This is a genomic window from Streptobacillus canis (assembly GCF_009733925.1).
Taxonomy (GTDB): domain Bacteria; phylum Fusobacteriota; class Fusobacteriia; order Fusobacteriales; family Leptotrichiaceae; genus Streptobacillus; species Streptobacillus canis.
The window spans coordinates 1-57,671 of the sequence record NZ_WOEI01000004.1 but is presented as its reverse complement, the minus strand read 5'-3'; the positions used below and the strand labels follow the sequence as shown (position 1 = coordinate 57,671).

59 protein-coding genes (1 of these 59 running past the window's edge) are annotated in these 57,671 nt (G+C 27.0%); 51 read left to right on the top strand and 8 right to left on the bottom strand.

Annotated elements, in window-relative coordinates; all coding sequences use genetic code 11:
* From prfB to GM111_RS02230, 17 genes are all read left to right on the top strand, one after another.
* Nucleotides 1-402, top strand: a protein-coding gene (gene prfB / locus GM111_RS02310) for a peptide chain release factor 2 (protein ID WP_156299277.1) (it extends 688 nt beyond the left edge of the window). Within the gene, nucleotides 1-402 belong to an annotated coding region that runs on past the window's edge; the region does not span the whole gene.
* Between the two features lie 16 nt (nucleotides 403-418).
* Nucleotides 419-955 (top strand): hypoxanthine phosphoribosyltransferase, encoded by a 537-nt coding sequence (gene hpt / locus GM111_RS02305; RefSeq protein WP_156299276.1) that lies wholly within the window; start codon nucleotides 419-421, stop codon nucleotides 953-955.
* 20 nt (nucleotides 956-975) lie between these two features.
* Nucleotides 976-2,262, top strand: coding sequence for an adenylosuccinate synthase (locus GM111_RS02300; RefSeq protein WP_156299275.1), 1,287 nt, complete (start codon nucleotides 976-978; stop codon nucleotides 2,260-2,262).
* Nucleotides 2,262-3,692, top strand: a complete 1,431-nt coding sequence (gene purB, locus GM111_RS02295) for an adenylosuccinate lyase (protein ID WP_408022629.1) — start codon at nucleotides 2,262-2,264, stop codon at nucleotides 3,690-3,692. Before GM111_RS02300 ends, purB begins: the two co-directional genes overlap by 1 nt.
* Nucleotides 3,692-8,083 (top strand): PolC-type DNA polymerase III, encoded by a 4,392-nt coding sequence (locus GM111_RS02290; RefSeq protein ID WP_156299273.1) that lies wholly within the window; start codon nucleotides 3,692-3,694, stop codon nucleotides 8,081-8,083. Before purB ends, GM111_RS02290 begins: the two co-directional genes overlap by 1 nt.
* A 65-nt stretch (nucleotides 8,084-8,148) precedes the next feature.
* Nucleotides 8,149-9,867, top strand: coding sequence for an arginine--tRNA ligase (argS, locus tag GM111_RS02285; RefSeq protein WP_156299272.1), 1,719 nt, complete (start codon nucleotides 8,149-8,151; stop codon nucleotides 9,865-9,867).
* 57 nt (nucleotides 9,868-9,924) lie between these two features.
* Nucleotides 9,925-10,545 carry a ribonuclease HII gene (locus GM111_RS02280; protein ID WP_156299271.1) on the top strand — a complete coding sequence of 207 codons (621 nt, stop codon included), beginning with the start codon at nucleotides 9,925-9,927 and terminating at the stop codon, nucleotides 10,543-10,545.
* 9 nt (nucleotides 10,546-10,554) lie between these two features.
* The gene (locus GM111_RS02275) at nucleotides 10,555-10,788 is read left to right on the top strand and encodes a hypothetical protein (protein ID WP_156299270.1); all 234 of its coding nucleotides are present in this window, start codon (nucleotides 10,555-10,557) and stop codon (nucleotides 10,786-10,788) included.
* 180 nt (nucleotides 10,789-10,968) lie between these two features.
* Nucleotides 10,969-11,187: a translation initiation factor IF-1 gene (gene infA / locus GM111_RS02270; protein WP_012858377.1), complete on the top strand. Its 219-nt coding sequence runs from the start codon at nucleotides 10,969-10,971 to the stop codon at nucleotides 11,185-11,187.
* Nucleotides 11,188-11,206: 19 nt separating this feature from the next.
* Nucleotides 11,207-11,320 carry a 50S ribosomal protein L36 gene (gene rpmJ, locus GM111_RS02265; protein WP_012858378.1) on the top strand — a complete coding sequence of 38 codons (114 nt, stop codon included), beginning with the start codon at nucleotides 11,207-11,209 and terminating at the stop codon, nucleotides 11,318-11,320.
* Between the two features lie 137 nt (nucleotides 11,321-11,457).
* Nucleotides 11,458-11,823, top strand: a complete 366-nt coding sequence (gene rpsM / locus GM111_RS02260; RefSeq protein ID WP_067321947.1) for a 30S ribosomal protein S13 — start codon at nucleotides 11,458-11,460, stop codon at nucleotides 11,821-11,823.
* Nucleotides 11,824-11,849: 26 nt separating this feature from the next.
* The gene (gene rpsK, locus GM111_RS02255) at nucleotides 11,850-12,233 is read left to right on the top strand and encodes a 30S ribosomal protein S11 (protein ID WP_066900371.1); all 384 of its coding nucleotides are present in this window, start codon (nucleotides 11,850-11,852) and stop codon (nucleotides 12,231-12,233) included.
* 28 nt (nucleotides 12,234-12,261) lie between these two features.
* Entirely contained in the window at nucleotides 12,262-12,849 is a 588-nt protein-coding gene (gene rpsD / locus GM111_RS02250) for a 30S ribosomal protein S4 (RefSeq protein ID WP_067321949.1), read from the top strand.
* A 54-nt stretch (nucleotides 12,850-12,903) separates the two neighbouring features.
* Nucleotides 12,904-13,872: a DNA-directed RNA polymerase subunit alpha gene (locus tag GM111_RS02245; RefSeq protein WP_156299269.1), complete on the top strand. Its 969-nt coding sequence runs from the start codon at nucleotides 12,904-12,906 to the stop codon at nucleotides 13,870-13,872.
* 39 nt (nucleotides 13,873-13,911) lie between these two features.
* Nucleotides 13,912-14,289 carry a 50S ribosomal protein L17 gene (rplQ, locus tag GM111_RS02240; protein ID WP_156299268.1) on the top strand — a complete coding sequence of 126 codons (378 nt, stop codon included), beginning with the start codon at nucleotides 13,912-13,914 and terminating at the stop codon, nucleotides 14,287-14,289.
* Nucleotides 14,290-14,369: 80 nt separating this feature from the next.
* Nucleotides 14,370-15,908 (top strand): AAA family ATPase, encoded by a 1,539-nt coding sequence (locus GM111_RS02235; RefSeq protein WP_156299267.1) that lies wholly within the window; start codon nucleotides 14,370-14,372, stop codon nucleotides 15,906-15,908.
* A gap of 2 nt (nucleotides 15,909-15,910) precedes the next feature.
* Nucleotides 15,911-17,755, top strand: a complete 1,845-nt coding sequence (locus GM111_RS02230; protein WP_156299266.1) for a vWA domain-containing protein — start codon at nucleotides 15,911-15,913, stop codon at nucleotides 17,753-17,755.
* 28 nt (nucleotides 17,756-17,783) lie between these two features.
* Here the strand turns inward: GM111_RS02230 and fucO are convergent, their stop codons facing one another.
* Together fucO and GM111_RS02220 are read right to left on the bottom strand one after the other, a co-directional pair.
* On the bottom strand, nucleotides 17,784-18,932 hold the full coding sequence (gene fucO / locus GM111_RS02225; protein ID WP_156299265.1) for a lactaldehyde reductase: 1,149 nt from the start codon (nucleotides 18,930-18,932) through the stop codon (nucleotides 17,784-17,786).
* Nucleotides 18,933-19,126: 194 nt separating this feature from the next.
* Nucleotides 19,127-19,696, bottom strand: coding sequence for a xanthine phosphoribosyltransferase (locus GM111_RS02220; RefSeq protein ID WP_156299264.1), 570 nt, complete (start codon nucleotides 19,694-19,696; stop codon nucleotides 19,127-19,129).
* 169 nt (nucleotides 19,697-19,865) lie between these two features.
* Between GM111_RS02220 and GM111_RS02215 the strand changes: the two genes are divergently transcribed.
* The 13 genes from GM111_RS02215 to murA all read left to right on the top strand — a co-directional run bounded on the left by GM111_RS02215 (nucleotide 19,866) and on the right by murA (nucleotide 33,190).
* Nucleotides 19,866-21,080: an AraC family transcriptional regulator gene (locus GM111_RS02215; protein WP_156299263.1), complete on the top strand. Its 1,215-nt coding sequence runs from the start codon at nucleotides 19,866-19,868 to the stop codon at nucleotides 21,078-21,080.
* Nucleotides 21,081-21,137: 57 nt separating this feature from the next.
* Nucleotides 21,138-21,329: a hypothetical protein gene (locus GM111_RS02210; protein WP_156299262.1), complete on the top strand. Its 192-nt coding sequence runs from the start codon at nucleotides 21,138-21,140 to the stop codon at nucleotides 21,327-21,329.
* Complete coding sequence (gene rlmB / locus GM111_RS02205) at nucleotides 21,329-22,027, top strand: 23S rRNA (guanosine(2251)-2'-O)-methyltransferase RlmB (RefSeq protein ID WP_156299261.1); 699 nt, start codon at nucleotides 21,329-21,331, stop codon at nucleotides 22,025-22,027. Before GM111_RS02210 ends, rlmB begins: the two co-directional genes overlap by 1 nt.
* A gap of 11 nt (nucleotides 22,028-22,038) precedes the next feature.
* Nucleotides 22,039-24,636: a leucine--tRNA ligase gene (gene leuS / locus GM111_RS02200; protein WP_156299260.1), complete on the top strand. Its 2,598-nt coding sequence runs from the start codon at nucleotides 22,039-22,041 to the stop codon at nucleotides 24,634-24,636.
* A 45-nt stretch (nucleotides 24,637-24,681) separates the two neighbouring features.
* On the top strand, nucleotides 24,682-25,395 hold the full coding sequence (locus GM111_RS02195) for a TMEM164 family acyltransferase (RefSeq protein WP_156299259.1): 714 nt from the start codon (nucleotides 24,682-24,684) through the stop codon (nucleotides 25,393-25,395).
* On the top strand, nucleotides 25,392-26,288 hold the full coding sequence (locus GM111_RS02190) for a DMT family transporter (protein WP_156299258.1): 897 nt from the start codon (nucleotides 25,392-25,394) through the stop codon (nucleotides 26,286-26,288). Before GM111_RS02195 ends, GM111_RS02190 begins: the two co-directional genes overlap by 4 nt.
* Nucleotides 26,289-26,357: 69 nt before the next feature.
* Nucleotides 26,358-27,647 (top strand): 3'-5' exonuclease, encoded by a 1,290-nt coding sequence (locus GM111_RS02185; protein ID WP_156299257.1) that lies wholly within the window; start codon nucleotides 26,358-26,360, stop codon nucleotides 27,645-27,647.
* Nucleotides 27,628-28,401, top strand: coding sequence for an NAD(+)/NADH kinase (locus GM111_RS02180; RefSeq protein ID WP_156299283.1), 774 nt, complete (start codon nucleotides 27,628-27,630; stop codon nucleotides 28,399-28,401). The genes GM111_RS02185 and GM111_RS02180 overlap by 20 nt, the downstream gene beginning before the upstream one ends.
* A gap of 9 nt (nucleotides 28,402-28,410) precedes the next feature.
* On the top strand, nucleotides 28,411-30,039 hold the full coding sequence (recN, locus tag GM111_RS02175; protein WP_156299256.1) for a DNA repair protein RecN: 1,629 nt from the start codon (nucleotides 28,411-28,413) through the stop codon (nucleotides 30,037-30,039).
* Between the two features lie 9 nt (nucleotides 30,040-30,048).
* Complete coding sequence (locus GM111_RS02170; RefSeq protein WP_156299255.1) at nucleotides 30,049-30,909, top strand: tyrosine-type recombinase/integrase; 861 nt, start codon at nucleotides 30,049-30,051, stop codon at nucleotides 30,907-30,909.
* Entirely contained in the window at nucleotides 30,906-31,310 is a 405-nt protein-coding gene (locus GM111_RS02165; RefSeq protein ID WP_156299254.1) for a hypothetical protein, read from the top strand. The genes GM111_RS02170 and GM111_RS02165 overlap by 4 nt, the downstream gene beginning before the upstream one ends.
* 37 nt (nucleotides 31,311-31,347) lie before the next feature.
* Nucleotides 31,348-31,911 (top strand): DUF1694 domain-containing protein, encoded by a 564-nt coding sequence (locus tag GM111_RS02160; RefSeq protein WP_156299253.1) that lies wholly within the window; start codon nucleotides 31,348-31,350, stop codon nucleotides 31,909-31,911.
* A gap of 10 nt (nucleotides 31,912-31,921) precedes the next feature.
* Nucleotides 31,922-33,190: a UDP-N-acetylglucosamine 1-carboxyvinyltransferase gene (gene murA, locus GM111_RS02155; RefSeq protein WP_156299252.1), complete on the top strand. Its 1,269-nt coding sequence runs from the start codon at nucleotides 31,922-31,924 to the stop codon at nucleotides 33,188-33,190.
* Nucleotides 33,191-33,211: 21 nt separating this feature from the next.
* On the opposite strand, the gene GM111_RS02150 is transcribed toward murA, so the two are convergent.
* From GM111_RS02150 to holA, 4 genes are all read right to left on the bottom strand, one after another.
* Nucleotides 33,212-33,931, bottom strand: coding sequence for a hypothetical protein (locus tag GM111_RS02150; protein ID WP_156299251.1), 720 nt, complete (start codon nucleotides 33,929-33,931; stop codon nucleotides 33,212-33,214).
* The gene (locus GM111_RS02145) at nucleotides 33,924-34,634 is read right to left on the bottom strand and encodes an ABC transporter ATP-binding protein (protein ID WP_156299250.1); all 711 of its coding nucleotides are present in this window, start codon (nucleotides 34,632-34,634) and stop codon (nucleotides 33,924-33,926) included. The genes GM111_RS02150 and GM111_RS02145 overlap by 8 nt, the downstream gene beginning before the upstream one ends.
* Before the next feature lies 1 nt (nucleotide 34,635).
* The gene (locus tag GM111_RS02140) at nucleotides 34,636-34,989 is read right to left on the bottom strand and encodes a GntR family transcriptional regulator (RefSeq protein WP_156299249.1); all 354 of its coding nucleotides are present in this window, start codon (nucleotides 34,987-34,989) and stop codon (nucleotides 34,636-34,638) included.
* A 94-nt stretch (nucleotides 34,990-35,083) separates the two neighbouring features.
* On the bottom strand, nucleotides 35,084-35,971 hold the full coding sequence (holA, locus tag GM111_RS02135; protein ID WP_156299248.1) for a DNA polymerase III subunit delta: 888 nt from the start codon (nucleotides 35,969-35,971) through the stop codon (nucleotides 35,084-35,086).
* A gap of 159 nt (nucleotides 35,972-36,130) precedes the next feature.
* On the opposite strand from holA, the gene gatC reads away from it, so the two are divergent.
* From gatC to GM111_RS02080, 11 genes are all read left to right on the top strand, one after another.
* Nucleotides 36,131-36,427: an Asp-tRNA(Asn)/Glu-tRNA(Gln) amidotransferase subunit GatC gene (gatC, locus tag GM111_RS02130; RefSeq protein WP_156299247.1), complete on the top strand. Its 297-nt coding sequence runs from the start codon at nucleotides 36,131-36,133 to the stop codon at nucleotides 36,425-36,427.
* Entirely contained in the window at nucleotides 36,420-37,859 is a 1,440-nt protein-coding gene (gene gatA, locus GM111_RS02125) for an Asp-tRNA(Asn)/Glu-tRNA(Gln) amidotransferase subunit GatA (RefSeq protein ID WP_156299246.1), read from the top strand. The genes gatC and gatA overlap by 8 nt, the downstream gene beginning before the upstream one ends.
* On the top strand, nucleotides 37,843-39,273 hold the full coding sequence (gene gatB, locus GM111_RS02120; protein WP_156299245.1) for an Asp-tRNA(Asn)/Glu-tRNA(Gln) amidotransferase subunit GatB: 1,431 nt from the start codon (nucleotides 37,843-37,845) through the stop codon (nucleotides 39,271-39,273). The genes gatA and gatB overlap by 17 nt, the downstream gene beginning before the upstream one ends.
* Before the next feature lie 9 nt (nucleotides 39,274-39,282).
* Nucleotides 39,283-41,295, top strand: a complete 2,013-nt coding sequence (locus GM111_RS02115) for a penicillin-binding protein (RefSeq protein WP_156299244.1) — start codon at nucleotides 39,283-39,285, stop codon at nucleotides 41,293-41,295.
* Nucleotides 41,296-41,315: 20 nt separating this feature from the next.
* A complete protein-coding gene (gene priA, locus GM111_RS02110) occupies nucleotides 41,316-43,247 on the top strand; it encodes a replication restart helicase PriA (RefSeq protein ID WP_156299243.1) in 1,932 nt (643 codons plus the stop codon).
* An 11-nt stretch (nucleotides 43,248-43,258) separates the two neighbouring features.
* Nucleotides 43,259-43,765: a peptide deformylase gene (gene def, locus GM111_RS02105; RefSeq protein WP_408022630.1), complete on the top strand. Its 507-nt coding sequence runs from the start codon at nucleotides 43,259-43,261 to the stop codon at nucleotides 43,763-43,765.
* Between the two features lie 10 nt (nucleotides 43,766-43,775).
* Nucleotides 43,776-44,702 (top strand): methionyl-tRNA formyltransferase, encoded by a 927-nt coding sequence (gene fmt, locus GM111_RS02100; protein ID WP_156299242.1) that lies wholly within the window; start codon nucleotides 43,776-43,778, stop codon nucleotides 44,700-44,702.
* Nucleotides 44,703-44,715: 13 nt separating this feature from the next.
* Nucleotides 44,716-45,384 carry a redox-sensing transcriptional repressor Rex gene (locus tag GM111_RS02095; protein WP_156299241.1) on the top strand — a complete coding sequence of 223 codons (669 nt, stop codon included), beginning with the start codon at nucleotides 44,716-44,718 and terminating at the stop codon, nucleotides 45,382-45,384.
* The gene (locus GM111_RS02090; RefSeq protein ID WP_156299240.1) at nucleotides 45,377-46,234 is read left to right on the top strand and encodes a bifunctional 5,10-methylenetetrahydrofolate dehydrogenase/5,10-methenyltetrahydrofolate cyclohydrolase; all 858 of its coding nucleotides are present in this window, start codon (nucleotides 45,377-45,379) and stop codon (nucleotides 46,232-46,234) included. The genes GM111_RS02095 and GM111_RS02090 overlap by 8 nt, the downstream gene beginning before the upstream one ends.
* Before the next feature lie 92 nt (nucleotides 46,235-46,326).
* Nucleotides 46,327-47,526, top strand: coding sequence for a hemolysin family protein (locus GM111_RS02085; RefSeq protein ID WP_197034445.1), 1,200 nt, complete (start codon nucleotides 46,327-46,329; stop codon nucleotides 47,524-47,526).
* Between the two features lie 8 nt (nucleotides 47,527-47,534).
* Nucleotides 47,535-48,065, top strand: coding sequence for an adenine phosphoribosyltransferase (locus tag GM111_RS02080; protein WP_156299238.1), 531 nt, complete (start codon nucleotides 47,535-47,537; stop codon nucleotides 48,063-48,065).
* A gap of 42 nt (nucleotides 48,066-48,107) precedes the next feature.
* Here the strand turns inward: GM111_RS02080 and GM111_RS02075 are convergent, their stop codons facing one another.
* Complete coding sequence (locus GM111_RS02075) at nucleotides 48,108-48,329, bottom strand: DUF6290 family protein (RefSeq protein WP_156299237.1); 222 nt, start codon at nucleotides 48,327-48,329, stop codon at nucleotides 48,108-48,110.
* A 10-nt stretch (nucleotides 48,330-48,339) separates the two neighbouring features.
* Entirely contained in the window at nucleotides 48,340-48,537 is a 198-nt protein-coding gene (locus tag GM111_RS02070; RefSeq protein ID WP_156299236.1) for a hypothetical protein, read from the bottom strand.
* Between the two features lie 149 nt (nucleotides 48,538-48,686).
* Here GM111_RS02070 and GM111_RS02065 point away from each other — a divergent pair, with 149 nt between their 5' ends.
* The 10 genes from GM111_RS02065 to GM111_RS02015 all read left to right on the top strand — a co-directional run.
* A complete protein-coding gene (locus GM111_RS02065) occupies nucleotides 48,687-49,052 on the top strand; it encodes a helix-turn-helix domain-containing protein (protein WP_197034444.1) in 366 nt (121 codons plus the stop codon).
* A gap of 140 nt (nucleotides 49,053-49,192) precedes the next feature.
* A complete protein-coding gene (locus GM111_RS02060; RefSeq protein WP_156299234.1) occupies nucleotides 49,193-50,704 on the top strand; it encodes a carboxypeptidase M32 in 1,512 nt (503 codons plus the stop codon).
* Complete coding sequence (locus GM111_RS02055; protein WP_156299233.1) at nucleotides 50,704-52,041, top strand: M18 family aminopeptidase; 1,338 nt, start codon at nucleotides 50,704-50,706, stop codon at nucleotides 52,039-52,041. Before GM111_RS02060 ends, GM111_RS02055 begins: the two co-directional genes overlap by 1 nt.
* 20 nt (nucleotides 52,042-52,061) lie before the next feature.
* Nucleotides 52,062-53,165: an ABC transporter ATP-binding protein gene (locus GM111_RS02050; RefSeq protein ID WP_156299232.1), complete on the top strand. Its 1,104-nt coding sequence runs from the start codon at nucleotides 52,062-52,064 to the stop codon at nucleotides 53,163-53,165.
* Nucleotides 53,165-54,028 carry an ABC transporter permease gene (locus tag GM111_RS02045; protein WP_156299231.1) on the top strand — a complete coding sequence of 288 codons (864 nt, stop codon included), beginning with the start codon at nucleotides 53,165-53,167 and terminating at the stop codon, nucleotides 54,026-54,028. The genes GM111_RS02050 and GM111_RS02045 overlap by 1 nt, the downstream gene beginning before the upstream one ends.
* Nucleotides 54,028-54,810 carry an ABC transporter permease gene (locus GM111_RS02040; RefSeq protein ID WP_156299230.1) on the top strand — a complete coding sequence of 261 codons (783 nt, stop codon included), beginning with the start codon at nucleotides 54,028-54,030 and terminating at the stop codon, nucleotides 54,808-54,810. Before GM111_RS02045 ends, GM111_RS02040 begins: the two co-directional genes overlap by 1 nt.
* A 481-nt stretch (nucleotides 54,811-55,291) precedes the next feature.
* The gene (locus tag GM111_RS02030) at nucleotides 55,292-55,864 is read left to right on the top strand and encodes an SMI1/KNR4 family protein (RefSeq protein ID WP_156299229.1); all 573 of its coding nucleotides are present in this window, start codon (nucleotides 55,292-55,294) and stop codon (nucleotides 55,862-55,864) included.
* A gap of 240 nt (nucleotides 55,865-56,104) precedes the next feature.
* Nucleotides 56,105-56,998 (top strand): Imm49 family immunity protein, encoded by an 894-nt coding sequence (locus tag GM111_RS02025; protein WP_156299228.1) that lies wholly within the window; start codon nucleotides 56,105-56,107, stop codon nucleotides 56,996-56,998.
* 156 nt (nucleotides 56,999-57,154) lie between these two features.
* Nucleotides 57,155-57,442, top strand: coding sequence for a hypothetical protein (locus tag GM111_RS02020; protein ID WP_156299227.1), 288 nt, complete (start codon nucleotides 57,155-57,157; stop codon nucleotides 57,440-57,442).
* Nucleotides 57,443-57,470: 28 nt separating this feature from the next.
* On the top strand, nucleotides 57,471-57,671 hold a 201-nt coding region (locus GM111_RS02015; protein WP_156299226.1), incomplete at its 3' end, for a ubiquitin-like domain-containing protein.

Below are 57,671 nucleotides of genomic sequence, written 5' to 3'. Positions count from 1 at the left end.
AATTTAAAAAAAGAAGACTTAAAAATAGATACATATAGAGCTAGTGGAGCAGGAGGACAACATGTAAATACAACTGATTCTGCAGTTAGAATTACACATCTTCCAACAGGGTTAGTAGTAACATGTCAAAATGAAAGATCACAAAGTAAAAATTTAAATTCAGCTATGAAGGTATTAAGAGCTAAACTATTTGAAATTGAAATGAAAAATAGGGAAAGTGAATTAAAAGATTTAAAAGGTGTAGAATCTAAAATTGAATGGGGTTCACAAATTAGATCATATGTATTCCAACCATATAAGTTAGTAAAAGATCACAGAACTAACTATGAAGAAGGCAATGTTGATAAGGTTATGGATGGAGATATTAATGCATTTATAGATGAATACTTAAAGATAAGGTAGGTTGAAAGGAGATATGATGAATTACAAAATAGAAGTAGCACTTACTGAAGAAGAAGTAGCTAAAAGAGTTAAAGAATTAGCTGATCAAATCAGTAAAGATTATGAAGGTCAAAGTGTGCTTTTAGTTGGTTTACTAAGAGGTTCAGCAGTATTTTTAGCCGATTTAGCAAGAAAGATAGATTATAACAAGGTAGAATTAACATTAGATTTCATGGATGTTTCTAGTTATGGAAATTCTATGGTAAGTTCAAGAGAGGTTAGAATTTTAAAAGACTTAGAAGAAGATGTAAATAACAGACATATCTTAATAATTGAAGATATAGTTGATACTGGAAGAACATTAAGCGAAGTTAAGAAAATACTTTTAATGAGAAATCCAAAATCATTAAAAATTTGTACTTTACTTGATAAACCTGAAAGAAGAGAAGTTGAAATTGATGTAGACTATATAGGATTTAAAATACCTGATTTCTTTGTAGTAGGTTATGGTATAGATTATGCACAAAAACATAGAACTCTTCCATTTGTTGGAAAAGTAGTAGAAATAAAATAAAAAGGAGAGAGGGAAATAATATGAAAAAATACAACACTTATGTAGTAGTAGGAACTCAATGGGGAGATGAAGGAAAAGGTAAAATAATAGACGTTTTATCTCCAGATGCTGATTATGTAGTAAGATATCAAGGTGGAAACAATGCAGGTCATACTGTAATAGTTGGTGAGGATAAGTTCATATTACACTTACTTCCATCAGGAGTAATAAATAATAAAGGGAAATGTATAATTGGTTCAGGAGTAGTAGTAGATATAGATGTATTACTTGATGAAATATCTAAACTTGAATCAAGAGGTAAAGATTTAAGTAACCTATATGTAGATGAAAGAACACATATTATTATGCCTTATCATATATCTATAGATAAAGCAAAAGAAGAAGCTTTAGGGGAAAACAAAATAGGAACTACTCAAAGAGGAATAGGACCATGCTATAACGATAAAATCTCTAGAAATGGTATAAGAATGGGAGATTTATTAGACTTTGATAGATTTAAAGATAAACTTGAATGGAATATAAAAGAAAAAAATGACATATTAGAAAAATATGGATATCCAACATTCTCATTTGAAGAAATATTAGCAAAATATAGAGTACTTGCCGATAAAATGAGAGATAGAATAATAGATTCTGTATTTGAAATTAACCAAGCAGTAGTAGAAGGTAAAAAAGTACTATTTGAAGGTGCGCAAGCATTAATGTTAGATATAGATTATGGAACATACCCATATGTTACAACTTCTTCTCCAACAGCAGGTGGAGCATGTGTTGGTAGTGGAGTATCACCTAACAAAATTAATAGAGTATTAGGAGTTATGAAAGCTTATACAACTCGTGTAGGAGAAGGGCCTTTCCCTACAGAATTAAATAATGAAATAGGGGAAAACTTAAGAGCTGTAGGATATGAATTTGGAGCTACTACAGGAAGACCAAGAAGATGTGGGTGGTTAGATTTAGTTGTAGGTAAATATGCTACATTAATCAACGGATTAACAGATATAGTTTTAACTAAACTTGATGTATTAACTGGACTTGAAACTATTAAAGTTGCAATTGCATATGATATCAATGGTAAAATTTATCAAACTTACCCAGGAAACTTAAGAAAATCTCAAGAAATTGAAATAGTATATAAAGAGTTCCCAGGATGGACAGAAGATATCACTAGAGTTAAAAATTATGAAGACTTACCTGAAAATTGTAAGAGATATGTTGAATTTATTGAAGGTTACTTAGAAACTCCAATAAGTTTAATATCAGTAGGACCAAGTAGAGAACAAAATATTTATAGAGGTGAATTTTAATGGATAAATACGTGAATCCGTTATGCGAAAGATATGCAAGTGAAGAAATGCAATACATTTTTTCTCCAGATTTTAAATTTTCAACTTGGAGAAAATTATGGGTTAATCTTGCAAAATCAGAAAAAGAATTAGGTCTTGATTTCATTACTGATGAAATGATCAAAGAAATGGAAGAAAATGTTTACAATATTGATTATGCTTTAGCTGCTAAATATGAAAAAGATTTAAAGCATGATGTTATGGCGCATGTACATACTTTTGGAGACTTAGTTCCAAACGCTAGAAAAATTATTCACCTTGGAGCAACTAGTGCCTATGTAGGAGATAATACAGATATTATACAAATTAAAGAAGGACTTTTACTTGTTAGAAAAAAATTAGTTTCTGTTATAGAAAGAATGTCTAAATTTGCTGACATGTATAAAGGATTGCCTACTTTAGGATTCACACATTTCCAAGCTGCTCAACTTACTACAGTAGGAAAAAGAGCATCTTTATGGATACAATCTTTAGTTTATGATCTAGAAGAACTAGAATTTAGATTAGAAAACTTAAAGTTCAGAGGAGCTAAAGGTACTACAGGTACTCAAGCAAGCTACAAAGAACTATTTAATGATTATGAAAAAGTTAAAAAATTAGATAAATTAGTTACAGAAAAAGCTGGATTTAAAGTAAAACAAACACTTTCTTCTCAAACTTATGATAGAAAACAAGATTCACAAATCTTACAATTTCTATCAAATATAGCTCAAAGTGCACATAAAATTACTAATGACTTTAGAATTTTACAACACTTAAAAGAAATAGAAGAACCATTTGGAAAAAAACAAATAGGATCTTCAGCTATGGCATATAAGAGAAATCCTATGAGAAGTGAGAGAGTAGCATCACTTGCTAAATTTGTTATGGCAAATGGTCATAATGGAGAATTAGTAGCTGCAACTCAATGGTTTGAAAGAACATTAGATGATTCAGCAGATAAAAGATTATCAGTTCCTCAAAGCTTCTTAGCTATAGATGGAATATTAATCCTATTATTAAATATTTTTGAAAATACAGTAGTATATGAAAAAATTATAAAAAGAAATCTTGATAAAGAATTACCATTTATGGCAACAGAAAACATTATCATGAAAGCTGTTGAAAATGGTATGGATAGACAAGATGTACATGAAATTATTAGAGAACTATCTATGGAAGCTGCAAGAAATGTAAAACTTGAAGGATTAGATAATAACTTAATTGAATTAATCAAAAAAGATGGAAGATTAGATATTATTAAAGATGAAATAGATAGCATATTAGAAGCAGAAAGATTTATAGGATATTCAAAAGAACAAGTTGAAGAATTCTTAAATAATGATGTTAAACCAATCTTAGAAAGATACAGTGACGAAATAATAAACTCACAAACGGAGATAGATAAATAATGAAAAAAGGCTATACTATACTTACAGTTAATGAAGATAACTTGGGTATTAGTAATATTAAAGTAACAGAAATTGCACTACTTAACTCTAAGGTTAGAGAAGTAGTAATAAATTATGATATTTTAAATATAGAAAATGTGTTTAAAGATTTAGAAAATATTAGAGGAGTGTTGGAAAAAGTTTCCAACACTCTTCATGTTAAATTTATTGTAAATACATGTGAAAAAAATAAATTCAACATAGATGAAATAGTTGAGTTTACAATTAAAATTTTTAGAAATACTAACCCATTTTTATCATCACTTTTATCAAACTATACTTACAGTCATACACAAGATAATTTAAAAATTAACTTTAAAACAATAATGAACACTCATAAAGAAATGCAAAGAGATATAAATAAAAAGATAAGTAGGTTCATTAATGAAACTTTCTCTCAAAATATTAATGTTGAGACTTTTTTTGCTTTAAATACAGAAAATGAAGATATAGTTGAAGTTAAGAAAATTGACGAAGTGGAATATGAATTACCAATAATTCCTAAACAAAAAGAGGTAATTAAACCTGGTATAGTTAATAATAAGAAATATATTAAACCTAAACTAAATTTAAGTAAATTTAGTGATCTTGAAGATTTAATGGTTGGACAAGAAATTGCACTTAGAGGAGAAATATTCTATTTAGATATAGCACCTACTAAAAGTGGTAAATTAAAAATAATAATATATATAACTGACAATGAAAATTCAGTAGCTTGTACTAGGTTTGTAAATGATAAGGAAGAAATACAATTCAAACTTGGGGATACAGTTGAAATTGCAGGTAAATATGAAAAGTATTTTGATGATTATTCAATAATATTAAGAGATATAAATGTAGTTGAAGGTAATACTCAAAAAAGAGAAGATAATGCACCAGAAAAAAGAATAGAGCTTGCAGCACATACTAATATGAGTGATATGTTATCAACTATAGAACCTAAATCTGAGAAAAAAGGATCTTTAGTTTCAAGAGCTAGAGAGTTTGGACATAAGGCTGTAGCAGTTACTGACTATGGTGTAGTTCATGCTTTCCCTTTTGTTGCTATGGGTGTAAAAGCAGATGAAGAATTTAAAGTAATTTATGGTATGGAAGCATATATGGTAGATGATAGTGCTCCTTTAATAGTAAAAGCAAAAGATGTATTTGTAGAGGAAGAGGAATTTGTAGTATTCGATATAGAGACTACAGGGTTTTCGCCAGTTAATGATAAGATAATAGAAATAGGTGCTGTTAAACTTAAAAATGGAAAAGTCCTTGAAAGATTTTCAGAATTTATTAATCCTCAAATGATAATACCTAAAAAAATTGTTGAATTAACAGGTATAAATGATGCTATGGTTAAAGATAGTGATACTGTAGATAAAGTATTACCTAGATTCTTGAAATTTATTGAAAATACAACATTGGTTGCTCATAATGCAAAATTTGACGTTGGTTTCATATCTAAAAAATGTGAAGAGTTGGGCTTAGTTTCTGATTTTTCATATATAGATACTTTAGAATGGGCTAAAATTTTAGTAGATGATGTTAAGAGATTTAGCTTAGATGCGTTAACTAAGAGATTTAATATTAAACTTGAAAATCACCATAGAGCAGTAGATGATGCTAATGCAACTGCTGAGCTATTTAAAGAATTACTAGCACTAGTATCAGCAAAAGGGGTTGAAAAATTAGTTGATGTAAGTGAAAAACTAGAAAAGAAACCTAAGATAGCAGATACAGAAAATGTAACTATACTTGTTAAAAACCTAGCAGGACTAAAAAGACTTTATGAACTTGTATCTATATCTCATTTAAAATATTATGGAGATAAAAAGCCAAGAATACTTAAAACAGATCTTGAAAAAGATAGAGAAAATTTCTTGATTTCATCAAGTCCTATATATTCTGGTAGATTTAATAAAGGTAAACTTGTAAGTCAATATGTTAGAGGTATTTCTAACGATGAAATTATGCAAGAATTAGATTTCTATGACTATGTACAAATATATCCTAAGAGCATATATAATGATGCGATAGAAATGGAAGAAATTTCTAATTATGAATTTATTGAAAAAATGAATAAAGATTTTGTTGAAATGGCAAAAACAAAAGGCAAACTTGCTGTTGCTGTAGGTAATGTATATTACTTAGATGATAAAGATAAAAAATCTAAGGCAGCACTGCTTCTTGGTTCAGATAGAGCTTTTAGAACTTATCAAATAGATACAGGAAACTATTTTAGAACTACGGAAGAAATGTTAGATGAATTTAGTTATCTTGGTGAAGATGTTAAAGATGTAGTAATATACAATACACATAAGATAAATGATCAAATTGAAAAGATAAAACCTATACCTGATGGAGATTATAAACCAGTAATGGAAGGAGCAGAAGATGAAGTTAGAAATATGACATATAATAGGGCATATGAACTTTATGGTAATCCACTTCCTGAAGCAGTTGAATCAAGAGTTAAAAGAGAGCTAGATTCAATTATTGGTAATGGATTTGCTGTACTTTATTTAATAGCTCAAAAACTGGTTAAAAAATCTGTTGATAATGGATATTTAGTTGGCTCAAGGGGTTCAGTTGGTTCATCAATAGTAGCATATTTCATGGGAATAACAGAGGTTAATGCTCTTTATCCACATTATAGATGTGAAAAATGTAAATATTTTGAAATGAAAGACTTTGAAGGTTCTGGAGTAGATTTAGAGGAAAAAGATTGTCCTAATTGTAAATGTAAACTAATAAGAGATGGACATTCAATACCATTTGAAGTATTTATGGGATTTAAGGGAGATAAAACACCAGATATAGATTTAAATTTCTCAGGAGAATATCAAGGTGAAATACATAAATATACTAAAGAACTATTTGGTGATGATTATGTATTTAGAGCAGGAACTATTTCAGGTCTTGCAGAAAAAAATGCTTATACTACAGCTAAAAAATATTTTGAAGAAAGTATTAAAAAAGATTTTGAAAAAGAGATATATAGTAAATATAATACGAGTCTTAAAAAATTAGATCCAATAACTAAGGCTAGTGAAGAGAAAAAATTAGATGAAAGAATAAATGATTATTGTAATAGGAATAAAGCTGAAATACAAAGAGTAGCAGAAAAATGTACTGGTGCTAGAAAAACAACAGGACAACATCCTGGAGGTATGATAGTAGTTCCAAATTATAAATCAATTTATGATTTCACTCCAGTTCAATATCCAGCAAATGATGAAAGCTCTGGATCTATTACTACACATTTTGATTATCACGTTATGGATCAACAATTAGTAAAACTTGATATATTAGGACATGATGATCCTACAACTTTAAGAATGTTACAAGATTTAACTCATGTTGATATATATAACATACCTTTAACAGACCCTAAGGTTATAAGTATATTTAATTCTACTGAAGCATTAGGTGTTACAGAGGAACAAATTGGATGTAAAATGGGAACTAATGGTATACCAGAATTTGGTACAGACTTCGTTAAAAAGATGTTAGAAGATACCCTTCCTACAACATTTGCAGAGCTTGTAAGAATATCAGGACTTTCACATGGAACTGACGTTTGGCTAAACAATGCTCAAGAATATGTAAGAGATGGAGTTGCAACACTTAGTGAAGTTATTACTGTTAGGGATGACATTATGAATAGACTTATAGATAAAGGAATGGATAAGTCAGAAGCATTTAATATTATGGAGTTTGTACGTAAAGGACAACCTTCTAAAAATAAAGAAAAATGGGAAACATATAAGCAAAGTATGAAGGCAAGTAATATAGATGAATGGTATATAGAATCTTGTGAAAAAATAAAATACATGTTCCCTAAAGGCCATGCGGTAGCTTATGTTATGATGGCAGTTAGAATAGCTTACTTTAAAGTATTCTATCCACTTGAATTCTATACTGCTTTCTTAAATAGAAAATATGATGATTTCTCATTTAAAGAAATGTATGGAACTATAGATGAAATAAAAATGAATTTACAAAAGAGAAAAGAATTAGAAAGTAGAGACTTGAAAGTATTGGATAAGAAACAAATTATACTATTTGAGATACTTATAGAAATGTACTATAGAGGAATAAAATTATTACCTATAGATATATATAAATCTGATGCTATGAAATTTACTATTGAAGATGGTAAAATTAGAATACCTTTAATTGCTATGGATCAATTAGGAGAAGTAGTAGCTAGAACAATAGTAGAAGAAAGAGAAATTAAGGAATTTACTTCTATTGAAGACTTAAGTAAGAGATGTAAAATATCAAAAACTGTACTTGAAATGTTAAAAACATTTGGATGTATAGATACATCTATACCAGAATCAAATCAATTAACTCTTTTTTAACATTGACAACATAGTTAAATAAGAGTATAATAATACGAAAATAACAAAAAATGAAGGAGGAAACAATGAAAATACTTATTAATCAAGTTTTAGATGTTTTAAATGAAAACATAAAAAAATCATATGATTTTGAATTAACTGAATTAGATATCCAAAATGCGACTAAAAAAGAATTCGGTGATTATCAAACAAACTTCGCTATGCAAAAAGCAAAAATGTTAGGTAAAAACCCAAGGGAAATCGCAAATACAATAGTAGAAAATTTCGATGGTAAGGGTGTAATTTCAAAAGTTGAAGTTGCAGGGCCTGGATTTATTAACTTCTTTATAAATACTGATTTATTAAATCAAGAGACGGATAAATTAGGTAAAGAAGAATATGAATATGGTGTACCTAATGATAAAATTGTTGCAATAGATTATTCATCACCAAACATTGCAAAAAGAATGCATGCTGGACATTTAAGAAGTACAATAATAGGGGATGCATTAAAGAGAATATATAGAGAATTAGGATTTACAGTTTATGGAGATAACCATATAGGTGACTGGGGAACTCAATTTGGTAAATTAATAGTTGCATATAACAACTGGTTAGATAGAGAAGCTTATGAAGCTAATGCTATTGAAGAATTAGAAAGAATATATGTATTATTCTCTCAAAAAGCTAAAGAAGATCCAACTCTTGAAGAACAAGCAAGAGAAGAATTAAGAAAAGTTCAAGCAGGAGATCCTGTAAACTATGCTTTATGGAAAGAATTTATTACTTCATCATTAAGAGAATATGATAAAGTATATAAGAGATTAGATATTGAATTTGAATTATTCAATGGAGAATCTTTCTATAATGAAATGATGCCTGAAGTATTAGAAAAATTAAAAGAAAAAGGTATAGCTAAACAAGATCAAGGAGCTTTAGTAGTATTCTTTGAAAATGATGAATTACCACCTTGTATAGTTCAAAAGAAAGATAACTCTTTCTTATACTCTACATCAGATTTAGCAACTATAGTTTATAGAAAAGATGAATTAAATGTTGATATTGCAATATACGTAGTTGATGAAAGACAATCAGATCACTTTAAACAAGTATTTAGAATTGCTGAAATGTTAGGTGCTCCATATGATTATGATAAATACCATACTAAATTTGGTATCATGAGATTTGGAGATGGAACTATCTTCTCAACACGTGGTGGAGATGTAATTAGACTTGAAGATATCTTAAACAAAGCTAAAGAAAAAGTACAAGAAATAGTAGATGAAAAAAATCCAGAACTTTCTCAAGAAGAAAGAGAATATATTGCAGAAACAGTAGGAGTAGGAGCAATTAAATACTTCGACTTAAGCCAAAATAGAGCATCTGGTATAACATTTACTTGGGATAAAGTATTAAGCTTTGAAGGAAATACAGGACCTTACTTACAATATTCATATGTAAGAATTATGTCTATCTTAAGAAAAGCTAAAGAATTAGGAATTGAATTTGAAGGATCTAAATACTTAGTAGAAGGAAGTGAATTAGCTGATAGAAACTTAGCTGTTTCATTACATAAACTTCCAACAGCTGTAATTAAAGCTTATGAATCAAATAGACCTAACTTAATTGCAGAATATGTTTACTCAGTAACTAAAGAATTCAATTCATTCTATAACTCAAATCAAGTTATAGATCAAGATAACTTAGAATTAACTAAAGCAAGACTTGCATTATGCGAAAAAACTGCAGTAGTTATTAAGAAAGCTTTAAGCTTACTTGGAATTAGAACAGTAGATAAAATGTAATAAATATATGGCACTTCGGTGCCATTTTTGTTTACTTTTATAATACATTGGGGTATAATGTATGTAGGAGATGATAAAGTGGAACTTAGGGAATTTGATAAGAGTTTTAATAAAAAAGTAATAGGAGTAGATGAAGCTGGACGTGGACCACTTGCTGGGCCTGTGGTTGCAGCTTGTGTATATATAAAAAGATATAGTAAAGAACTTGAAGGGTTAAATGATTCAAAAAAACTTACAGATAAGAAAAGAAGAGAATTATATGATTATTTAACTGCAAGTAAAAATATAGTTTACGGTGTAGGAATAGTTGATGAAGAAGTAATAGATGAAATAAATATTTTGAATGCTACTTTCTTAGCTATGAATAATGCATTAAATGAAATAGAAATAGAAGGTAGATTAGTATTAGTTGATGGAAATAAAGAAATAAAAGGGTATTTAGGAGAACAAGAAGCGGTAGTAAAAGGTGATGGAAAATCTTTATCTATAGCTGCAGCATCAATAATTGCAAAAGTTACAAGAGATATGATAATGGAAGATTATGATAAAAAATACCCTGGATATGAATTTGCAAAACATAAAGGTTATGGAACTAAAAGACATTATGAATGTATTAAAGAAAAAGGGATATGTGATATACATAGATTAAGCTTTTTAAAAAATTTAAGTGAAAAGTAGGTGAAAGTCATGCAAAAATGTTGTATTATTTGTGGTAAAGAAGAATTTATGATAAAGAAAATATATCTTCCAGTTAAAGGAATGAAAGATGGTAGTGATTTCACTCAAAAATTTTTTGATTTAGTTTTAAAAAATGAATTATATTATCTAAGAGTATGTGCTTGTTGTGGAAAAACTGAACTATACAATGCAGCTATAGTAGAAAAAAATTATGGGAAAAATAACTGTGAATGTTGTAAATAAAAGAGAGAGATTAGAGTTGTCTAATCTTTTTTTAAATTTTGTAAAAAAATGTGCGAAAAGTATTGAAAAATATATTAAGTTGTGATATACTTATTCAGTATAAACGATTTTGGTTTGATGAGGATTAAACTACTCATCACGTTTTATTGTTTAATTTTTAGAAAGATTTGAGGTGAAAATATGGCAAAACAGGATGTTCTTGAATTAGAAGGAGAAATATTAGAAGCATTACCAAATGCAATGTTTCAAGTTCGTTTAGAAAATGGACATGTGTTATTAGGTCATATCTCTGGAAAAATGAGAATGAACTACATCAAAATTTTACCTGGAGATAAGGTTACTGTTGAAGTATCACCATATGACCTTTCTAGAGGTAGAATCGTTTATAGAAAAAAATAATATAGGAGGGTTTTTATAAATGAAAGTAAAAGCATCTGTAAAACGTATCTGTGATAAATGTAAAATTATCAAAAGACACGGTAAAGTAAGAGTAATATGCGAAAACCCTAAACACAAACAAGTACAAGGATAAACATCTAAAATTTTTATATATATTTAACTTAAATTATGTAAAAATTGTAAAAATATGTTTAGCTGTAGAGCTTGTACTTTATGTTTGGGTAAAGGCATATTGATGAAGGTAAAAAAATTATTTAAGGAGGAAAGGATTTGGCTAGAATCGCAGGAGTTGACATTCCAAGAAACAAAAGAGTTGAGATCTCATTAACTTATATCTACGGAATAGGAAGAAGCATTTCAAATGAAATCTTAGTAAAAGCTGGTATAAACAAAGATACTAAGGTTAAAGATTTAACTGAAGAAGAAGTAGGAAAAATCAGAACTATCGTAGAAGAATATAAGATAGAAGGGGAATTAAGAAAAGAAATCAGACTTAATATCAAGAGATTAACTGATATTAAATGTTACAGAGGTTTAAGACATAGAATGGGATTACCAGTAAGAGGTCAAAAAACTAAGACAAATGCAAGAACTAGAAAAGGTCCAGCAAAAATGGCTGTGGCTAAGAAGAAGTAAAAATTTTAGATAGGAGGACCATATAAGTGGCTAAAAAACAAGTAGTTAAGAAGAAAAAATTAAAAAATATACCTAATGGTATAGCTTACATACATTCTACTTTCAACAACACAGTTGTTACTATCACTGATAGTGAAGGTAAAGTAGTTATATGGAAATCAGGTGGTACATCTGGTTTCAAAGGTACTAAAAAAGGAACTCCATTTGCTGCACAAATAGCTGCAGAACAAGCTGCACAAGTAGCAATTGAAAATGGAATGAAAAAAATCGAAATTAAAATTAAAGGGCCTGGATCAGGAAGAGAAGCTTCAATAAGATCAATCCAAGCAACAGAGTTAGAGGTAACTAGAATAGTAGACATTACTCCAGTTCCTCATAACGGGGCTAGACCGCCTAAGAAAAAATTATAATTAACAAGGCAAAGGAGGAAATTAACAAATGGCAAGAGATAGACAGCCTATTTTAAAGAAATGTAGAACTCTTGGATTAGATCCAAGCATTTTAGGTGTAAATAAAAAATCAAAAAGAAATATAAGACCAAATGCAAATAAAAAATTAACTGAGTATGGAACTCAATTAAGAGAAAAACAAAAAGCAAGATTTGTATATGGTGTAATGGAAAAACAATTCTATAAATTATATGAAGAAGCAACAAGAAAAGAAGGAGTAACAGGTGAGTTATTACTTCAATACTTAGAAAGAAGATTAGATAACGTAGTATATAGATTAGGATTTGGTTCAACTAGAAGACAAGCTAGACAAATAGTTAGTCACGGTCACATCTTAATTAACGGTAAAAGAGTAGATATAGCTTCTTACAGAGTAAAACAAGGTGATGTTATTACTCTTAAAGAAGGATCAACTGAACTTTCAATAATTAAAGAATCAGTAGGACAAAAATCAGTTCCTGGATGGTTATCATTAGAAGAAGGAACTTTAACTGCAAAAGTTTTAGAAAATCCTACAAGAGATGCAGTTGACTTTGAAATCAACGAAGCAATGATAATCGAGTTCTATTCAAGATAATAATTGATATTATTAGATTATTGATAAAATTCTATATAAGGGAGTTGGTTTATCTTGTTAAATATTGAGAAGATAGCAAAAAACATTAAGCTTACAGAAGAGAAAATTGACCAATACAGTGCTAAATACACATTAGAGCCACTATATAGAGGTTATGGAAATACTATAGGTAATGCTTTAAGAAGAGTACTTTTATCATCAATACCTGGTTCTGCAATTAAAGGTGTAAGAATAGATGGTGTTTTAAATGAATTTTCAATGATAGAAGGAGTTAAAGAAGCAGTTACGGATATAGTATTAAATATAAAAGAAATAGTAGTAGAACTAGATGAACCTGTTGAAAAAAGAATGAAATTATCAGTTGTAGGACCAAAAGTAATTACAGCTGCGGATATCATTCCTGATGCAGGAATAACTATAATAAATCCTGATCAAGTAATTGCAACAATTACTACTAAGAGAGCTATAGATATGGAATTTATAGTAGACTCTGGAGAAGGATTTGTAGTATCTGATGAGATTAACACTACAGGTTGGGAAGCAGATTTCCTTGCTGTTGATGCAATATATACACCTATTAGAAAAGTAAGTTATCAAGTAGAAGATACTATGGTGGGACGTGTAACAAATTATGACAAATTAACTTTAACAGTTACAACTGATGGAAGTATTGATATTCATGATGCATTATCTTATGCAGTTGAATTAATTAATATTCACACTAAACCATTTGCAAACATAGGAACTGCAATGGCTAAATTTAGAGCAGAAGAAGAATTAGAAGTTGAAGCTTCAAATGATTCTCAACCATCACTTGTAGAAGATACTAAGATTGAAGAATTAGGATTAACTATACGTTCATATAACTGCCTTAAAAAAGTAGAAATAAATACTATAGGTGAATTAATCAAACTTACTAAAGAAGATCTTAAAAAGATCAAAAACTTAGGTAATAAATCTGCAAAAGAAATAATTGAAAAAATGAAAGAATATGGTTATGAAATGTCTTCATCAGAAGAATAGAATACCGGATTTTAAGTAAGATAGGAGGACAAATTTTTTATGAATCACAGAAAATCATATAGAAAATTAGGAAGAAGAAGTGATCATAGATTAGCAATGATGAAGAATATGACAATATCTTTAATTAACGCTGAGCAAATCGAAACTACTGTAACTCGTGCTAAAGAGTTAAGAAAGTTCGTTGAAAAAATGATTACTTTAGGTAAAAAATATAACTTAGCTAATGACGATAAAGCAAAAGCAGTACATATATATAGACAAGTATTTGCTTTCTTAAGAAACGAAGAAGCAACTGCAAAAGTTTGTAAAGAAATAGCTCCAAGATATACTGAAAGAAATGGTGGTTACACAAGAATCATCAAAACTGACGTAAGAAGAGGAGACTCAGCTGAACTTGCAATTATAGAGTTAGTTTAATAAATAGAAAAAAATCGCTAATGCGATTTTTTTTGTTTAAAAATATATTTTTTGAGGTATAATAAAAATGAGGTGATAATATGTCAAATTCATTTAAAAAATCATTTAGATTATCAAGAAATGATAATAAAATATATAAGGGTTTTGGTAAAAGGCATTTAGATGATGTAACAAATATATATGTTGATCCAAGAAATCAAGCTTATCCAAATAAAACGTCATTATCACAGTCTATTTCAGAGGCGGTAATATTTTTAGCAGACTATATTGATTACATTAAAATAAATCAAAAATATGGGAAAATATATATTAGTGAAAATGAAATAGATGGATATATTAAAATATTTAGTGATTGGCATTTTGAAAGAATAATTGATACTGAAATAGAAAAATTTACATTCTACTATTCGAATATTACAAAAAGTATGGAAATAGGGTTTTTAGATACATTTGGAGAATATATTAGTGATGAAAGTATAATTGATTCATATATGCGTAATTTTTTAGAAAATTTATGTCATATTATATTTGAATATCATAGTAATGCTGAATATAGAGAACTTTTTGATGAATTTGTATTTTCTAGAAATATAGAAAATTTTGTTAAACTAGAAGAAATAATTTATCAAAACAATAAAAATAATGACTATAACTATCAACAGCTATATGAAAATAGTGTTAAAAATGAAGTTGAGTTTTCTGATAATACTTTTGAATTATTGTATTTTGGTATTCAAGATATAGAAAAAGAAAATGAAGTAGAGCTAGAGGAAGAATTATCAGTAATAATAAAATATGATAATAAAGAATTTAATGAAGAATATTTGGAACTAGTACCAAACCTTCCTGCAGAGTTTATTATACCTAAAAAATTAAGAAAAACATGTAATGCTATTAGTAGTGGAGATAGTATTTCTATGTTACTTACAGGTCCTGCAGGAACTGGTAAAACTATGTCAGCAAAACTTATTGCACAAAATATTAATATGCCATTAATGGAAGTTATTAACTGTAGTGAAAATTTAGATGAATTTATACTAGGTAAGTATATACCAAAAGATGATAAGATAATATTTTATGAAACCTATGTAACAAAAGCAATAAGATATGGTGGTATGGTAGTATTTGAAGAGATAAATTTTGCTAAGCCTCAATATTTAGCTTTTTTAAATTCATTATTGGATGATAATGGTTTTGTAAGATTAGATAATGGAGAAGTTGTAAGAAGACATAAAAACTTTAGATTTTTAGCTACTATGAATAGAGGATACTATGGAACTAAAGAATTAAACCAAGCGTTATATAACAGGTTTAATATTATAGTTGAAATGGATGAATTAAGTAAAGAAGATATTAGAAGAATGCTGATTAAAAGAGTACCAGAATGTGAGCCCAAAGTTGATAAAGTAATAACAGTATATAATAAAATTTTAAAGAGAATAAAGAAAGATGAACTTGATTTTGTAATATCAGCAAGAAATTTAGAAAACTGGGTTAGACTGGCAAAATATGAAGGTTATGTTGATGCAGCTGAAAAAACCATTATACCAATTGCAAAAGGTGATGAATATTTTGAAAAGACTATTAGAAGTAGTATAAAAATATTCGATTGGAAGTAATTATGCATGTTGTAAAACAATTTTTTAATAGCAAAAACTCTAATTTAGAAAAAGAATTTGCTAGAATATTTACAGAGAAGAATAATATTAATCTAGTATTTAAAAAGTGTAACATGGCATTCACTGATGGTAAAAATATAGTAATAGATCCAACATTAAAAAATATGTATAAGAATAAAGTAGCATTACAAAAAGTAAATGAATTTATGCTTAAAAACTCATTTAATGTAAATGACGAATTAGAATCATTAAAATTAATTACTAGATGTATAAATATACATGAATCATTACATATATTGTACAGTAAATTTCCTTCTTTAATTACAATGGATAAGAGGTTTGAGAATAATAATAAATATTTTTCAGTTTTAAAGATAATAGATAATGCAATAGAAGATGTATATATAGAAAATATAGGGAAATTTGTATATGATGGAATTAGAAAATATATTGATTTCTTAAGATTATTAATGCTTTATTCAGACTTATACAAAGAAGAAAAAGAAGAATTACCAGAAGAAATAGAAAATGAAATTGAAGGGATTAAATTAAGTCCTGCATGTATTAAATTGCAATTAATATTATCCTATGTATTTTCAAGATTCATTTACCCATATTTCGAAGTTATGGAGAATGAAGAAATTAAAGAATATACTGATAAAATCATTCCTATATATCATAAAGCGGTAGTTGAAAAAAATTTTAGAAGAAGATATGATTATTCAGTTGAAGTATTAGAAATATTGAAAGACTTAATTGATGAATGTAGTGAAAAAGAAATTGAAGAAATTACAAATAGATTAAAAGAATTCACAGGTGATTTTACTAAAGAATTAAAAAAAGAAGACTATTTTAGTAATAATCCTATTGAACCAGATGGAGATATCTTCTTCATCATTGATGGACCAGGAGAAGTTACTATGATAGAATTTGACGAAGATGCAGAAGAAACTATAAGGATTATAAACGAGTATAGGGAAAAGATATTTATAGAAAAGGGAATGAAGTTTTCACTAGCTAACGTACATAAAAATATTGATATTAAAGAGATTTATCCTAAAATTGACTTTAGAAATAAGGAAGAATATTTAAATATCTGTAGAAGAAATAGAATGCAAATAAATAAATATAGGAAAAGAATAGAAACACTATTAAAATTAGATAGTGTGGAATATGAAGATAAAAAACTATTTGGAAGTAATATTAATTCTAAAAGAATGTTTGATATAAAGAATAGAATTTGGGGTAAAAATGTAGAGACAAGAAAATTTGATAATCTATCAATTATATTAATGATAGATAATTCTGGATCTATGATGGGATCTTTAATGCGTGGTGCAATAGAATCAAGTGTAATATTGCATGAGGTTCTAGAAGGTAAAATTAAGCATTCTATAGTAAAACATAGGGCTATTTATCATGAAGATATTCTAGAGCATAAAATACTTTATTCATTTAAACCTAGAAAAAATGAAAAATACAATATAGTTGATTATGATTGTGATGATGGAACTAGGGAAGGGTTAAGTATTAGATGGGCTAAAAAATATATAGATAAATATGAGAGTGATAAAAAATTAATAATAATGATATCAGATGGTATGCCAGCACATGTTGATTCTAAAGATATAGGATATCTTGGAGATTTTGCTATTATAGATAGTAAAGTTTCGGCAAAAAGTGTAGAAGATTTCGAGACTAAGATTATAGCGATAGCACTTGATGATGAAGATGAAGATATAGTTTTTCATAATTTAAAAAACATATATAGAAATGTGGTTCGTTGTGATAAAATAGATAATTTGATAAAGAATTTATTTAAGATAATTGAAGATGAATTTAAATAAAAACACCCTCTTAGGAGGGTGTCTTTTATTACATTAATGATTTATATAATTCAATTATTTCTTCTAATGTAGCTTCTCTAGGGTTTCCTGGAGCACAAACATCATTAAATGCATCTTGTGCTATCTTAGGTATATCTTCCATTTTAACACCTAATTCAGATATAGTTGCAGGTATTCCAACATCTTTAGATAATTTATCTACTGCTAAGCAAGCTTCGTTTCTAACGTCTTCTAAGCTTAATGTATCCCAGTTAGCAACACCTAATACTCTAGCTATATCTCTATATTTTTCTCCAGTAAAGTCTTTGTTAAATTTCATAACTGTTGGTAATAATGAAGCACATGCAACACCATGTGGAGTATCATACCAAGCACTTAATGGGTGAGCCATAGCGTGAACTAATCCAAGTCCTACGTTAGAGAATCCCATACCAGCTATATATTGCGCTAGAGCCATATCTTCTCTACATTTTTCACAACCTTTAACTGAATCTCTTAATGATCTTCCAACTATTTCTATAGCTTTAATATGCATCATATCTGTCATTTCCCATGCACCTTTAGTTATATATCCTTCTATAGCATGAGTCATAGCATCCATTCCTGTTGCTGCTGCAAGTGATGCAGGCATTTTAGCCATCATATCGCTATCAACAAATGCTACTATTGGTATATCGTGTGGGTCAACACAAACGAATTTTCTATTTCTATCTTCATCTGTAATTACATAGTTAATTGTAACTTCAGCAGCTGTTCCTGATGTAGTAGGAACTGCAAGTATTGGTAAACAAGGTTTTTTAGTATCTGCAACACCTTCTAGAGATAATACATCTTCAAATTCAGGGTTAGTAATGATGATTGCAATTGCTTTAGCTGTATCCATAGGAGATCCTCCACCTACAGTAATTATACAGTCAGCTTTACAATTTTTAACGAACTCAACACCGTCTTTAACGTTTTTAACTGTTGGGTTTGGAACTATTTTTCCAAATACTTCATAGTCAATTCCAGCTTCGTCAAGTAAAGCAGTAACTTTACCAGCAAGTCCTAATTCTACTAAGTCATCACTTGTGATAACTGCAGCTTTTTTAAATCCACGTTTTTTAAATTCTGGAACTATTGCTTCTATTGCACCTTTTCCAAAATAAGAAGTTTCATTTAAAATCAGTCTTTTCATTTAATAATCATCCTTTCTAATGCTAATTTAGCTTATATAAATAATATAATGCGAAAATGATAATAAAACAAATTTTTTTATAATAAAAATACTTTAGATATTTTACACCTTTTTTAACAACTGGTATAAACCAACGTTTTACTACTATTATAAATAGGTTAGTTAATTAACTAAATAAAAAAGTAGAGTTACCTCTACTTAAATTCTATACATCCATCTAAAGACTTAATTCTAGCAAGTGATTCTAATCTTATACCTTCTTTTTCTATTCTTTCTGCACCAACTTGGAATGATTTTTCAATAACTATTCCTATACCTACGATATTTGCATTAGCTTGTCTTAATAAATCTATTAATCCTAAAGCTGCAGCACCATTTGCTAAGAAATCATCTATTACTAATATATTTTCATTTTCTTTTACATAACTTTTAGATAACATGATATCATATTCTCTACCTTTAGTATATGAATATACTTTTGATTTATATACATCATCACTTAAATTTTTAGATTCTGTTTTCTTTGCAAAAATTACAGGGACATGATCAAAATATTGTGAAGCTATACATGCAATTGCAATACCTGAAGCTTCTATAGTAACTATTTTATCTACTTTAACATTTGAGAATATTCTTTTAAATTCTTTTCCTATTTCATTCATGAAAGCTACATCAATTTGATGATTTAAAAATGAATCTACTTTTAAAATGTTATTTGGTTTTAAAGTTCCTTCTTTTAATATTTTTTCTTTTAAACTATCCATAAGTATCTCCCTTATTTATTTTTCATATATATTAGCATTTTTTTTACAAAATTACTACTTTTTTTTAAATTTTTCTCATTTTGTATATACTTAACGTTGAAAATGTAGTAAACTAAGGGTATAATATAGGTAAATGTGCAGTTATTATAAGGAAAGTTGTGGGTGAAAAATGGGATATTTTAGTGACAACACTTTCAATCAGTCAAAAAGGGCTGTAAGCATAGTGACTAAGTTAATAGACGAGATAGGTGATAAGACTATACATACAACACATAGATTTGCTTTTGTTGTTTCAGGTATTGGAAAAATAAAACTAAATGAAGTTGAATATACTATTAAGGAAAATAGTTTAATTAGTATAAGTCCATGGAGTACTACTGAAATTACTGAAGTAAAGAAAAATATAAATGTGTTGATTTTTTCATATAATAAATCATATATTTCAAGAATAGTTAATCATATTAGACCAGAATACATTGATATTTTCAACAATATTGAAAAGCTAGGAGAAGTAGATTTAGATGGTAGAGAAGGTACTAAAATAAAAAAAATACTTCTAGAGATAAGGGCAGAAATAGGAGATGATAATATACTTGAATGTGTAGATCAGTTTATGGCTGAAGCCTATTCTGAAATATTTATAATTTCTAAATTTTTAGAATTTTTAGTTGTAATATCTCGTAATAGTAATAAGATAGGTCATAATGATGAAACTGGATACTCAGAAGCACAACTACTTATTAAATATATACACGCTCACTCAAATGAAAAACTTACGATAAATAAGCTTGCACTAATATTTTTTATGAGTGAATCAACAGTTAGAAGGTATATAGAAGAATTTACGGATTTAACTTTTAATGAATTACTGTATAAGATTAGACTTTCTAAAACAGAAGATCTATTACTATATACTAATCTGAGTTTAGATGAAATAGCAAATATGTCAGGTTTTGTTGATGGCTCACATATCACAAAAATATGGAATATGAAGAAGAACATGACTCCTACTGCATATAGAAATATGTATAGAGAATCATTTGCAGCATTTAATGAAGAAGACAAAAAAATTATATTTGATATAATAAACTATATTAACAATGAATACATGCAAGATATTAACCTAGAACAAATATCTAAAAAATATAATTTATCAGAAACTAAAATTAATAAACTACTATTATCATATGTAGATAGAAACTTTAGTACTTATTTAAATCATATTAGAATAAATAAAGCATGTGAATTACTAATTAACACTGAAATCCCTATAATTGATATTTGTTTTGAAGTAGGATATAACAACATTAAGTCATTTAATAATAATTTTAAAAAGAATAAGAATATGACACCTACTTGTTTTAGAGAATATCAGAAAAAGTAATTCTAAATAATTGACAATAGAATATAAACTAAAGTATAATTAAAAGTAGGAGTTTTTATGGATGAATTAGAAAAAAGAATTCAAAAATTAGATGAAGCAATCACAGCTTTAGAAGAACAGATGAAGAAGCTAAAAACTATTAATGAAGATATAGAAAATCTTGATTATGATTTAGAAGAAGATTGCGAAGAAGAAATAAGAGAAATAATGAAAGAATATTTAATGTTAGATTTTATAGGAGAAGAATAATGGAAAAAATTAAAGGAATAAATCCTGTAATAGAAGTTTTAAAAAGTGAGACTACTATTGAAAAATTAGAAGTATACAAAGGAATAAATAAAGCTCATATTAAACAAGTTTTAGAACTTGCAAGTAAGAGAAATTTAAAAATATTCTATACTGATAAAAGAGATGACAACTCTCAAGGAGTTGTAGCATATATTTCAGAATATGATTATTATGTTGATTTTGTTGAATTTTTAGAAAAAGAATTAATGAAAGAAGAATCAACTATAGTAATACTTGACCAAATACAAGATCCAAGAAACTTTGGAGCTATAATTAGATCTTGTGAGTGTTTTGGTGTTAGTGGAATAATAATGCAAGATAGAAATAATGTTAAAGTTACAGAAACTGTAGTAAAATCATCTACAGGTGCAATAGAACATGTAGATATAGTTCAAGTAACTAATATTGCTGATACTATAGAAAAACTACAAAAATATGGATATTTTGTATATGGTGCTGAAGCTAATGGTGAAAAATTCTATTTTGAAGAAAACTATCCTAAGAAAAAAGCTTTAGTATTAGGTAGTGAAGGTAAAGGAATGAGAAAAAGAGTTAGAGAGACTTGTGATAGCATACTAAAAATACATTTAAAAGGGGAAATAAATTCATTAAATGTATCAGTAGCTGCAGGTATCTTATTATCTGAAATGAGCAAATAGGAGGAAAAGAAATGGTAAAGGAATATATTGCCAAAGATATAGAGCAAAAATGGCAAGAAAAATGGGAGCAAGATAAAGTATTTAAAACTCAAAATAAGGTAGAAGGAAAACAAAATTACTATACTTTAGAAATGTTTGCTTATCCTTCAGGTAAATTACACGCTGGACATTTAAGAAACTATACTATAGGAGATGCTATAGCTAGATATAAAAAGATGAAAGGATTTAATGTATTACATCCTTTTGGTTGGGATTCATTTGGATTACCAGCAGAAAATGCAGCTATAGATAATGGTGCTAGCCCTGCAGTATGGACTGCACAAAATATTGAAAATATGAAAAGACAATTAAAATTAATGGGACTTTCATATGATTGGGATAGAGAACTAGCAACATATCAAAAAGAATACTATAAATTCAATCAACAATTCTTTATTGAAATGTATAAAAAAGGATTAGTATATAAGAAAAAATCTTATGTTAACTGGTGTCCTGATTGTCATACAGTACTTGCTAACGAACAAGTTGAAGATGGGAAATGTTGGAGACATGGTAAAACTACAGTAATACAAAAAGAATTATCACAATGGTATTTCAAAATAACAGATTATGCTGAAGAACTATTAACTGGTCATGAGGAATTAAGAGGATATTGGCCTGACCAAGTACTTGCAATGCAAAAAAACTGGATAGGGAAATCAAGTGGAGCTGAAGTAATGTTTACTTTAGAATATAAAGGTGAAGAAATAGAAATACCTATATTTACAACAAGAGTAGATACACTTTATGGTGTTACATATATTTCGATTGCACCAGAATTACCTTTAGTTTCAGAAGTAGTTTTAAAAGAAAGACCTGAATTAAAAGCTGCTGTAGATGAAATGATAAATGAAGATAAAATATCAAGAGAAGCTCAAGATAAAGAGAAAAATGGAATATTTACAGGACTTTATGTTAAACATCCATTAACTAATGAAATGATACCTATGTATATTGCAAACTATGTATTAATGGATTACGGTACAGGTGCTGTAATGGCTGTACCAGCTCATGATGAAAGAGACTTTGCTTTTGCTAAAAAATATGATTTACCTGCAAAAGCAGTAATTAAGGCAAAAAATCCAGAAGATGATTTTGATGGAAATAAAACTTTCTTAGGAAAAGGAGAGTTAATTAATTCAGAAGAATTTGATGGAGTTCATAATATTGAAGCTAAAGATAAAATAGTAGAAAAACTAGAAAAATTAGGAAAAGGAAAAGCTACAACTAACTATAGATTACATGATTGGTTAATAAGTAGACAAAGATATTGGGGAACTCCTATTCCAGTAATTTATGATGAGGAAGGAAATGTATATTTAGACGAAAACTTACCAGTAGTATTACCAACAGATATAGATTTCTCTGGAAAAGGAAATCCTTTAGAAACTTCTCCTACATTTAAAGAAGTAATATTACCTAATGGTAAAAAAGGATATAGAGAAACTGATACTATGGATACTTTCGTAGATTCATCATGGTATTATTTAAGATATCTTGATCCTACTAATGAAAAAATTGCCTTCTTAAAAGAAGATGCAGATGCATATACACCAGTAGATCAATATATAGGTGGGATAGAGCATGCTGTAATGCATTTACTTTATGCAAGATTCTTCCATAAAGTATTTAGAGATTTAGGATACTTATCAACTAATGAACCATTTAAGAGATTATTAACTCAAGGTATGGTACTAGATTATTCATTCTATTCAAATAATGAAAGAAGATATTTATTTAGAGAAGAAGTTGAAATGAAAGATGGGAAACCAGTAAGTAAAAAAACTGGAGAAGAGTTAGTAACTAAGCTTGAAAAAATGTCTAAATCTAAAAATAATGGAGTAGATCCTGAACAAATAATTAAAGAGTTTGGAGCGGATGCTGCAAGAGTCTTCACTCTATTTGCTGCACCACCTGAAAAAGAATTAGAATGGAATGCAAATGGTGTAGTTGGGGCATATAGATTTGTAAATAGAATATTCTTAATGGCTCAAGAATGCTTAGATATATTAAAAGCAGAGTATTCAAGTATAGAATTAGATAAAAGAAATAAAGAAGATGAAAATCTTCAAAGAAAAACTCACCAAACTATCAAGAGAGTAACAGATAGTATGGAAGACAATTTCCACTTTAATACTGCTATAGCAGGAACTATGGAACTTGTAAATGAATTAACAACATACAAACAAAATATATTAGACACTAATAATAAATCAAGTGAATCTGATAAAGTATTCAAAGAAGCTATGATTTCATTAATATTAATGATATCACCTATAGCACCACACTTAGCTGAAGAAGTTTGGGAATTATGTGGAATGCCAGGATATATATCAAATGCAGAATGGCCAGAATACAATGAAGTATTAACTCATGTTTCAGAGATTACTATGATGATACAAGTAAACGGAAAAATCAGAGGAGAATTTGAAACTAATATTAATGCAACTAATGAAGAAGTAATAGCAAAAGCATTAGCAAATGAAAATGTTATTAGAAATATTGAAGGTAAAGAAGTAGTTAAAACTATAGTAGTACCTAAAAAATTAGTAAATATAGTTGTTAAATAATTTAAGTAGAGTCTTTTGACTCTACTTATTAATTGTGGAGGTAAAATGAATATATTTGTAAAAGGAAACTATATCATGTATATGTTAGCAAAAGATCATATTTTTTCTTTAATATTATCTTTAGCTATTTCTTCTATATTCATAATAATACCTATGTTTTTAAAAAAGAAGAATAAGAAAAACTATTTTTCAATTTTAGCTATATTTTTTACATTATTTCAAATTTTAGAAATGTTAGTAAAAATATATGTTGAAGGTGACGTGGTACAAAAAAGTTTACCTTTACAATTAACGAACATTTCAATTATATTTGGTATAATATATCTATTTTCTAGGAAGAATTGGTCATATAATATATTGTTTTATCTAAGTGTATTTAATATATTATCTATAATTTATCCTATTAGATTTGAATATCATACTATACTAAAGCCATTTTTCTATATCTTTAATAATCTATTAGCAATAGATATATTAATTTTAGGAAAAATGAATTTTAAAAATAAAATTACTAAGAAAGGGCTATATACATCTATATTTATATATGTCTTTTCATTCTTAATAATGTGGAAATTGGTTAATCCAAAACTTGTAACCAATTATATGTATACTCATGAATATATGTTAGATTTTATGAGGTTTATTAAACCTTTTAATCTCTATTTATTACTCTTGGTATTAGGAAAGGCCCTATTAATGACTATTGTGTATTTAATACATAATATATTAGCAAAAAGGAAGAGAGTTGGAAAAAGTTGAGAACCTTTATAAATAATTTAAAATCAGAATTAATCCTATTTTTAGTTGCCATGGTTTGGGGGACTGGATTTATTGCAACAAAAATAGCAGTAGATAGTGGCATGGAAACATATAATATTATGTTTGTTAGATTTTTAATTTCTACTATTTTACTTTACCTAATGCTTAAGGTGAGGAAGATAAAAATAGATAGAAAATCATATACGGCTGGACTAATACTAGGAACAGTACTAGTACTAGCGTATTTAACGCAAACATATGGACTATACTATACAACCCCTGCTAAAAATTCATTGTTAACAGGACTTAGTGTAATTTTTGTTCCATACATGTCACACTTAATATTTAAAACTAAAGTAGATAAATTTACATTCATAGCTTCAGTATTAGCTTTTATTGGAATGTATATGTTATCAGGAAATTTTCTTGAATCTGTAGATGGATTTAATAAAGGAGATTTCTATACTGTAATTTGTGCTGTGTTATTTGCACTTCATATCGTAATTACAGGATATTATGTAAATAAGATAAATACAGTGGTACTTGCTTATGTGCAATTTTTAATAGCAACTATACAATCATTTATACTTGCAATATACTATGGACAATTAAAAGCAGTATCTACTCATGGACTACTTTCTTCTTTATACATGGGAGTTTTTTGTACTTTCGTTGCATATACTTTGCAAATTATAGGGCAAAAAAGAGTGAGTTCATCAACAGCTGCAGTAATACTTTCTTTAGAGGTAGTATTTGCAACTATACTTTCAATATTTTTAGGATATGATGACTTCCATCCTATTATTTTATTTGGGTCAGTTCTAATATTCCTGGGAATAATAATATCAGAAACAAAATTAGATTTTTTATTTAAAAATAAAAAGAGAAAATAGGAACTTTAAGGTTCCTTTTTTTTTGCATATATTGTATAATATTATTATAACAAAAAGTAAGGAAGAGTAATGGAAGAAAAAGAATTACAAAGTCTTAGAAGAAAAGCAAAAAAATTAAAACAACAGTTAGAAAGACATGAAGATTTTATGGAGTTATTTGCATATATTAGAAAAAATATCTTTATACTTAATCCCATAATTTTAGATGTTGAAACTACTGGTGTTAGAAAAGATGATGAAATATTACAACTTAGTGTTATAGATCTTGCTGGTAATGTAATTTTTAATAAATATACTAAGCCTAAAAATGTTACAGAATGGGAAGAGGCATATAAGATACATAATATTTCAGTAGAAGATGTTGAGAATAAAAAACACATCTCATATTATAGAAGAGATATAGAAAAGATATTAAAAAAACATAAATTGATAATAGGGTATGAAGTTAATTCTGATGTAGCTTTTTTAAGAAGATCAGATATAGAACTTAAATCTAATATAGTATTAGACATAGCTTATCTTTTTTCAGTACTTTTTGAAAATGAAAAAATAATAGATAGAAAAATTAGACCTAGTCTTGCAGAAGCAGCTAAATTCTATAACTTTGATTTCAATGCTCATAATGCATTAAGTGATTGTTTAGCAACACTACATTGTTTTAAATCAATACTAGTAGAAAAAAAAGAAAAATTAGAATTTAAATATGATGAAGAGGTAATGAAATTTTTAGAACAAGAAGAAAAAATAGAAGAAATAGATAAAAAAGAAGATAAATTAACTAAACTTGCTAAAAAATATGTAAAGATATTTGAGAGCATGGGAAATAAGATAATACTTGATTTAGAAACAACAGGTATTAGAGAAAATGATGAAATTATACAACTTAGTATAATAGATACTAAAGGTAAAGTACTTTTTGATGAGTATATTAAACCAACTAATGTAACTGAATGGAATGAAGCATATAAGATACATAAAATAAGTAATGAAATGCTAGAAGATAAACCAAATATTGAAGTATATAGAGAAAAAATTCAAGAATTGCTTGATGCTACAGACTATATGGTTGGATATGGTATAGATTTTGACTATAAACTACTTCAAAGACAGGGATTCAATGTAGAACATATTAGAAAATTAGATATTTCTGACTATTTTAAATATCTATATAGAAAGATATTTAATGATCCTAAATTAAAAAGACCAAAACTAATGGAATGTTCAAGCTATTATGGATTTAAAGAAAGTGATTTTCATAATAGTTTAACTGATTGTAATGCAACACTTTTATCATATAAAGGTATATATAAAGACATGCTAGAAGAATTGAGTGATGAAGATGAAGGTAAAAATAATTAAAAAAGCTACTTTAAGTAGTGAAGAAATAGAATACTTTTTATCATACTTAAGTAGTAAAAATATAGAAGTAGTCGAAGATATTAAAAATGTAGATGTATTAATTACATTTGGTGGAGATGGAACTATACTTTCAACAGTGGAACATTTAAGAATAAAAAATGTTCCAGTATTTTCAGTTAATTATGGAAGTATAGGATATATGACTAAAGTAAGTAGTGTAGATGCAATATCTTCATTTGAAAAATTTTTAAATGGTGAGTATAAAATAGATCATAGAAAATTTTTAGAAGTAAGATTTAAAGATAAAATATATTATGCTTTAAATGAATTAAGTATATTAAAATTTGCAATACACTCTGAATTAATAAATGTAAAAGTGGAACAAAATGATAAATTAATAAATCAATATAAGGCAGATGGAATATTAGTTGCAACTCCAACTGGATCAACAGCTTATTCATTATCTGCAGGGGGACCAATAATTGCCCCTAATTTAGATGCCTTATGTATTACTCCTCTTGCACCACAAACTTTAACTGCAAGAGCAATAATACTTGATGGTAAAGAAGAACTTAAATTTTCTGCATTTGGTAGAAGTGAGTATGTTGGATTAAATATAGATGGTAATTTACATTTTAAGTTTTATCCAGAAGATATAGCATATGCTAAATTATCTGATATAGGTATAGATTTAATATATACAGATGATTTAAATTACTATAACATTTTAAAACAAAAATTACATTGGACTTAGGGGGAAAATATGTTAAAGGAATTAAAAATTGAAAATTTAGCAATAATTGATGAAATTGACATAAATTTAGAAAAAGGTCTTACAGTACTTACAGGAGAAACAGGTGCTGGTAAATCAATAATACTTGATGGATTATCTTTAATTATAGGTGAAAAAGCCAATAAAGAAATGATAGGAAAGAAAAGTGATAAGGTTAGTGTTGAGGCTGTATTTGACTTAGATGAAGAACAACTTAATAAATTATCTGATTTAGACTATGAACTTGATGAAGAGTTAATAATATCAAGAGAATTTGGTGTAGATAATAAGGTAAAGGTTAATAATAAAAGGTTTACTTTATCTAATTTAAAAGAAATAAGTAGTAATATCTTAGATTTAGTAGGACAACATGATCATCAATATCTATTAAATTCAAATTACCATCTTTATCTTTTAGATAAATTTTTAGATAAAGATAGTATAAAAATTAAATCTGATATCAAAGAATATATATCTAAAATAGATGAATTAAAAGAAGAAATAGAAGAAATAAAAAAAGATAAAAATGAAGTAATAGAAAAAAGAAATCTTTATGAATATATTATAGATGAGATATTTAAACATAAGCTAGAAATAGGTGAAGATGAGGAATTAGAAAATGAATATAATGAACTATTTAATTCAGGTATAATTACTGATAAATTGAGTGAAGTTTTAGATATACTTGATTTTAGTAGTTTTAAAAGAGTTAAAAAGGATTTGGAAAAATTAAGTGAGTATTCTAATAAATATGAGAGTATTTCTGAAAGATTTTCTAATGTTTACGAAGAATTAAATGATATAGTAGATGAATTATCTTCTTCACTTGCAAGTGTAGATAATAATCCATATAGACTTGAAGAAGTAAATGATAGATTAAATACTATAAAAAAACTTAAACTTAAATATGGAAGCAGTATAGAAGAAATATTAGAATATGGAGAAAATATAAAGAATAAATTAGAGCTAATTGAACATTCAGATGAAACTTTAATGGAAAAAGAAAAAGAATTAGAGATTAATTTAAAAGAATATAAAAAATTGAGTGCTAAGCTATCTAAACTTAGAAAAGATAAGGCTAAAACTTTAAAAGATAGTGTTATGAAGGAACTTAAAGAATTAAATATGCCCTCAGTAGTTTTTGATATAGAATTTACTGAACTTGATAGAATACATCAAAATGGAAATGATGGAGTTAAATTCTTAATTTCAACTAATAAGGGAGAAAAACTAAAGGATTTATCAAAAATAGCATCAGGTGGGGAAATTTCAAGAATAATGTTAGCATTAAAGATAGTATTTTCAAAAGTAGATCATATTTCATGTCTAATATTTGATGAAATAGATACAGGTATATCAGGTGAAACAGTAATAAAAATAGCTAATAAGCTTAAAGAATTATCACAAAATGTACAAATAATATGTGTTACACATTCACCGCAAATAGCTGCAAAAGCTAATTCACAATTCTTAATATATAAAGAAAGTGATGATAAAAATACTACAACTAAAATTAAAAAATTAAATCAAGAAGAAAGAATAAAAGAAATTGCTAGAATATTATCCGGAGATAATATTACTAAGGCAAGTTTAGAAATTGCTAAAGAAATGATGGAATAGAGGTGAAAAATGGTAGAGGTAAATGCATTTTTAGATTATCTAAAATTTGAAAAAGGTAATGCTGATAAGACTATAGAGAGCTATAGAAATGATTTATATACTTTCTTTAAAAAAGTAAATAAAGGTGTAGATGAAGTAACTAGCGATGACATATATGAATATATAGAAAGACTAAAAGAAAAATATGTATATAATACAGTAATTAGAAAAGTTAGTAGCATAAAATCTTTTTTTAAATTTTGCTATATGGAAAAAGTAATTAAACTTGATCCTGCTAACAAAATTCATAATCTAAAAAAAGAGAAAAGACTACCACACGCTTTAACTGTAGAAGAAATAAAGGCAATAATAGAAAGCTTTAATCATGAACCTACTAGTAGAAGAGATCAATTAATAGTTAAATTCTTAGTAGCAACAGGAGCTAGAATTTCTGAAGTATTAAATCTAGAAATTAAAGATATAGAAAATTCAGATTTTGAATTTGCTAAACTTTATGGAAAAGGTAGTAAATATAGATTTGTTCCTATATATTTAGAACTTGAAAATGAGATTAAAGAATACATAAAAGATGTGAGACCTAAATTAAAAGGTGCAGAAGGAAGTTATTTACTATTTCCAGGTATTAGAAGAGAAAATTTTTGGAAAGTATTAAACAAACATGCTCAAAATGTAGGTATAGAAAAGAATATACATCCACATTTATTTAGGCATTCTGCTGCAACTATGATGATAGAAAATGGAGCAGATATTAGAATAGTTCAAGAGTTATTAGGTCATGCAAGTATTACAACAACAGAAGTATATACTCATGTTGAAAAATCAAAATTAAAAGAAATATATAAAAGAGTAAAAATTGGAGAAGAAGAATGAATAAAGAAATATTGAGAAAATACAGTAGTGAAATAATAAGTTTTTTAATATTTATAGGGTTAGGAATAGTTTTTAAATATGGGTTAATTGGAGAAAAAAGTTTAACATTACTAGTATCATTTACTCTAAGCTATATTGTTTTAAATGCATATATAATAAAAAATATATATAAATCAACTTTTATTAGATTAATAATAAATGCAATGTTCTTTGTAGAGATTTTAATACTTTTTATGGGAACAATAAATTTAACGTATTTCCTTTTATATAATCTTGTATATTTATTGTTTTTAGGATTTACATACAAGACAGAAGGGATAGTAGGTGTAAAGAGAGGAGGTCTACTTTACATACTATATGGAATTATTAAGCTAATATTTATGTTTTTTTTAGCTGCATAACGTTGATAAGATTTCATATTTATGTTAAAATTTAATTATGATACTGGAAAATGATATATTAAAGAAAATAGAGAAGGTTAAAGATAAAATAATTAATGCTAGAATTGAGAAAAATAGATATTTAGGAGAGTACAAAGAAAGGGTTATTACGGCATTAACAAAAGAAGAATTAGAAGAAAAGTTTGTATATCCTGAAGTAATGAAGGCGTTAAGAAAAAAGATTGCATCTAGAATGATAATTTCAAGAGATGTAGATTTATGTAAATTAAAAAAATATATTAATCTTGCAAAAGAAATGAAAATTCCTTGTAAAATGGTAGATGGACTTAATTATACAGGAGATGTAGGTCTTGTAGTAGTTTCTGAAGATGAAGTAAAAAATAGACCAGAAGATCCAGTTTCTTTAAGTTTTAAGGAAAGAATTTTAGAGGCTGGACTTGATATAGTATTTTATCAAGCTATGGGGAAAAAAATATCAAAAAAATATTATGAAGAAATTAAGGAAAAATTACCTGAACTTGCAGAATTTTATGAACCAATGGGATTTTTTGATAAGTTAACAGGGACTATTTGCCCTATATCACAAAAATTAGATAATTAATGGAGGAGAAATGGTTGAAGGATTCAGAATAGAAGGTGGAAGACCTTTAAATGGTGTAATAGAAGTAAGTGGAGCAAAAAATGCAGCACTTCCAATAATAATAGCAACATTAATAGAAAAAGGTGAACATATATTAAGAAATGTTCCAGATTTAAGAGATATTAGAATTTTATTCCAATTACTAGAAGATTTTGGGATGAAAGTAGAAAAATTAGATGAAAATAGCTATAAAATAATTAATAATGGATTCAAAAGAAATGAAGCTAGTTATGAAATAGTTAAACAAATGAGAGCATCATTCTTAGTAATGGGGCCTATGGTTGCAAATCTTGAAGAATCAATAGTGTCTCTTCCTGGTGGATGTGCTATAGGATCAAGACCAGTAGATATTCACTTAAAAGGATTTGAAGCATTAGGTGCTGAAATAACTCAAATTAGAGGATATGTACACGTTGTTGCGGAAAATTTAAAAGGTGCAGATATAGCTTTAACTTTCCCATCAGTAGGAGCTACACAAAATCTACTTATGGCTGCAGTCAAAATACCAGGAACTACTAGAATTATTAATGCAGCAAAAGAACCTGAAATAGTTGATTTAGGAAACTATTTAATTAAAATGGGTGCAAAAATTGAAGGCTTAGGAACTAATACTATTACTATAGAGGGTGTAGAAAAATTAAATGCTGTTGAATATTCTATCATGCCTGATAGAATAGAAGCTGGGACTTATGTTATAGCATCTATAGTTACAGATGGAGATTTAAAAATAAAAAATGCTAATATAGAAGATTTAGGTGTGTTTAAACATCAACTTGAAGATATGGGAGTTAAATTCGAAAGAGAAGGAGATATATTAAGTGTTAAAGGTAAAGTTAAGGATCTTAAACCAGCAAGAATAGTAACTATGCCACATCCTGGATTCCCTACAGATATGCAGGCTCAAATGATGTTATTATTATCATTAGTTAAAGGACATAGTGAAGTAGAAGAAACTGTATTTGAAAATAGATTTATGCATGTACCAGAATTAAATAGAATGGGTGCAGATATTACTATAAGACATGGGATTGCAAATGTTGAAGGAGTAGAAACACTTTATGGAACAAATGTTATGGCTTCTGATTTAAGAGCAGGAGCAGCTTTAGTTGTTGCAGGACTTGTAGCTGATGGAGATACTATTTTAAGTAGAATATATCATATTGATAGAGGATATGATAAATTAGAAGAAAAACTTAATAAAGTTGGAGCTAAGATTGAAAGAATTAAATTAGAAGTATAAAAAAAAGGCCTAGGCCTTTTTTTATTGTAATTCTAATTTTTTATCTAGTAAATATCCAGCTAAACTACCTAAACCTAAATTATAGAATAAAAGTATAAATACATTTAATATTAAAATAGAAGTAGCTGATTCAACATCATTGACAGGATATAAACTTATATTTATTTTAAATAATGCATAGAAAGAAAATACCATTATTAGTACAAATATTAATACCCAGAAGAAATAAGTGTTCTTTGATTTAGATATATAATGTATTATTGTAATACTAGTATATAAAACAACGGTAACATATATTGCAACTAATATTGCTAAAATAACTCCAAGGATAATTCTTTCATTTGTAATGAAAGATGGGAATTGTTTTATAAGTTTTATTAAATCTTTATATTGTCCTTGCATTAACGCAGTAATTATAGTTATTGGTGATAATGCAATAGTGAATAATAGATAAAATATTACTTTACCCCAAAAGTATGTATAACCAGATATAGGTAATGAGAAAGTAAAGTATCCTGTATCTGAATATAGATCTTTTGAGAAGTTTTTAATGTAGTAATATAGTATAGCAAATGAAGTTACAGAAGTACTTAAACTTACTAATACTTTTAAGAAGATATAGTCACCTTCTGGTGTTTTAAATAAAATATTTGAAATAATTACTAAAACAGTAATAGTTGCTAATGTTAATACATTAAATCTCCAGTTTCTTTTAAATTCATATTTTAAAAACTTAAGCATTTATATCACCTTCTCCAAATGTTTCTTTATATAATTCTTCTATAGTTAATCCACGAGATTCTCTTAATTCATCAACTGAATATACTTTATCTATTTTGCCATTTTTTAAAAAAGCAACTTCATCAAATATTCTTTCTATGTCTCTAATTAAATGAGTAGTCACAATTACTGTAGAGTTTTCAAATACATTATCTATAATTAGATTTAAGATTTGATCACGAGTAATTACATCTACTCCTGCAATAGGTTCATCAAGTATAAAGATTTTAGCATTTCTTGATAAAGTTAAAATTAAAAATAATTTTTCTTTCATACCTTTTGAAAGTGAAGCTATTTCAGCCTTACTATCAAGTTTCATTTCATCTAATAATCTTACAGCTTTTTGCATATCAAAATCAAAAAAGTCATTGTATAAATTTAAAGCTTGATATACTTTAAGTGAATTATCTATAAAGTTTTTATCTGATAGATAACTTACTATTGCTTTTGTTTTTGTTGATGGTTTCATTCCGTTAATTAGTATTTCTCCACTATTTTCTTTTGCAAGACCTGCAATGATTTTAAGTAAAGTAGTTTTACCACTACCATTAGGTCCTAAAATACCAACTATCTTATTCTCTCCTAAAGTTAAATTTAGGTTATCTAATACTAGTTTATTAGAAAATTTCTTATTTAAATTTTTAATTTCTAATATATTATTCATATTAATCTTCCCTTTCTTTTATTTCATTAATAATTTCTTTTTTAGTGTATCCTAAAGCATACATCTTGTTTAAAAATTCATCTATTATTGTTTCAGAATGTTTTTTAGTTAATTTTTTTAAAACTTCAACATCTTCTGTTACAAATGTTCCTAATCCTCTTTTTGTTACTGCTATTTTTTGAAATTCTAATTCTTTAAATGCATTTACAACTGTATTAGGATTTAAATTAAATTTACTTGAAGCTTCTCTAATTGACATAAATTTATCACCTGGTTTTAAATTACCGTTGATAATATCAGAAAGAAACATTTCAAATAATTGTCTATATATTGGATATTTATTATCAAATTCCATATATCTACCTCCTTACTGTTATAGTGATATAATACACCAAATTTCTTCGAATGTCAAGAAAAAAATTAAAATAATAAAAAAAGTAGCATTCATGCTACTTTAATATCTCTAATATAAATGTTTCTATTCCATCTTCTAAAGGTAATAAACCACTTTTAATTTTTAGATCTGTTTGGAAAGATAATTTAATAAGTTCTAGTATTCTTTCTTTAGTGAAGTTTTTTAAAAACTCTATTTTTTTAAATACATAATAGGTATTTAAACTTTTAAAGAATTGATGACTGCCATATTGTTCTTTAAAATTATTGTAGTTAATATTTTTAATTTCTAGTAAATGTAGTTTGTATAAGATTTCTAAATCATTAGTAAGTGATGCAAGTAGAGCCATATGTTCTTTTACTGGGAATTCTATCATTTTCTTATTAAGTATATCTTCTGTAAGATTAAATATGAAGAAGTTAGTATTTTTAGAAAGTATAGGTTTAATATTTTCAAAAGAAAATTCTTCACCATTTAAGTATGTTGATATTTTCTCTAACTCATTTTTTAAAGAATGATAATCATTCCCTATAATTTCAATAATATTATTTGCATCTTTACTACTACATTTTAAACTATCTTTTATGAAGTTTAATAATGTCGCGTTATTTTGTTTCTCGTCAATTATTTCGTGTATTTCAAAGTTTGTAAGTAAGTCTTTAACTTTTTTATTCTCTTTATTACACTCATAATCAATGATTACATCTTTATCGCTAAAGGTATTAGAAACAACATTTTTAATAACATTACTAATTTCTTTAACTTTACTTGCATTTTTAAGTACAAGTAATGTCGGTTCACTAAAAAGAGATCCAGCATTTAATTCGCTAAGGAATTCTGAAACAGTATTTTCATCAAAATACATCTTGTTTTTAGTACTTTCGTTTAATATTTTATCCATATATATTTTTCTAGCACTATGGCCAGAGATAAAGTAGTTCATTTTTAACCTCCTAGTCATTCAATTATACCATAAAAATACTTTAGTTAAAAGTCCGATTTTTCTTGATTTTTCTACATAAAATAATTGAAAAATCTATATAAATATGCTATTATTTAAAGTGGACGAAATACAATATATTAGTAAGAAAGTAGGTAGAAAATGGTTACTAAAGAAGAGGTGCTAAAATTAGCAAAACTATCTAAACTATCTTTTCATGAAAATGAAGTAGAAGCCTTCCAAAAAGACTTAAATGATATTTTTGCTCATATGGAACAATTGAATGAATTAGATTTAGAAAATGTTGAGCCTTTATACAATATTTTAGAAAATGAAGGTAAGATATATAGACATGAACCAAAAGTGGAGATGGAAAAAGAAAGATTCTTAAAAAATGCTCCTAAAAGTGATGATAACTTCATTGCTTTACCAGTAATAGTAGGTGATGGAAATGAATAAAATATATACTTTAACAGGTAGTGAGATAGCAGAATTAATTAAAGAAGGTAAATTAACTTCAGTAGAAGCTACAACTGCAATATTAAATAGAATTGATGAAATGGAAGATAAAATAGGTGCATTTGCTTCAGTTAATAATGAAAATGCTCTAGAAGCGGCAAAAAAAGCAGATAGTTCAGAAAAAACTAGCTCGCTTCATGGTGTACCTATAGCCTTAAAAGATAATATAGTTTCATTAGGAGAATTAAGTACTTCAGCCTCTAAAATATTAGATGGATATTATGGAACTTATGATGCAACTGTAGTTAAAAGATTAAAAGAAGCAAATGTTGTATTAGTAGGAAAAGCTAATATGGATGAATTTGCAATGGGTTCTTCAAATGAGAATTCTAGTATTAAAGCTGTATCAAATCCTTGGGATTTAGATAGAGTACCAGGAGGTTCAAGTGGAGGATCTGCAGCAGCAGTAGCAGCACTTGAAGTACCTATAGCATTAGGAACAGATACTGGAGGTTCAGTAAGACAACCTGCAGCACTTACAGGAACTGTAGGATTAAAACCTACATATGGAAGAGTATCAAGATATGGATTAATGGCATTTGGATCATCTCTTGATCAAATAGGAATAATAGCAAAAACTTCAGAAGATGTTGCTAAAACATTAGAAATAATTGCTGGAGAAGATATGTATGATCCTACTACAGCAGATGTAGAAGTTCCTAAATATTCTGAATTATTAAACAAAGATATTAATGGATTAAGAATAGGAATAGATAAGAAATTCTTTGATGGTTTATCTTCTAAAATAAAAGAATCTATAGAAAAAGCTTTAGAAGTATTAGTAAATATGGGAGCTACAATAGTTGATATTAGTCTTGATTATGCAAAATATTCTATCCCAACTTACTATATCATATCTTCAGCAGAAGCATCTTCAAATTTATCAAGATATGACGGAATACGTTATGGATATAGAGCAGATGCTGATAATGTAGAAGATATCTATGTTAAATCTAGAACTGAAGGATTTGGTAAAGAAGTTAAAAGAAGAATAATGATAGGATCATATGTTTTAAGTTCAGGATTCTATGATGCATATTACAAGAAAGCTTCTCAAGTAAGAAGATTAATTAAAAATGATTATCAAAAAGCATTTGAAAATGTAGATATAATAATAACACCAACTACACCAACAACTGCATTTAAAAAGGGTGAAAAATCAAATAATCCTATAGAAATGTATTTATCAGATATATATACAGTTTCAGTTTCACTTGCAGGATTACCAGCACTTTCAGTGCCAGTAGGTTTTGTGGATGGACTGCCAGTAGGTATGCAAATCATTTCTAATTACTTTAGAGAAGATTTAATTTTAAATGTAACACATAAATATGAAATGGAAAGAGGAAAAATAGATTATGAAAGAGTATGATATAGTAATAGGATTGGAGGTTCACTGCCAATTAAAAACAAAAACTAAAGTATGGTGTGATGCTGATGCTAACTATGATGAAAAAGATCCTAATACTTGTATTTCACCAGTTTCAACAGGGCAACCAGGTGCTCTTCCAAGATTTAATGAAGAAGTATTAGATTATGCAATTAAAGCAGCTCTTGCTCTTAATTGCGATATTAATAAAGTGAGTTACTTTGATAGAAAAAACTATTTCTATCCTGATTCACCAAAAAATTATCAAATTACTCAATACTTTAAACCATATGCAGAAAATGGATATTTAGAATTTAAGAGAAATGATAAAGATGTTAAAGTTGAAATAGAAAGAATACAAATAGAAGAAGATACTGCAAAAAGTATACACACTAAACATGAATCTATACTAAACTTTAATAGAGCAAGTATACCATTAATAGAAATAGTTACTAAACCCTGTATAACTAATCCACAAGATGCTTATGTATATTTAAATACTTTAAAAGAAAGAATTAAATATACTGGTGTAAGTGATGTTAGTATGGAACTTGGTTCTTTAAGATGTGATGCTAATGTTTCAATTAAAGAAAAAGGTTCGGATAAACTTGGAACTAGAACTGAAACTAAAAACTTAAACTCATTTAAAGCAGTAGTTAGAGCTATAGAGTATGAAGCAAATAGACAAATGGAATTAATAGAAAAAGGTGAAAGAGTAGTTCAAGAAACTAGACTTTGGGATGATGAAAAAGGCATTACAAGACCTATGAGAAATAAAGAAGAAGCTATGGATTATAGATATTTTCCTGAGCCAGATTTACCACCAGTAATCATTAATGAAGAAAGAATAACTAGACTTAGAGGTGAAATGCCAGAATTTGCTGATGAAAAATTAGCAAGATTTATTGGAGAATACAATATGTCTGAAGTAGATGCAGGAAACTTAGTTACATCTATAGAACTTGCAAACTATTTTGAAAGTTTAGTTAAAACATCTGGAGAACCTAAACTTTCTACTAACTGGATGTTAACAGAAGTGTTAAGAGTACTTAAAGAGCAATATATTACTATAGAAGAATTTAGTATAAGCAGTGAAAACTTAGGTAAATTAATCTTACTTGTAAAAGATGGAACTATAAGTTCAAAAATTGCTAAAGAAGTATTTGAATTAATGCTTGCTGAAGACAAAGATCCTAACATCATAGTTAAAGAAAAAGGTATGTTACAAATTTCAGATGAAGGTGAAATTGAAAATATAGTTAAACAAGTTATAGCTGAAAATCCTGAATCAGTACAAGATTTCTTAAATGGAAAAGATAGAGCTTTAAAAGCGTTAATGGGACAAGCTATGAAGATTTCAAAAGGTAAAGCAAATCCAAAACTTGTACAAGATTTATTAATAAAAAATATGAAATAAGGTAAGGATATGAGTAAATTAGACAGATGGTTTTTAAAAGAAAACAATAGAAAAAAAGTATACTTTACAGCTTTCTTTCTATTTCTGTTCTTAGTAATAGTTAGATTATTCTTCTTACAAGTATTACACAAGGATTTTTCTTTTAACATTATAAGTCCTGTAAGATCATATGTTAAGGAAGTAAAAGCAAAGCGTGGTTCAATTTTAACTAGTGATAATTTAGAAATAGCATTAGATTTAGAATATCAGGGCATAGTAATAGATCCTACATTACTAAAGGATAGAGGAGAAATAGAAAAATTTGTTAATATTATTGGAAATGTAATAAGTAATATTAAAGTTGAAGAAACTGTTGCAAAGATAGTAGAATTAAAAGAAAAAGGTAAAAAATATTATGAGTTTAAAGACGTATTAATAACTGTTGAACAAAAAGATCAAATAGATGAACTTCTTAAAGAAGCTAGAAAGAAAGATAAAGAAACTTTCAATTCTAGATTTGTCTATTTTACTAGAAAATTCAAGAGAGAATATGTTAATAATTCAGTGTTTGAAACTATAGTAGGATTCCTTAATAAGGAAGAAAATGGAGTATATGGAGTAGAACATAAATATGATGAAATGTTAAAAGGTGAAAATGGACAAGTTACAGGAACAGCACCATTTTCTGGTTCGTTAGCAGAATATACATTACCATACTTAATAGATGAGAAGGTAGTTAAAAAAGCAAAAGATGGAGATAATATTGTATTAACTATAGACTCTTTATTACAATATTCTTTAGATGATATTTTAAAAGAGGCTCATCAAAAATTTGAGGCTGCAACAACTATGGGTATAGTAATGGAAAGTGATACTGGTAAGATAGTAGCTATGAGTTCTTATCCTAAAGCAACTAATAAGGCAGAGATAAAAAATCATAATATTACATCACTATTTGAGCCAGGTTCAATATTTAAACCACTAACTGTGGCTATAGCTATGAACGAGGGTATAATAAATGAAAATACTTTAATACATTCAGATGGATATATTAAGGTTAAAAATAGAATAATTAGAGATCATGATGATAGTACTAAGGGTACATTGCCTGTATCAAAAATAATGGTACATTCAGGTAACGTTGGTCTTGTAAAAATTTCTCAAATGATGAAGGCAGATACTTTCTATAATTATCTTCCTAAGTTTGGATTAGGTAAGAAAACAGGTATAGATACTTCATATGAAACAACAAGTAATTTAATGACACAAAAAGAATTTACTGAAGTGAGAAGATCAAACGTTTCATTTGGACAGGGTATAAACATGACTCAGCTACAAATGTTAGTAGCTTTAAATGCAACTATCAATGGTGGAAATTTAATTACACCTCAAATAGTTGAAAAAGTAGTAGGTAGTGAAGGTGAAACTGTAAAAGAATTCGAAATTCATAACAAAGGTAAAGTAATTAATGAAAGCGTAAGTGCTAAGATAAGAAGCATACTTGAAGAAGTAGTTTCTAGTGGTACAGGACGTGGAATACAATTAGAAGGTTATAGAGTAGGAGGTAAAACAGGTACAGCTCAAAAAGCAGGACCTAATGGATATGAGCCAGGTAAATACTTCTCATCTTTCTTTACTTTCTTCCCTGCAGATAATCCTAAATATAGTATATTAATTACTGTAGATGAACCTCATGGACAATACTATGGAGCTTCAGTTGCTCTTCCACTTGCGAAAGATATTTTAGATAAGATTATTAAATACAATAATATGCTTCCAAGTGAAAAAGTAGTAAAAAATGTTACTGAAACAGAAGTAGTAGAAACAAAAGAAAATAGAAACAAAAAAATAAATGATATTAAGAATGAATTTACAGCAAATATCATGCCAAATTTAATAGGTATAACGAAGAAGAATTTATTAGAACTTGGTATAGATAAATATGCAGTAAATATGACTGGAAATGGTAAAGTAGTTAAACAGTATCCAGAGGCTGGGACTAAGATTAAACCAGGAGATAAAATTAGATTAGAATTACAATAATATGGAAGGGGGAAGAACTTATGTTTTATCAAATATATGTAAAAAAACACATTAATACATATACTTATGAATCAGATCTTCCCCTATCTATAGGTACTTTTGTTGAAATAAATTTTAAGAATAAAGATATGATAGGTATAGTTATTAGAGAAACAAAAGAAGAAGAAATGGGTAATTTTAAAATTAAGAAAATAAATAGAGTAATGGATGATATAGTTAAAGTGCCAGAAAGTATGTTAGATTTAGCTATATTCATTAATTCATACTATATTACTGATTTTTATGCAAGTTTTAAGTTATTAGGTCCTTATGAAAAAATGAGCTATGAAAAATTAGCAAAAATTGAAAGAAAAGAAATAAGTTTTAAAAATAGTATAACTTTAAATGAAAATCAACAAAAAGCTTTTGATGATATATTAAATTCAAAAGAAAATATATTTCTACTTCATGGAGTAACAGGGAGTGGGAAAACAGAAATATATATTAAATTAATAGAAGAAGCACTAAAAAAAGATAAATCAAGTATATTCCTATTACCAGAAATATCTTTAAGTTCGCAAATGGTTAAAGGTATTAAGAAGGTATTTGGAGAAAGCGTGAGTCTTATACACAGTAAGATGACACCAGCTACTAAAGTTAAGGAATGGATGAATATTTATTCTGGAAATGTTAAGGTAATACTTGGTGCAAGATCTGCCTTATTTGCTCCTGTTAAGAATTTAGGATATATAATAATAGATGAGGAACATGAAAATACATATAAGCAAGAAGATAATGCTAGATATCATAGTAGAAATGTAGCTATAAAAAGAGCTATGCAGGAGGGTGCAAAAGTAATACTAGGAAGTGCGACTCCTTCATTTGAAAGCTATTATCTAGCAAAACAAGGTATGTTTAAGTTGATAGAATTAAAACAAAGATTTAATAATATGGAACTTCCTGAAATGGAAGTTGTGGACTTATCTAATGAAAAATCTATGTTATCTGAAAAATTACTTCAAAGTATGAAAGAAACAATTTCAAAAGGAGAACAAGTAATCCTTATACTAAATAGGAAATCACATTCAGTGCTTGTAAGATGTTTAGATTGTAAGGAGAAAATATCTTGTCCTAAATGCAGTGTTAATTTAAGATATTCAAAATCTAGAAATAGACTTGAATGTTCGCACTGTGAATATAGTAGGAAAATGATAGATTGTTGTCCTAACTGTAAAAGTGAAAATTTAGAATATTTAGGATTAGGTATAGAAAAATTAGAAGAAGAACTATCAGAATTATTTGGGGAAGAAAATATTCTAAGAATGGATTCAAGTACTATGACTAGTCAAAAAGATTTTGATAAGGCATATAAGGAATTTAGTGAAGGAAAATATCAAATAGCTGTAGGAACACAAATATTAGCAAAAGGATTTCACTTTCCAAATGTTACCTTAGTTGGTGTAATAAATACAGATCAAATATTATCATTAAGTGATTTTAGAGTAGGAGAAAAAACTTTTCAACTAGTTACACAATCTGCAGGTAGAGCAGGAAGAGGAGATAAGAAAGGTAAAGTAATATTACAAACATTTATGCCAGAATCTAATTTAATAAATAGTATAGTTAATAATGATTTTGAAGGATATTTTGAATATGATTTACATATTAGGAAATTATTAAACTATCCACCATTTAGTAGGTTAGTTAAAATTATAGTTTCTGATAAAAAAGAAGAAAGGGCTTTAAAGAAAATTAGAGAAATACATAGTGATGTAATTAAGTCATTTAATGATGTTTCTATAATAGATAAAGCACCAATATTTAAGATTAATGATGATTTTAGATATAATATATATATTAAAAGTAATAAAAATGAGATAAGTAAAAATAGAAAATTACTATTTTCTATTAAGGGATTAAGTACTAATACAACAAGAGTTTTAGTAGATATAGACCCTGTAACTACATTTTAGAAAGAGTTGTGATAAAATTGAATATTTACGTTTATGAAGCACCAATTTTAAGAAAAAAATCGGAAGAAGTTACTGAATTTAATGATGAATTAAGAGCTACATTAGATGAAATGGTAGAGACTATGAGACTTGCAAAAGGAATAGGTCTTGCTGCAAATCAAGTAGGTATCGATAAAAGATTTTTTGTATTAGAAATTGAAGATGAAGTATTTAAGGTAGTAAATCCAGAAATAGTTAAATTTGGAGAAGAGATAGTAGAATTTGAAGAAGGTTGTTTAAGTATACCTGGTATATATAAAAAGGTGTTAAGACCTGAAACAATATTTGTAAGATATCAAGATGAAAATGGAAATGTAATTGAAAGAGAATTAAGTGATATAGAATCTCGTGCATTCCAACACGAGTTTGACCATTTAGATGGGATTTTATTCATAGATAAAATTAGTCCTATGAGTAGAAACTTAATAAGAAAAAAATTAGAGATTATGAAAAAAAATAGTAGACCAAGAGAATTTTAGAGGTGATAGAATGAAAACAATATTTATGGGGACACCAGATTTTGCAATAGATACACTAAGGTATTTACATGAAAATACTGAGCTTTTAGCTGTATTTACTAAGGTGGATAAAGTAAATGCACGTGGAAATAAAATAAATTTTTCTCCAGTTAAGCAATATGCTCTAGATAACAATATAGAAATAGTGCAACCAAAAAGTTTAAGAACTGAAGAAACTTATGAAATATTAAAGAAATATAATGCTGATTTAATAGTAGTAGTAGCATATGGTATGATAATACCCAAAAATATTATTGATTTACCAAAATATGGAATTATTAATGTGCATTCATCACTATTACCTAAATATAGAGGAGCAGCACCTATACATGCTGCCATCTTAAATGGTGATGATAAAACTGGAGTATCTATTATGTATATAGATGAAAATCTTGATGAAGGAGATGTAATCTGTACTTTAGAGACTGAAATATTAAAAGAAGATAATTTAGGAACACTACATGATAGGTTAAAAGTTTTAGGAGCACGTGGAGTTCAACAAGCAGTTGAAATGATGAAAAATAATACAGTAAAAGCAACTAAACAAGATCATAGTTTAGCTACTTTTGTTAAGCCAATTAAAAAAGAAGAAACGAAAGTAGATTTTAGTAAAGATAGTTTAACTATATTTAATAAAATAAGGGGATTAAATCCTTTCCCAGAAGCTTATACAACTTTAAATGATAAAGTATTAAAACTATATTCATCAGAAGTGATAGAATATGTAGGAGATGAATTACCAGGAACAGTAATAGACCTAAATAAACAAGGAATAGTTGTAAAAACTGGTGATGGTGCAATAATACTTAAAGAATTAAAACTTGAAGGTAAAAAGAAACAAAGCGCTTTAGATTTTATTAATGGAAGACAAATAAATAAATTAGATGTGTTGGAATAAGGAGGAATTTTTGATGATAAAAAAATATAGTCCAAAAGATGTTTCAGGACGTATAGTAGCAAGACTAGCCCTGTACTTAGGGATATTGAAAGATTTAGAAAAAGTACAACCAGAAATTAACTCTATAGAGTTAGCTCAAAAAATGAATACTACAGCTGTTCAAGTAAGAAAAGACTTATCTACTTTTGGAGAATTTGGGGTAAGAGGTAAAGGATATAGCGTAAGTGCTTTAATTAGAGAAATAGAATCTATCTTAGGTATAGATAGAGAAAATGAACTAATCTTATTAGGATATGGACATGTTGGTAAAATGATAGCATTGAATACTGATGTTTTAGGAGAAGGGTTCAAATTAAAAGCAGTTTTTGATAAAGATCCTAAAAAAATAGGTAAAGAAATACCTAATTTAGGAATAGTAGTACAAGATGCAAAAAACTGTATTGAATATATTAAGAAAAACAGAGTACATACTGTTGTTTTAGCTATTAATAGTGAGTATGCTCAAATGGCTACAAATGAATTAATAGAAGCTGGAGTAGAAGCAATTTTAAATATGACTGCTTGTAAATTAGAATTAAATAGTAATACCGCAGTAGTTAATGCAGACATTTCAGCAAAACTTAAAGAATTAAATTTCTGGAGAATAAACCCAGAATTAAGAGGAGGAATTAATTTTGACTAAAAGTATATTAGATGGACGTTATGTATCAAATATACTGTATGAAAAATTAAGAGAAGAATACCAAGAGTTAAGTGAAAAAATAGGAAGAAAAGCAGGACTTGCATTTATTAAAGTAGGTAATGATAAAGCTTCAAGTATATATTTAAATATGAAAACAAGAAAATGTGATGAATTAGGTATATATCAAGAGACTATTTCTTTTGATGAAAATATATCTGAGAGTGAACTGATATTAGAAATCAAAAAATTAAATGATAATAAAAAGATAGATGGGATATTAGTTCAACTTCCATTACCTTCTCATATTAACTATATTTCAATTATGTCAGCTATATCACCTAATAAGGATGTAGATGGATTTCATCCAGAAAATGTAGGTAATTTATTATTTAAAGATAAGGGTATTTATTCATGTACCCCACAAGGAATAATGGAACTTTTATCATATTATAACATAGGGATAGAAGGAATGGATGTAGTAATAATTGGTAGATCAAATATAGTTGGTAAACCTTTAGCTTTAATGCTAATTAATGAAGGAGCTACAGTACAAGTTTGTAATAGTAAAACAAAAGATTTGTTTCATAAAGTAAAACAAGCAGATATTTTAATAAGTGCGACAGGAGTTCCAAGATTAATTAAGGGTAAAGATATTAAAGATGGAGCAGTTGTAATTGATGTTGGAATATCAGAATTTGAGGGTAAAATTTCAGGTGATGTAGACTTTGATGATGTTATGATAAATTCAAATGCTAGCTTCATTAGTCCAGTTCCAGGTGGTGTTGGCCCTATGACTATTTATTCATTAATAAAAAATACTATTAGTGCTTTTAAGCTAAATAATATGTAATTGAAAAAAAATATATGATATGATAAAATTAGTTAGAATGTTTTCTAAAAAGGAGATGTATTAAGATAAGTATTAATATAATAATAGCCCTCTTGATAACTTTAGTATTTTTTTCGATTTTAAGTGCGTTTGATACAAGTTTTATGTATTTAAATTATATAGAAAAAAATCATCTAAAGGAAGTAGATGAGGATAACAAAAGAAAAGTAGCAAAATTTTTAGAAAGTTTAATAAGATATAAAGTAGTTTCAAATATTTTAAATCTACTACTTATAGCACTATATCTAAAAATAGTTAACTTTAATTTAGGAATATTTTTGGGTTCTAGTATTACACTTTTTGTAATATCAGTAGTACTATTGATTGTTCTACAGACATTTATTAAGGTTATTGCTAAAATAGATATATATAAAACATTAATATATACTATAGACTTTATTGATGTTTTAATGATATTACTTTATCCATTAGTTGTAATTATTGAGTTTTTATACAAACAAATAAACAATATATTTAACAATGGAGAAGATATAGGTGAGAGAGATCTTACTGAAGAGGATATCAAAAATATTATTAGTTATGCTAATAATAATGAAGTAGAAAAAGAAGAAAAAGAAATGATACACAGTATCTTTACTTTTACAGATACTACTGTTAAAGAAATAATGACACCTAGAACATCTATAGTAGCTTATGATCAAGAAGAAATATTAAATGATGTATGGGATGATATTATTGAACATGAGTTTTCACGTATACCTTTATACAAAGAAAGTATAGATGATATTTGTGGAGTAATGTATACTAAAGACCTTTTAAAATATAAGGATAGAAATATTAAATTAAAGAATCTGATTAAAGATGTTGTTTATGTACCAGAAACTGTAACATTAACAGATATGTTAGAATTCTTTAGACAAAAACAACAACATATGGCTATAATTATAGATGAATATGGAGGAACTTTAGGACTAATAACTATAGAAGACTTACTAGAAGAAATAGTAGGAGAAATTAGAGATGAATATGATATTGAAGAAGAAAACTTTAAATCAATTTCGGAAAATGTATATGAGTTATTAGGAGAAACATTAGTTGATGAAATTAATGAAAAATATGAATTAAATATAGAAGAATCTGAAGAATATGATACTATTTCAGGATATATACAGTATAAACTTGAAAGAGTAGCAAATGAAAATGATAAAGTAATAAATGATGATTATATTATACAAGTTTTAAAAGTTGATAATAAGAAAATAGAAAAAGTTAAACTTATTATCAAAAGATAGGAGAGATGATGGATAAATTACAAATTCAAAAATTAGATGAAATGATTAGAAGCATCCCTGATTTTCCAGAGCCAGGAATAATATTTAGAGATATTACTACAGCTCTTAAAGATAAAGAAGGATTAAGATTAATTATTGAAGACTTTACTAACAGATACAAAGATCAAGGAATAGATTATGTATTAGGTGCAGATGCAAGAGGTTTTATATTTGGAGCTGCAATTGCATATAATATAGGGGCAGGTTTTGTTCCGGCAAGAAAATCAGGAAAACTACCTGCAGAAACTGTTAGAGCAGAATATTCATTAGAATACGGTAAAAATGCAATAGAAATACATAAAGATGCATTTGAAAAAGGCGCTAAAGTATTGATAGTTGATGATTTATTAGCAACAGGTGGAACTGCAAAAGCAATGGTAGATTTAGTTGAAGAATTAGGTGCAGAAGTACACGAATTAGCTTTCCTAATAGAACTTGTAGACCTTAAAGGTAGAGAAGTATTAGAAGGTAAAGATGTTTATTCTATATTAAAATTTTAGTATAAATAAAAAGAGCTTGTAATTACTATTACAAACTCTTTTTTATTCTAATGAATCAAGTAATTCGAAATGCTTATATATTTCATTATGTTTATTCTTTTCTATAGTTTCAAGTAAATATTTTTCTTCTAATATATATTCTTCTTTTATTTTATTTATAATAATATTTCTTATGAAATTTGATAAATCTAAATTATTAATTTTAACATATGCCTTAATTATTTTTTCGTCTTCTTTTGAAAGTTTTATGGGTATAATAATCAAAGTGATACTCCTATTCTACGATATCAGAAAGTTTGAATAATAAATATACCTGTAATATAAATATAATTGCTAAAATAATTAAAGCAGTTAAAGATAGTTCTACAAGTAAAAAAGGAATAAGATTAAGTATAAAAGTAAATGGTAATATATTTAAAATACCCTCTAATAAATATTCGAAATTTGTTTTTTTTAATAATGCAGCTATCATTTTCATTCCTCCGTGTTTTATTTTTATAACACTAATATACCATATTTGTTTTAAAAATGCAACAATAAATTTAAAAAAATAAAAAAATGTTGCTTTTTTCTAACTTAAATGTTATAATGTGTTATATTATTAAAGCTGGAGGGAAAATTATGATGGATCTAGGACAAACTTTAAAGAATGCCAGAGAAAGAAAAGGATATTCATTAAGGGAAGTTGAAGCAAAATTAAACGAAAAAGGAATAAGCTATGCACATACTAATATAAAAAGAATAGAAGATGGAGAAAGTAATAAGACTCCTATAAAAGTTCTTGCAGGATTATGTGAAATTTATTCGTTAGATAAGATAAATATAATGAACTTAGCTGGAGCAAATATAGATGAATTTGTAGAATTAAATGATATAGTGAAAAAAGCTACATTATTCTTTAATGATAAGAGTGTAAATGAAGAAGATAAAAAGAAACTTTTAGAAGTAATGAATGAAATGTTCTATAAATCAAAATTTGATAAATAAAAATTATGTCTTAAAACTGATTTGAAAAGGGTTTTAAGACTTTTTTTTTTAAATAATTTTTTTTGTATTTTTAATTGAAAAAATAAATAAAAAAAGGTATAATTAAATGAAAGAATAATGAAAAGGAGAAGGTGATTTAAATGGATAAAATTATTAGATTAAAAGAGATACTTGAAAAAAATAGAGCATATGAACATGCAATAACAATTTTATCATGGGACTTAGAAACAGAAGCTCCTAAAAATGCAACTTTAAGTATTTCTAAGACTTTAGCAACTCTAACGGAACTTTCTTATTTAACTTTAATAAATGATGAGGTAAAAGAAATAGTTTATGGTTTAAATGTTGAAAATTTAAATGAAATTGATAGAAAATTAATATTAAATATGAGAAAAAAAATATTTGATAAAATGAGTAAAATACCGGTAGAGGTGTATTCTAAATATGTTGAATTATCAACTATATCTACACAAAAATGGGGGGAAGCTAAAAGAAGTAATAATTTATCAATTTATGCCTCTTATTTAGAAGAAGTTATTAAATATAACAAAGAGTTTATAAAATATAGAGGATATACAGGTCATCCATATAATCTTTTACTAAGTGATTATGAAAATGAATTAACTGTAGAAATTGTTGATGAATTCTTTAAGAATATTAAAGATGAATTAACACCATTTATCAAAGAGGTAATAACTAAGAAAAGAGAAGAATTAAAAGATATTAAATCTAGATTTTTAGCTAAACCTTATCCAATAGATAAACAAAGAGAATTGTCTAAAGAAGTTTCAGAAATATTAAGATATGACTATAATTCTGGAGTGATAAAAGAAAGTGAACACCCTTTTACTACTAATACAAGTAATAAAGATGTTAGAATAACTACACATTATTATGAAAATGACCCACTTTCAGCAATATATTCAACTATACATGAAACTGGTCATGCTTTATACGAACAACAAATATCTGATATATACCAAAATAATTTTCTTGGTGGAGGAGTTTCTATGGGTATACATGAATCTCAATCAAGAATATTTGAAAACATGTTCTGTAAGAATGATAGCTTTACTAAGGTATTATACGATTTAATGGATAAATATTTTGGTATGGATATTACTCTTGATGAATTTAAATTAATATTAAATGAAGTAAATACTTCATTAATAAGAGTTGAAGCAGATGAATTAACTTATCCAATTCATGTAATGATAAGATATGAATTAGAAAAAGAAATATTCTCTGATTTAGAAAAAGTAGAAGATGCAGAAGAAATTGCTAAAAAATGGGCAGATAAATATGAAGAATATTTAGGTGTAAGACCTATGACTTATTCAGAAGGAATATTACAAGATGTACACTGGTCACAAGGATCATTTGGATATTTCTCTTCTTATGCATTAGGTTCAGCTTATTCAGCTCAAATATATAAAGCTATGGAAAAAGATATAGATATATCTAAAGAATTAGAAAATTGTAATTTTGAAAACATTAATAATTGGCTTAAAGAAAAAATACATCAATTTGGTTCATTTAAAGATCCTAAAGATGTAATATTAAATGCAACTGGTGAAGAATTCTCAGCTAAATATTATGTAAATTACCTAAAAAATAAATTTGGGAAAATATATGAAATAGAGGTGAAATAATGGATAGTAAAAAACTAAAAGCAGAATTTCACGACTTAGAAATCAAGAGTTTTGCAAGAGAAATGATAGAATTTATTGATGATTCTCCGAGTACATATCACGTGGTTGGAAATTGTTCAACAATTTTATCAGAAAATGATTTTGAAAGATTAGAACCAACTGCAAAATGGGAATTAAAAAAAGGTGGAAAATACTTTGTTAAAAGATCTAATTCAACAATAATAGCATTTACTATTGGTGAAAATTTAGATGTTAATAAAGGATTTAAAATTTTTGGTTCTCATACAGATTCACCAGGTTTTAGAATTAAACCAAACCCTGTTATGACTGTAAATGGTGTAATAAGATTAAATACAGAAGTTTATGGAGGACCAATTTTAAATACTTGGTTTGATAGACCTTTATCTATAGCAGGTAGAGTAGTTGTTAGAACTAATGATATATTTAGACCTAAAACTATTAAGATTAAGATAGAAGAACCAATTTTAACTATACCTAATTTAGCTATACACCAAAATAGAGAAGTAAATAATGGTGTTAAAATAGATAGACAAAATGACACTTTACCTATAATAGGATTAGTTAATGAAAGTTTTGAAAAAGATGACTTCTTATTAAACTTAATATCTGAAAAATTTAATATTAAAAAGGAAGATATTTTAGATTTTGATCTATATGTTTATGCAACTGAAAAAGGAGCACTTGTAGGTATAAATCAAGAATTTATTTCTGCACCAAAACTTGATAATTTAGTCTCTGTTTATTCAGGTTTATTAGGACTAGTTGAAGCAGAAAATGCAGACAATCAAATTAATGTATTTGTTGGATTTGATAATGAAGAAATAGGATCAGCAACTAAACAAGGGGCAGATTCAAACTACTTATCAAATGTATTAGAAAGAATAATTTATTCATTAGGAATGGATAGAAATACTTTCTTAACAATGTTATCATCATCATTTATCTTATCAGCAGATGGAGCACATGCGGCTCATCCTGCATATCTAGGTAAGAGTGATCCAACTAACCTTGGAAAAATTAATGAAGGTGTACAAGTTAAAATAAGTGCAAATCAAAGATATACATCTGATGGATTCTCGATAGCTGTTGTAAAACAAATAATAGAAGGAACTGATATTAAGATACAATTCTTTGTAAATCAATCAAATGAAGTTGGAGGTTCAACTATAGGGCCAATATCGTCAACACACTTAGATATAGATTCAATAGATTTAGGTGTACCAATGCTAGCAATGCACTCAGTTAGAGAAGTATGTGGAGTACAAGATTTATTCTATTTAAAAGAGTTAGCAAAAGAATTTTTCAGTAAAAATTAATATGTAAAGGAGACGGATAGTTGGAAAAAGATGATATAATAATAAAAAATGTTGCAAAGAGTTTTGGGGGAGAAAAAATACTTAAAGATGTAAGTTTAAAAATAAAAAAAGGAGAGTTTTTTTCTATACTTGGTCCAAGTGGATGTGGGAAAACTACACTTTTAAGAATGATAGCTGGATTTATATATCCTGATAGTGGTGAAATAATTGTTAATAATGAAAGAATTGATAAATTACCACCAGAAAAAAGAAATGTTAACACAGTGTTTCAAAATTATGCACTGTTCCCAACTATGTCAGTTTATGATAATGTTGCATTCCCTTTAAAATTAAAAGGTATTGCAAAAGATGAAATAGAGAAAGAAGTAACAAAATACTTAGAATTAGTTGGATTATTAGAACATAAAAATAAGATGCCTGAAAATTTATCAGGAGGACAAAAACAAAGGGTTGCAATAGCAAGAGCCTTAATAGGTAAACCTGATGTATTATTACTTGATGAACCACTTTCAGCACTTGATGCAAAGTTAAGACAAAAATTATTAATAGAACTTGATACTATACATGATGAAGTAGGTATTACTTTCGTCTTTGTAACTCATGATCAAGAAGAAGCTCTATCAGTATCTGATAGAATAGCAGTAATGAACAAAGGAGATATCTTACAAATAGGTACTCCAAATGAAATTTATGAAAAACCAAATGATGAATTTATCGCAGACTTTATAGGTGAAACTAATTTCTTAACTGGAGAAATAACAGAAGTATTTGAAAATTATGCACTTGCTAAATCTGATGAAATTGGAGAATTTAAAGTTGAACTTGATAAACCCGTAAAACCAGGGGATAAAGTTAAATTAACTTTAAGACCAGAAAAAATTAAAGTAGATGTAAAACCACCAAAAGAAAACCCTAAATACAAGGTACTAACTGGTGTAGTAGATGAAGTAATTTACTCTGGGTTCCAATCTAAACTATTTATTAAAGTTGAAGGTTCAAATAGAATAATTAGAGCATTTGACCAACATAGAGAGTTCTTAGAAGAAGAAGAATTATTCGTATGGAAAGAAAAGGTGTATTTCTACTGGAATTATGAAGATGCATATCTAGTGGAGGTGTTCTAATGGCACGTAACGATATATTACAAGAAAAATCAGTACTAAGATATCTATATTTTTTGCCAATAACAATTTGGATGAGTGTATTCTTTGCGATTCCAACTGCAATAATAGTATATTTTAGTTTCCTTAAAAAAGGAGCATATGGTGGTATATCTAGTTATACAACTTTCACATTAAAGGCGTATAAAGATATATTTGCCTCACAAGATATATTTAAGATAGTCTTAAAGACACTTAATTTATCAGTAGTTATTACATTAATAACAATACTAGTTGCAATACCAACAGCCTATTTTATTTCTCGTTCGAAGAGAAAAAATTTATGGTTATTATTAATAGTAATACCATTTTGGACTAACTTCTTAGTTAGAATATTTTCTATAGTTGCATTAATAGGAAATAATGGGATATTAAATAGATTTTTAGTTAAAATATTCTTCTTAGATAAACCTCTAGATCTATTATACAATAGAACTGCGGTAATAATAATTTCTGTTTATATTTTCTTACCTTATGCAATATTACCTCTATATACTGCAATAGAAAAATTTGATTTTTCGTTAATAGATGCAGCAAGAGACTTAGGAGCAAGTAATTTTACTGCTCATATGAAAATATTCTTACCTGGTATAAAAAATGGAATTATTACAGCATTAGTATTAACATTTGTACCTGCTATAGGTTCATATGCAGTACCAGATTTAGTTGGAGGAACAGATGGTATAATGCTTGGAAATATTATTGCTACAAGAATGTTTAGCTTAAGAGATTGGCCATCAGCATCGGCTATTTCTACACTATTTATACTTATTACTTCAGTATTTGTATGGATAGGAATTAAAGCAGATAAGGATGGTGATGAATAATGAATGATAAAAGAAGATTTTCTTTATTCTTTTTCGTAATGGTTATGATATTTTTCTATTTACCAATAATAATGTTAATATTACTTTCATTTAACTCAAGTAAGGGTTATGAATTTAAATCTTTCTCTTTAAGATGGTATATAGAACTATTTACAAAATCACCTAGACTCTGGCAAGCTTTTGGAAGAAGTATAGTTATTGCACTTACTTCATCAGCAGTTTCAGTTGTAATAGCTATTTTAGGTGCTATAGGAATTAAATGGTATAACTTTAAGGTTAAATCATATGTAAAAGTATTAAACTATATTCCTTTAGTAATACCTGATTTAATTATAGGGGTATCATTACTTTTATTCTTTAATATGAATTTTGCTAAAATACCTTTAGGTATGTTTACAATATTTATAGCACATACGACATTTAATATACCTTTTTCTTTATTTATATTAATGTCAAGATTATCTGAATTTGACTTTTCTATAGTAGAAGCTTCAAGAGATCTAGGTGCAACAGAATTACAAACTTTAAATAAAGTAATACTACCAACTATGGTTCCCGGTATAGTTTCAGCATTTTTAATGTCACTTACATTATCACTTGATGATTTTGTAATTACAAGTTTTGTTACAGGAACAAACTCTGATACTTTACCTATACAAATATATTCAATGCTTAAATTTGGAGTAAGTCCAACAATTAATGCATTATCAACAATATTGATACTTGGAACTTTAGTATTAGCATTATCAAGTAGAAAATTACAAAAATATATGTTGAGCTAGAATTTAAGTATAGTAAATATGAATTTTCTATAAAGTAAAAATATATAAAATGTATTAAAAAAGGGGACTGTTTCGAAATAGCCCAAAAAATAATGGAGAAATCTAGAACTTTTTAGAATTCTCCCTTTTTTTAAGTTATATTTTTGACACTTACTATTTTAATTTAGTAAAAAAAGACAGAAAATAATAAAGTTTTTAAAGAAATAAAATATACAGAAAATTTAGAAGTTAGAGAAGATGTTCCAGAAGAAGTATATGAAGCTATTAAAAAAATTGAAAAAAATAAATTTAATCCTCCAAAAGGGGTAAGAGAAATAGAAAGTGGTTAAATAGAGATAGTAAATTACCTAGAGAATTTGATCTTAACCTTAAAATAGAAGGTAGAAATAAAGTAAGACTTGTATTTGGAAGTGATGGCTCTATATATTATACAATAGATCATTATGAAACATTTATCAAATTAAAATAGGAGAGTGAGAGTATGTTTGAAAATATATTAAAAGAAGTAAAAGAAAATAATATTGAATTATTACCACCAGTAAGTGATGAAGATATAGAAAAAATAGAAAAGATATATAATTTTAGAATGCCTAAGTGTTTACAAAATTTATATAAAGAAGGAATGCCTTTAAATGAGTATACTATAAATTATGCAGATTTTTCTATAGAAAATATAAATAAAATAAAAGAGTACATAAAATATTATGATGAACAATGGGAGATGTATTGTCTTAATTGGCCAGAAAGTTTATGGGGACCAGAGCCAGAAGATGAAGATGAAAGAGAAAATGAAATGGAGAGAAGATTTAATGAAGCAGAAGGATTAATACCTTTAACATATAAAGGTTATTTCATTTCACAAGTAGTAGATAGTGATAAAACACCGGTATTTCATGTAGCTTGTAGTGATGTAATAATATTAGATGCTTCTATTAGTAGTTTTATTAAAAGATTTTTTATAGAAAAGAAACTTATAGATAAAAACAAAGAAGATGATTTATCATTTAAAAATCAAACTTTTGTAAAGTTTTGGTTAGAAATATGTTATTATTAAAGAGTGCTATGAAAAAACTAATAATACTAACCCTTATTCCCTTTATTATACAATCTACAGAAATAGATAGAATAATATATAATGGAAAAGAAGAAAGCTTAGCAATAAGTTTAAATAGTGATTAAAAAGTGGTAAGTCCTTAGATGTATCAAAAATAGATGAATAGGAGTAAATAAAAATAAAGGAGAGATAATATTTTTTCCTTTAAAAGTAAATAATAAAGTTAAATAGAGGAGTAAGATGTTGGTTAGTCAAAAAATAAGAGAAGAAAGAATTGATTTAGTAGTAGATAATTTAAATTGTGCAATAAAATATGAAGAAGAAAGATTAAAACGTATATTAAATAAAGAGTCTTTATTAATTATAGGATTTATAGGAAAAATATATAGATTTAGAGGTTCAAAAAATTTACTTTTTGAAAAAGACCTTGAAAAATTTAAACAAGATATGTATATATATGGGAAACTATGTATAATGGGTAGTGATTCAAGAGGTATACTTAGAGGAGGACATGTAGAATTTAGTGAAACATTAATGTCTAACAATAAAGAAATAATAGATTTTTTAATTAGAAATCTTGATGTAGTAGCATATGAAAATGAAAAAGATAAATATATTAAATCAGAATCATATAGATTTTTATCAAGAACTATATTACTAGCTCTTAAAGGTGATTGGGAAGATGTGATAAGAAGATCAGATATATATTTAAATAATCCCTCAAAATCTTCATATCATAAATATGTATATTTAGAATTTGAATTTTTAAAAGCATTAGCATTAAAAGACAGTTTAAAGATGAAAGAAACACTAGAAAAAATGCTTGAGAAAAAGGTAGCAAAAAAGATGTTAAATGACATGAGTACAGCATTTGATTTTTACTTACATATATTTGTAATAATGTATGCAAAGATAGCAATGTATCATGGAATAGATTTAGGAATAGATCATGAAATAGCACCAAAAGAATTAATAAATATAACTCCAGCAAAAGAATATTATGAACCATATGAATTTATGAAAAAATTTGATTTAAATACAATAACAAAAGAAGAGTGGTTAGATTGGATATTTGAATACCATTATAATGTAAAAGAATTAGAAAGAGAAATAAGTATGGGATTATATATCTAAAGTAGAAAGGCAATTATGAAAAAACTAATAACATTAATACATATATCTGTCTTTTATCTTAGGAGGAATATATAGACTTACATTAGTATAAGTAATAGGAATTTAGTTATTTAAAAGTATAAGATAACATATGAAAATGTATATACATTTGGAAATATGAGTGAGTTAGAGTTTAAGAAAGCATTAGCAAGAGAATATGGAATACATGAAGAGGGAAGAAAAACAGAAGAAGGGAAATTATTAGGAGCAACACCAGGTAATATATATTCAGAGTATCTAATAAATGGTAGAGAAGAAATAGAAGAATTACCAAAAGATGATGTATCAAGTATGCCAAGTGATGCAGAGGTTGTTAGTGATAAGACAAGTACTCATATAATTCTTGCACATACAGGAGAGAGCTCTAGAACTAAAGAGGAAAACGATAACATTGGAAGAAATTAGGTAATTATCTGAAGATTATATATATAATATGCATTTAGATGATGGGAGTAATAATATTAATAAGAAACCGAGAGGTATAGTAAATGATTTTGATGTAAGAGAATTAAAAAAACTAATATTTGAAAATGAGAAAATAGAACCTAAATATCAAAAATTAATTCTAGGAGATACTATAATTATAAATGATAAAAAACTAAAAGTATCTTCAATTGAAGATAAAAAAAATGGG

Coding starts and splice junctions, on each gene's coding strand:
- gatA (WP_156299246.1), top strand. CDS start 36,420: ATGAATAAAATATATACTTTAACAGGTAGTGAGATAGCAGAATTAATT.
- GM111_RS02170 (WP_156299255.1), top strand. CDS start 30,049: ATGGTAGAGGTAAATGCATTTTTAGATTATCTAAAATTTGAAAAAGGT.
- fucO (WP_156299265.1), bottom strand. CDS start 18,932: ATGAAAAGACTGATTTTAAATGAAACTTCTTATTTTGGAAAAGGTGCA.
- leuS (WP_156299260.1), top strand. CDS start 22,039: ATGGTAAAGGAATATATTGCCAAAGATATAGAGCAAAAATGGCAAGAA.
- GM111_RS02095 (WP_156299241.1), top strand. CDS start 44,716: ATGATAAAAAAATATAGTCCAAAAGATGTTTCAGGACGTATAGTAGCA.
- GM111_RS02020 (WP_156299227.1), top strand. CDS start 57,155: ATGAGTGAGTTAGAGTTTAAGAAAGCATTAGCAAGAGAATATGGAATA.
- hpt (WP_156299276.1), top strand. CDS start 419: ATGAATTACAAAATAGAAGTAGCACTTACTGAAGAAGAAGTAGCTAAA.
- GM111_RS02080 (WP_156299238.1), top strand. CDS start 47,535: ATGGATAAATTACAAATTCAAAAATTAGATGAAATGATTAGAAGCATC.
- GM111_RS02070 (WP_156299236.1), bottom strand. CDS start 48,537: ATGATAGCTGCATTATTAAAAAAAACAAATTTCGAATATTTATTAGAG.
- GM111_RS02165 (WP_156299254.1), top strand. CDS start 30,906: ATGAATAAAGAAATATTGAGAAAATACAGTAGTGAAATAATAAGTTTT.
- GM111_RS02045 (WP_156299231.1), top strand. CDS start 53,165: ATGGCACGTAACGATATATTACAAGAAAAATCAGTACTAAGATATCTA.
- GM111_RS02230 (WP_156299266.1), top strand. CDS start 15,911: ATGCATGTTGTAAAACAATTTTTTAATAGCAAAAACTCTAATTTAGAA.
- GM111_RS02055 (WP_156299233.1), top strand. CDS start 50,704: ATGGATAGTAAAAAACTAAAAGCAGAATTTCACGACTTAGAAATCAAG.
- murA (WP_156299252.1), top strand. CDS start 31,922: ATGGTTGAAGGATTCAGAATAGAAGGTGGAAGACCTTTAAATGGTGTA.
- rplQ (WP_156299268.1), top strand. CDS start 13,912: ATGAATCACAGAAAATCATATAGAAAATTAGGAAGAAGAAGTGATCAT.
- GM111_RS02210 (WP_156299262.1), top strand. CDS start 21,138: ATGGATGAATTAGAAAAAAGAATTCAAAAATTAGATGAAGCAATCACA.
- purB (WP_408022629.1), top strand. CDS start 2,262: ATGGATAAATACGTGAATCCGTTATGCGAAAGATATGCAAGTGAAGAA.
- GM111_RS02065 (WP_197034444.1), top strand. CDS start 48,687: ATGATGGATCTAGGACAAACTTTAAAGAATGCCAGAGAAAGAAAAGGA.
- holA (WP_156299248.1), bottom strand. CDS start 35,971: ATGAACTACTTTATCTCTGGCCATAGTGCTAGAAAAATATATATGGAT.
- rpsD (WP_067321949.1), top strand. CDS start 12,262: ATGGCAAGAGATAGACAGCCTATTTTAAAGAAATGTAGAACTCTTGGA.
- GM111_RS02150 (WP_156299251.1), bottom strand. CDS start 33,931: ATGCTTAAGTTTTTAAAATATGAATTTAAAAGAAACTGGAGATTTAAT.
- GM111_RS02180 (WP_156299283.1), top strand. CDS start 27,628: ATGAAGGTAAAAATAATTAAAAAAGCTACTTTAAGTAGTGAAGAAATA.
- GM111_RS02145 (WP_156299250.1), bottom strand. CDS start 34,634: ATGAATAATATATTAGAAATTAAAAATTTAAATAAGAAATTTTCTAAT.
- recN (WP_156299256.1), top strand. CDS start 28,411: ATGTTAAAGGAATTAAAAATTGAAAATTTAGCAATAATTGATGAAATT.
- priA (WP_156299243.1), top strand. CDS start 41,316: ATGTTTTATCAAATATATGTAAAAAAACACATTAATACATATACTTAT.
- GM111_RS02185 (WP_156299257.1), top strand. CDS start 26,358: ATGGAAGAAAAAGAATTACAAAGTCTTAGAAGAAAAGCAAAAAAATTA.
- GM111_RS02215 (WP_156299263.1), top strand. CDS start 19,866: ATGGGATATTTTAGTGACAACACTTTCAATCAGTCAAAAAGGGCTGTA.
- GM111_RS02060 (WP_156299234.1), top strand. CDS start 49,193: ATGGATAAAATTATTAGATTAAAAGAGATACTTGAAAAAAATAGAGCA.
- argS (WP_156299272.1), top strand. CDS start 8,149: ATGAAAATACTTATTAATCAAGTTTTAGATGTTTTAAATGAAAACATA.
- gatC (WP_156299247.1), top strand. CDS start 36,131: ATGGTTACTAAAGAAGAGGTGCTAAAATTAGCAAAACTATCTAAACTA.
- GM111_RS02280 (WP_156299271.1), top strand. CDS start 9,925: ATGTATGTAGGAGATGATAAAGTGGAACTTAGGGAATTTGATAAGAGT.
- rpmJ (WP_012858378.1), top strand. CDS start 11,207: ATGAAAGTAAAAGCATCTGTAAAACGTATCTGTGATAAATGTAAAATT.
- fmt (WP_156299242.1), top strand. CDS start 43,776: ATGAAAACAATATTTATGGGGACACCAGATTTTGCAATAGATACACTA.
- GM111_RS02290 (WP_156299273.1), top strand. CDS start 3,692: ATGAAAAAAGGCTATACTATACTTACAGTTAATGAAGATAACTTGGGT.
- GM111_RS02300 (WP_156299275.1), top strand. CDS start 976: ATGAAAAAATACAACACTTATGTAGTAGTAGGAACTCAATGGGGAGAT.
- GM111_RS02195 (WP_156299259.1), top strand. CDS start 24,682: ATGAATATATTTGTAAAAGGAAACTATATCATGTATATGTTAGCAAAA.
- GM111_RS02040 (WP_156299230.1), top strand. CDS start 54,028: ATGAATGATAAAAGAAGATTTTCTTTATTCTTTTTCGTAATGGTTATG.
- GM111_RS02160 (WP_156299253.1), top strand. CDS start 31,348: ATGATACTGGAAAATGATATATTAAAGAAAATAGAGAAGGTTAAAGAT.
- GM111_RS02235 (WP_156299267.1), top strand. CDS start 14,370: ATGTCAAATTCATTTAAAAAATCATTTAGATTATCAAGAAATGATAAT.
- rlmB (WP_156299261.1), top strand. CDS start 21,329: ATGGAAAAAATTAAAGGAATAAATCCTGTAATAGAAGTTTTAAAAAGT.
- GM111_RS02025 (WP_156299228.1), top strand. CDS start 56,105: ATGTTGGTTAGTCAAAAAATAAGAGAAGAAAGAATTGATTTAGTAGTA.
- infA (WP_012858377.1), top strand. CDS start 10,969: ATGGCAAAACAGGATGTTCTTGAATTAGAAGGAGAAATATTAGAAGCA.
- GM111_RS02220 (WP_156299264.1), bottom strand. CDS start 19,696: ATGGATAGTTTAAAAGAAAAAATATTAAAAGAAGGAACTTTAAAACCA.
- GM111_RS02140 (WP_156299249.1), bottom strand. CDS start 34,989: ATGGAATTTGATAATAAATATCCAATATATAGACAATTATTTGAAATG.
- GM111_RS02030 (WP_156299229.1), top strand. CDS start 55,292: ATGTTTGAAAATATATTAAAAGAAGTAAAAGAAAATAATATTGAATTA.
- GM111_RS02115 (WP_156299244.1), top strand. CDS start 39,283: ATGAGTAAATTAGACAGATGGTTTTTAAAAGAAAACAATAGAAAAAAA.
- GM111_RS02275 (WP_156299270.1), top strand. CDS start 10,555: ATGCAAAAATGTTGTATTATTTGTGGTAAAGAAGAATTTATGATAAAG.